The sequence below is a fragment of the Flavobacterium sp. GQ95 genome (assembly GCF_059758655.1).
The window spans coordinates 115,344-173,014 of sequence record NZ_JCAXEB010000005.1 but is presented as its reverse complement, the minus strand read 5'-3'; the positions used below and the strand labels follow the sequence as shown (position 1 = coordinate 173,014).

Below are 57,671 nucleotides of genomic sequence, written 5' to 3'. Positions count from 1 at the left end.
AATTTTGATAAAAAAGCCCTCTTTCCTTTTGTGTGCGAACCAGCCATCCTGCTCCTGTATTATTTGGCAATCCCGAATCTTCTGCTTTGGTGTACCATTCTGTAATTAAAAATGGTTTCCCAGACCATTCTCCCCACTTGTTCATCAAATCCTGACTCGGCTCCCATTTTCTGTAATGGTTAATCGAAACAATGTCCATGTATTTTCCGGCCACTTTAAAAATTTCCGGATTCGTTAGTTCCTGTTCTTTATCCTGATTGAAACGACAGCCTAAATACAGATGATTCGGATCTGCTTTACGAAGTGCTGTAGTGACTTTCTTCATGTACGTTTCAAAATAAAACGAGGTAAAAGCCATACGATCTTCCTGAGTTACATCTGCAATGGAAGCATTAAAACCTTTTCTTTTATCCAGCCATTCTTTTGCTGCAATATATCCCTGTTCATCTTTGGCTAACAAAGTTAAATGTTTATCTAAAGCATCATTATACCAGGGCAGTTCATTATCAGTAAAATAACCCATCAAATACTTATCATTTTTATATTGGGAAATGGGTTCTATCGCTTTTTCTACATAAGCATCAAATTCTTTGTCGAAAACCATTACCAAATCAAAACGGTAATTTTGCCAGCTGGCTTCTTTATATTTTCCGCCATATTTTTTAATATGAGCAGCATGATAATTTCCCATTGGAGAAACAATTACGGTATACACCAACGGGTTTTCGGCTTTTCTCACTAAATCAATATTCGACCACGCTCCTACTCCGTTAAATCCGTTATTACGTAGTAATTGCGATTCCTGTTTGACCCAATTTTCGGGAGTTCCGTATTTTTTATCAAACGCTTTTTGCTGGTTTACAGAACGGCCAGCATTAAAAACAGCAATTCCTTTATAAATAAACGGATAACCTTCGGGATCAATAATCCACCATCGATTGTCTATTTTTTGTGTTCTGAAAAAACCAATTGCTTCTTTTTGCCACACTTTCCAACCGCCGTACATAGAAATCGCCTCTTGTTTTTTAATTTTAAAGGCAGGAAGTTTATCTACGGTTTTTGCTTCGTAGGCGACCCATTTTGGATCTAATGCGTTTTGTCTGGCTTCGACTTTTTGATACTGAATATTATTCTGCGCAGCTATAGGAATTTGGCTTATAAGAAAACAGAACAATACATAAATGGAATGTTTCATTAAATGGGTACTTAATATTTTAGTATTACAATTCTTGAAAAATATTGGGACAGAAAAAACTGTCCCAATAAATAATTTTGGGGCAAAATATTATTTAGATAAATAAACGTGGTCAATACCAAAAGTATAATTATTTAAAGCTCTTACATCTTCCGGATCAACACTTCGTAACACCAGTATATCTTTAATTTTGGTTAAATCTAAAGATGGATTTTGCTTTTTATATTCTGCGATCGGAATCTTAACCATATTCCAGTTACCGTCTCTTTTTAATCCGTACAAATTGCTTGTCGCGTCAAATTCGACGTAACCTGTATTGCTGGCATCTTTCATTCTGAATCTGATTTTTCCGGTACTTGTTGTTCTTACCGCCAGATTTAAATAAGTGTAAGATGAAATATCAGTAACGGCAACAAATTGCAAAATTGCCATCGCCCATTTTGCTTCTGTAGCAGGTGCCGTTGCCGGAAGTGTGAAGCTTTTAAAAGCACCTTCGTAACCGCCGTCAAGATTGTCTGCAATAACAAATTGATTGCTTGAAACCCAGTTTAAAGTGGCAGCTGTTTTTGTGAAATCAGGATTGTCAGAATAAATTTTCAGTCCGTCAACCGGCACAACAACCGGGGGAATTGCAGGCGCCTCAACGGCAACATTAAATGTTTTTTTTGCTATTTGATTATCCACGTAAGTGATTTCAAGAGTGGTAACATAACTCCCGCCTTTAGCATATTTAACGACAACATTTGGTTCTATCGAAGAACCCGGCGATCCTCCTTGAAACGTCCATTTTATGGCACGTACTTTTGTTGATGAATCGGTATACGTTACGGTTTCACCCGCTTTAATAGCCGTATTAGTAGAAGTTGCTTCTAGTTTTCCAGGATTGTATAAATAAACCTCGCGTACATCGCTGTCGCAGGAAAGGAAACTCAAAGCAAGTGCTAAAACAAAATAATTTAATTTAGCTATAGGATTTAGTTTTGTTGTCATAATTTCATGTTTTTTTAGTTTTGGAGAATATAGAGTATAGAAAATAGACTTTAGATTTTAGAAACAAGAGGCAAGAGAAAAGATTTTACTTTATATATCCATCTTGATTCTTGTTTCTTTCATCTTGCTTCCATCTTAATTCTCTTATCTATGCTCTATACTCTATATTCTATATTCTATATTCTATGTTCTATGTTCTATATTTTCTATTTCAACCCCGATAAAAACCCCTGATAAGCCGGTTTCTTATTGTACTCGCTGTCTAGTAATAAAGGATATTCCTTTGGATTCCAAAAAGCGGTAAGCCAGGTGTACTTATCCGTTACGCCCCAGGTTGTAATTGCGAATTTTTGATTTTGAGGCAATTCTTCATACATCGCCGTTATATACTGATACGTTTCGGACTGTTTTTGTGCTTCAGCATCTGAAAAAACATAGGAATCTGATTTAGCAGTATTTACTTTGATATCTAATTCTGAAATATGAATTAATAATCCCGTGCTTGCAAGATCTGTAAAACCTGTTTTCATAGTTTGTTTATTGGTGTCGTTTCCATAATGAAACTGATCTCCCAAACCATCAATCGGATAACCTTTGGCCTTAAATCTGGTTACCATTTTTTTAATCGCAGCTCTTTTTCCGGCATCTATAACCACGCTATAATCGTTATAAAACAATTTGGCATCAGGATCTGCAGTTCTGGCATATTGAAAACATCTGCCATAAAAACCTATTGGATCTTTAAAAACCGTTTTTATAACGCTTTCTTCTCTTAAAGCACCGCCATCTGCAAATACTTCATTGACTACATCCCAGCTTTTTACTTTTCCTTTATAACGTCCCACCACATCCGTAATATATACTTTTACTTTAGCCTCGAATGCAATCGAATCGTACTTTGCTGTTTTAAACCATTCCGGAAAAGAGTCATACCAAATCAAGGTATGTCCGTGGACTTCTAAATTGTTTTCTTTGGCAAAATTTACCAGATAGTCTGCTGCTGTCCAGTTGTACACCGTTGAAGAAGTCCAAATATTTGCCATTTTCATTTCGTACTCTGCTGTAATTTGACTGTAATGTTTTACTACAGCATTTTTAAAATTGACTTCGCTTTGAAGATCTTTCATTTTAACGGCCGCACCAATTTTGAATTTTGCTTTTTCTTTTAAAGTCTGAGTTGGAACCGGATTAACCGGATTATCATCAACATTAATGAAAACTACTTTCTCGTCGTTGCTGCAGGATGCCAATATCAAAGTGAACAATACACCCCAAATAATTTGTTTATTTATCATCGTATTATTTTTTTAAGGATCCCAAACTGAGTTCAGGATCCGTTGTTATTTTGAAAACATTCTTTGCTTAATAGCCTACATTAAATCCTGCAGGTTTTCCCATCAAATCAATCTGACTTTGCGGAATTGGCATATTCACCATCGCCGGAGTCATCTTTAGTGGAACTTCTCCTGTAATAGTACCTGAAGGACTGGAACGGAAATATAAATTCTGTCTTTCTACCAATAGCCCCAATCTTTTCAATAAAAACCATCTGTTGTTTTCAAAAGCCAATTCTCTCGCTGATTCATCCAAATAGGTATTCAGCGTCCAGGTGGTAATATCGTAAGTCGTAACCGTGCTCGCAGGATCTCCGGTATACCCTCTTCTTCTAACTTTATTCAGGTATTGAAGTGCCTTTGTATCATTACCTAAATTATGATGTGCCTCAGAACCCAATAAATAAGTTTCGGCCAATCTGTAATACATATAATCTTTATAACTGTCTGAAGTCATAGGGAGTTTTTCTGTATCATGGTATTTTTTCAAACTCCAGTGCCATGCTCTGTAATTACCATTTGGAGCTGCAATCGCCGGATTAGTTATAGGTTGTCCGAATTTTGGATTTCCTGCAACATTGATTTTATAATCTAAATAATTATCAGAGTAATAGTAGGTTTTGAATCGTAAATCATTGGCCTGATCGTAAAGAGATTTCAGGTAATTGTTAGGATAAAACCATCCTAAAGCCTGTCCGCCATAAGCAACGTCCTGAATTAGTTCGCCTGGATTTAATTCGTAAGTTCTTTGTGTAAAAACACTACTTAACCAGGAACCGCCACCACCAGCTAAATTATCGTTTGGACCTAATAAAAAGTCTTTTTGATAAGCAAAAAGCGATTCTCTGTTATTACCATTTTGCCCCCAAACCTCAGCTAATGGGACTAATGCATGAGTTCCGTCATTAATAATCGCATCAAATTGTGCTGCAGCTCCCGCCCAGTCTTTTTGCCATAAGGCACTTTTTCCGCGAATGTGTCTTGCCACGCCCTGACCATAACGGCCTGCATCTACTTTATAAGGAAGATTGGCGATTGCATAATCAAGATCCCCGTCAATTAATTTATATACATCTTCATCACTGGCTACTTTGTATTCAACTACATCATTAATGTTTTCCGGAGTGGTTGGTATGGTGTCAATCAATATTCCGCCATACATTTGTTTTAAGTCCAGATACAATTCACCTCTGATTACCCTGGCTTGTGCTACTAGCCTTTTCTTAGCAGCATCATCCATTTTAACTGATCTTGCAGATGTAATAATAGCAGAACACCTGTCGATAATTTTATAACCCTGAATCCATTTTGAACCTGTAAACGCAGCAGGGTTATGACCTGTTCCGTAAGGTGTATTCCAGGTTCTGTGCAACCCTAAATCAGTAGCCACCATAAAAAACACATTGGCCCATAAATCACTATTATCACCTGATGGTAAATTGTAGTATCGCATTTGGTTATAAAGCGCGTTTACACCAACCTCTAACCCAGCTGGGGTACTGTAGATATAATCTACTGCAATCTGATCCTTTACTTCTTCTTCCAGAAATGATTCACATGAAGTAAATCCCAGAAAAAACAGGAATATCAAAACAAATAGAAAATTTATATTTTTCATAATCTTGTTATTTTTTAATTTATTATATGTTTTAAACTGCACCATTAAAAACCAACTTGTAAGCCTATAACACAAGTTACTGGTTCAGGATAATCGCCTACGTTTTTCTCAGGACTGTAGGATTGAAAATCTGTAATAGTAACCAGATTACTTCCTGTTATATAAAGTCTAAGATTAGTCAATCCTAATGATTGGAGTGTGTTTTCAGGCAAAGTGAAACCAGCAGATACATTTTGAAGTCTGATGTAAGATGCATCTTGCAAGCCTAATGTATACATATAGGGCGGGTCGTTACCGTCTCTGGGTCTTGGCCAGTCTCCACCCGGATTTTCAGGTGTCCAGTAATTTTGTTTGATACCATTTTTAACTCCTCTTAAAGATCCTCCCTGAACATAGCCGTATAAATAAGCATTGTCTTTCGTAATTCCCTGAACGGTATAAAAATCAGCAGAGAAATCGAAACGTTTGTATTTCATGCTTAAGGATACAGTTCCGAACCAATCCGGCATTTTTGAAGTGATCACTCTGTCTTCATCCGGATTTGGATTTGCACCATTTGAAGGATTTGCATCGTATAATTTGATATCTCCCGGAAGCAATGTCGTACCTGTAACAACTGGAATATTTTCTCCTACCTGATAAATTCCAACTGCTTTATATTGGTAATAAACATCGATTGGTTTACCTATAAACCATAAATTCCCTACAGCATCATCTTCTTTTCCATCTCCGTTTGCATCCTTACCGTAAATACTTTTGATACTGTTTTTGTTTTTGGTGAAAGTTGCACCAAGATTCAGACTAAAATCTTTCTTTTTGATCAATTCTCCATTCAAGGTCACCTCAAGTCCTTTGTTGTTCACCTTACCAAGATTAGACAATTTGGTTGTATAACCTGTGTTGGCATTTAATGCTTCATAAATTAATAAATCAGAAGTGTCCGTATTATAAACCTCTACAGTACCGCTTAATCTGTTTTTGAATAAGCCAAAATCTACAGCAAGATTTAATTGGGTTGAAGTTTCCCAACGTAAATCGGGATTTGATAATTGATTACCAGGAACATAACCCGACACTTTCACACCATTGATGATATAATCCCTTTGATTCGCCGTAGCCATACTTTGATACGGATTTTGAGGCTGATTCCCCACTTTACCATAACTGGCTCTAAATTTTAAGTTACTAATTACTGGTGCATATTCTGTTATAAAATCTTCTTTGTAAACATTCCATGCAGCATTGACTGCAGGGAAATATCCCCATTTATTATTTTTTCCGAATACAGATGAACCGTCAGCTCTTCCCGAAACTGTGAAATAATATTTGTTGTCAAAATCATATTCTAATTTTCCAGCGAAAGAAAGTAGAGATCTTTCGTTTCCTCCAATTTCAGGAGTATTTAAGAAAGCACTTTCTAAACCATATATTCCCAAAATATCACTTGGTATTCTGCTCGCTGTATTTTTAAAATCATTATACTTAGATGATGTTACTTCGTAAACAGCTGTCGCAGCAAAATGATTTTTTTCTGCCACTTTAAAATTATAATTGAAGATATTACTCAACTGATATTCGACATTGTCTTTATATGCAATACTTCCACTACCCTGACCTGAATTGGCAATCCCAGAAAGTGATTTAGAAGTATTAAAAGCCAGACCTTTGTAATTCCATGATCTTCTGCTGGTGTTCAATTTATAAGTAAGTCCTTTTGTAATGTTGATATCCAGAAAAATATTAGCAATGTCATTTCGGTTTAACTCGTTTAATCTCGTTTCGTAAATATCAATTAACGGATTTGGTGTTTCTTGTATTCCTCCAGGCAGTTGACGGTACGAACCATCATCATTATAAATTCTTCCAAGTGGTGATGTTGTAATTGAATTGCTTATAATATTCCCAACCCTCGCATCATTTGAAATAGAATTGTTTAAAACATTCCCTGAATTTGGGCTATTTGATTCCGAAAACTGAAGCGAAGCGTTCATTCCTATTTTCAACCAGTCCGTAACTCTTTGATCCACGTTAATTCTCATGGCAACTTTTTCAAAGTCACTATTAGGAATTACCCCAATCGTATTGATGTAATTAAGACTGGTAAAAATACTTGACTTATCCGTTCCTGAAGAAACGCTGATACTATGGTTGTTGGTAACACCTGTTCTCATAATATCTTTCTCCCAGTCAATGTATTTTCCTGATTGAACAGATTCTAATTCAAGCGGAGAAAAAACCTGATTGTCTGGTCTGTAAACTCCGTTATTGCTGGTTCTGTATGCCTCTCTTTTTAATTGGGCAAATTCTTCGCCACTATAAATGTCAAAATTTCTATTTACAGTCTGAACACCAGAAAAACCATTATAAGCAATTCTCGCTTTTCCTGTCTTTCCTCTTTTGGTTGTAATTAAAATCACACCGTTTGATGCTCTCGCTCCATATATAGATTGTGCAGCGGCATCTTTCAGGATTTCCAGAGAAGCAATATCATTGGCATTGATGTCATTGATACTTCCTATAACTATACCATCGGCAATTACAATAGGCTCGTTACTTCCGTTAATTGATTTTTTTCCTCTGATTTGGATTGAAGAAGAACTTCCCGGTCCACCATCAGCTAATGTAACCTGAACCCCGGCAGCTTTTCCTCTCAACATCTCTCCAACATCTGAGGTTGCCACTTTTAGCATGTCGTTTGGTTTAACCGATGCCACAGAACTGATTACATCACTTTTCTTTTTGGTACCGTAACCTACAACTACAATTTCGTCTAAAGCTTGTGAAGCAGGTTTTAAAACCACTTTTAAATTTCTTTTATTTTCTGTTTCAACAGCAACTTCATCCATTCCGATGAAAGAGAAAACTAATGTACTCTTAGAAGCAACATTAAGAGTAAAATTCCCATCAAAATCAGTTTGTGTTCCTTTAGTAGTTCCTTTAACATGGACATTTACGCCTGGTAAGGGCAATCCGGCATTATCAACTACTTTTCCTGTGATTGAATTTTCTTGTGCACTCATGTGGTTAGAGAGTACACACATGAATAGGATTAGAATTAATTTTAAATAATTCCCTCCAAGAAAAAGCATCTTTACATGTTTGTTGTTTTTCATTGTTAAAATATTAAATTGGTTAGTTAGATAAATCAGTAAGTGATTTACAATGCAAATGTGATTAATTAATGAGGGTATGAGGGGAGGAATTTATTCGTTTTTAGGGGCGTGAACGTGTTTATTTGAGGATTAAACATCTTTTTAAGTCTTTAAAAACGGTATTCGTAATAAAAACCTTAAATTTTGTATGAGACGTAATTATTGGATTGAGACTTAACCGCAACGGGCGTAAAAGAGGTTACGCAAAGGGCGCAATGAAATAAACAAAAAGGTTCGCAAAGCTTTGTAAATAAACTTTGCGAACCTTGCGTAAACCCTTAGCGAACTTTGCGGTTAAGTATTACTCGTATGGGAACTTTTATAAATAGTAGGCGACAGATTATAGAACTTTTTAAACTCTTTGCTAAAGTGTTTTCTATCACTAAAACCTACCATATAGGTTATTTCAGCAACTGAATAAGTCGTATTCATTAATAAACCCGCTGCTTTTTTTAATCGCATATTTTTGATAAATCCCGCCACAGAATGATTCGTAAGTGTTTGTACTTTTTTATAAAGAACCGTTCTGCTCATACCAATCTCTTTGACCAAATCATTTACATCAAAATTTGGATTATCGATGTTCTGTTCAATTATGCTGGTTAGTTTTTTTACGAATAAACCTTCTGGCGTATCCGGGTTTTCCTGTTCCGAATCTGAAATAAATCTTTCGCCGTATTTCTGACGCATTATTTCTTTGGCAGATAATAAATTCTGAATCGTAAGTTTCAATTCTTCAATACTAAAAGGTTTTGAAATATAAGAATCCGCTCCGGTAGAAAGTCCTTCAATTCTGTTTAAAGTAGAAGATTTAGCCGTTAATAAAATAACCGGAATATGATTGGTATTGATACTTGTTTTCAAAATTTTGCATAATTCGAAGCCATCCATTTCCGGCATCATGACATCGCTAACAATAAGATCCGGAATCTCCTTGTCCATATAATCCAAAGCGTCCTGACCATTGGTGAATTTTAATACTCTGTAGTCCGTATATAAGATGTCAAAAATAAAAGACAATACCTCTTCATTATCTTCCACAACCAAAATTGTCTTTTTGGTATGGTTCTCTGATTCTTCTAAATATTCTGCTTCATAGGTATCTACTTCTGTTTTAACATCAGAAATTGGACTTGCAGCTTCTGGAATTACAACTGCATTTTCAACTATTTGAGATTTCTTAAAATGATCTTTTCCTTTTTTCAAGGTAATGGTGAAAATGGTAGTGAAATTTGCATCTGCTTCGGTTTGTACTTTTATTTCTCCATGATGAAGTTCAACTATACTTTTGCTTAATGCCAAACCAATTCCGCTTCCCAAATTGGCACTACCGCGATCGTCCAGCTGAAAAAAGTTTTTGAAAATTTTCTTTTTCCTGTTTTCCGGAATACCAATTCCATTGTCTTTGACTTTTATTTCTATGGAATCTGAATCGTCTTTTTGTTCTACAGCCAAAGTGATACGGCCATTTTTACTCGTAAATTTAAAAGCATTTGACAGTAAATTATAAATCACCTTTTCCATTTGGTTTTTATCAAAATAGATAGGCAATGAATTGATGTTAAGCACAAATTTGTAGTCGATCTTTTTCTCTACTGCAAAGCCACGGAAAGACTCATAAATATCAAAACAGAAGGAAACAATGTCCTGTTGCTCACAATAGATTTTCATGCTGCCTTTTTCCGCCTTTCTAAAATCCATTAATTCATTGACCAATTTTAGTAATCGGTCTGAATTGTTTTTTATAATTTTTAATTTATGTTCCAGATTCGAATCCTTCTCGGCTCCACTTAAAAGCTCTTCAACGGGGCCGCTTATCAGTGTTAATGGAGTTCTAATTTCGTGGGATACATTCGTGAAAAAATCCAGTTTCATTTTATACAATTCTTCTTGTCTCTCCTTCTCTACCTGTTCTAAATAAAAAGCCTGTTTTAATAGTTCACGATTTCTAAAAAAGCGAAATAATAAAACCGAACCTGCCCCCAATAATCCTAAATAGAAAATATAAGCCCACCATGTTCTCCACCACGGTGGCAGCATTATAATTTTTAATGTTTTGATGGAAGGATTCCATTTTCCTCCGGCATCTGAAGTTCTTATTTTTAAAAGATAAGTTCCCGAATTTAAATTGGTTAAATTGATATAATGCTGAGAGCCTATCGTATGCCAATCGTCTTTATTAAAAGAACTTTCCAGTTTATAAGCATATTCATTTTTCTCCGGATTTACAAAGTTCATCGCACTGAATTCAAGCCCTATATAGCCCTGATCGTAACCCAAAGTAATTTCTGAAGTTTCACTAATGTAATTGTCTAACGGAATATCCTTATTTCCTGGTCTTATTTCTTCATTGTTTACGATAAGCTTCGTTAATACTACTTCTGCTTTTTGCTCCGCTTTAATTAATTTTGAAGGATTAAAAAGAATTAATCCGTTTGAAGATCCAAATACGAGTTGTCTATTGTTCAGTTTCAAACTGCTGTTATTGGAGAATTGTTTTACTTTCAAACCATCTTTTGAGGAATAATAGGTTATTTCAAAATCAGAAATATTCGGTGTCGGTTTCAGATTTTTCGTTTTGATCTTATACAATACATTATTGTCGCTGACCCAAATATTCCCTTCTGAATCTTCTGAAATGCTTTTTATGGTTTCATCCGTAAAACCCATTGCTTTATTAATTTCAAAAAACCGCTCTGATTTTTCGTCAAATAAATTAATACCGCCACTTTCAGCTCCAACCCAAAATCTTTTCTTCGAATCAGTAAACAAAACCGTTAGACTATTATTAGGTAATTTACTCTTTCCCCCTGTTTTGAAAACTTTGGTAACTCTTTTTAATTTTTTATCAAAAAAGTTCAAACCATATTGTGTTGCAATCCATAAACCGTTGCTTCTGTTGGCTATATCTGTAATAAAATTATCACTGATAGAATTTCCGCTGCCATCTGCCATATAACTTTCAACGGTTCCATCCTGCATTACTTTTTTAAGCCCATTTCCGTTTGTACCCACCCATAGATCTCCGTTATCCATTAAAAGCGAAGTTATTGGTCTTTCGCTTTCTTTTGAATCTTTCTGTGAAAGTGGAATTCTACTAAAGTTTTTACTGATTTTATTAAACTTAAATAAGCCTTTAAAAGTACCGCAATATAAATTTTGGTCATTCTGATGGACTAAAGAGGTTATCATATTAACCGACTTTTCAAAATCGTAATTATCGATTAAATAAACAGCATTTCTATTGTTTTTGAAATCGAGATGGTTCAGGCCTCCGCCATTGGTACCAACCCACAAAGTACCGTCAGCACTTTTGGCAACTGCATTAACCAATGCATTATTCAGACCAAAATTCGGTTTAATAACCTCACTTATTTTTGTAAAATTGGTATTTGTCTTTTGAAAAAAGTTGACTCCACCTCCATTTGTTCCAATCCAGATATCATCATGACGGTCTTTGAGAAAGCATTTCACATCATCGTCAGAAAGGCTGTAATTGGTTAACGGATTGTGTTTGTAAGTTGTAAATTCATTTTTATCCTTCTTAAAAACGCAAACGCCATTTTTAGTAGCAAACCAAATTGTGTTACTATCTACAACTGTAATATCATTAATCCAATTTGAAGATAAACTTTTTCGGCTACTGAAATCAACCAGATAATTGGTAACCGAATTTTTCGCCACAGCATAATGAAATACTCCATTTGCCTCAGTTGCAAACCATAAATCACCATTTTTTTCCTTGACGATTTTCCATATTTTCGATTTAAGTAAAGAAGCATTATCGCTTAAGGCTTTTGGTAAATTTTTCCGGGATCCGTTTTTAGGATCAAAACATTCTAATCCTTTAGATGTACCAACTAACACGCCATATTTACGATCAAAAAACAAAGAAAGTACCCTGCTTTTTCTAAATGGAGAATTGAGATCCGCAGAGATTTCTTCTAATAAAAGTTTCTTTTTGTTGAGACGTTTGATACCTCCAAAAGTTCCCACCCAAATGGTATTATTGTCATCCTGAATGATAGACGAAATATAGTTTCTACCTCCTTTAACTTTAAGAACATCAATTCTTAAAAAATTATTCTCTTTTTTATTGAACAGGTTTAAGCCATTATTGGTTCCGACCCAAAGTTGCTTTTGATTGTCTTCTAATATCACATTGATGTGACTATTACTTATTGTGGTCAGTACATCTTTATTGTAGGTATATCTTAAAAAATTGTAACCATCATAACTAATTAAACCATTTCCAGTTCCGATCCAGATAAAACCTTTCTTGGTTTGATGAATGCTGGAAATGGCGCTTTGAGAAAAACTTACATCATAATTTATATGATCAAAATACAAATCCGGCGCCTGAGCTACAGCGCTAAAAGAAATTGAACAAAATAAAATAAATTTTAAAATGCAGGTAGTAATCTTTTTCATAAAATGAATTTAAAAAGAGTTTAGATGCAATTAGGATTATAAAATTGAACCAAACGTACTGCAAGATAAATCTAAAACAAAAAAAAGAGGTCTGTATTTTTTCTTTTTAAGGGGTGTAGATGTACTTATACACGTACTTTTATAGCTTAAACGGCTTGTTTATGGTTTTAGAAAGGCATTTTCAGGATTCTACTATAAAATATTATAGCACTGTTAAACAAAAAAGGCGCCGAATTCTCGACGCCTTTTTTAGCTATTTATTTTCTTACTTTAAGCAAGATCAAATCGATCCAAATTCATGACTTTATTCCATGTCGCAACAAAGTCTTTCACAAATTTTTCCTGTGCATCGCTACTTGCATAAACCTCTGCAACGGCTCTTAATTCTGAATTAGATCCAAAAACCAAATCGGCACGTGTTCCTATCCATTTTGGCTGACCTGTTTTACGATCGTTTCCTGCATAAAGTTCTTTATCGTTAGAAACAGATTGCCATTGTGTATTCATATCAAGCAAATTTACAAAGAAATCATTCGTAAGCTGACCCGGACGGTGTGTAAAAACTCCGTTTTTAGAACCATCAGTATTAATATCCAATACACGCAGTCCTCCTAAAAGTACGGTTAGTTCTGGGGCAGTAAGTGTTAACAAATGTGCTTTATCAATTAGCAATTCTTCAGTCGCCACTGATGATTTTGTTCTTCTGTAATTACGGAAACCATCTGCTTTTGGTTCTAAGTATCCAACAGACTCCACATCAGTTTGTTCTGCAGTTGCATCCATTCGCCCTTGGTAAAAAGGTACACTAACTGTACTTCCGGCAGCTGCAGCTGCTTTCTCAACTCCTGCACAACCAGCCAAAACAATTAGATCTGCTAATGAAACTCTTTTTCCACCTCCTTGTGCTGCATTAAAGTCTGCCTGAATACTTTCCAGTTTATCTAAAACCACCTTAAGTTGCGCCGGATTATTTACGGACCAGTCTTTTTGCGGAGCCAGTCTTATACGTGCACCATTCGCACCGCCACGTTTATCTGATCCTCTAAAAGTAGAAGCCGAAGCCCAGGCTGTTCCCACTAATTGAGAAATGCTTAGTCCTGAATTCAGAATTTTCCCTTTTAATTGCTCTATATCGTTCTGATCTATTAATTCATGATTTAGTACTGGAATAGGGTCTTGCCATAATAATTCTTCCTGTGGAACATCAGGTCCTAAATAACGCGAGATAGGTCCCATATCACGATGTGTCAGTTTATACCAGGCACGTGCAAATGCATCTGCAAACTGATCAGGGTTTTCAAGAAAACGTCTTGATATTTTTTCATACTCAGGATCTAATCGCAATGATAAATCTGTTGTAAGCATTGTTGGTAAATGTTTTTTAGAACTGTCAAAGGCATCCGGAATAATAGGTTGTGCATTTTTAGCTACCCATTGGTGCGCACCTGCAGGACTTTTAGATAATTCCCATTCAAAACCAAATAAATTTTCGAAGAAATTATTACTCCATTGTGTTGGTGTTGTTGTCCAGGTCACTTCAAGTCCACTTGTGATGGCATCAGCACCTTTACCTGAACCAAAACCATTTTTCCAGCCAAAACCTTGTAGTTCTAAACCGGCTGCTTCAGGCTCTTCAGCTACATTATCAGAAGAAGCAGCACCATGCGTTTTACCAAAGGTATGTCCACCGGCAATAAGTGCAACCGTTTCTTCATCATTCATGGCCATACGACCAAAAGTGTCTCTAATATCTTTCGCAGCTAAAATAGGATCCGGATTTCCATCTGGCCCTTCAGGATTTACGTATATAAGTCCCATTTGTACTGCAGCAAGCGGTTTCTCCAGATTTCTGGTATGTACATGTCCATCGGCATCGTCATCTGACGATACAACTCCATGCTCTTTCGGCACTCCTTCAGAACCATCTTTGTAACGTTCATCGCCTCCTAACCATGTAGTTTCTGATCCCCAGTAAACTGCTTCGTCCGGTTCCCAAACGTCTGCTCTTCCTCCGGCAAAACCAAAAGTTTTAAAGCCCATTGATTCTAATGCAATATTTCCTGTTAGAATCAGCAAATCGGCCCAGGAAATTTTTCTTCCATATTTCTGTTTTATAGGCCATAGCAACCTGCGTGCTTTGTCAAGACTTACGTTATCAGGCCAGCTGTTCAGAGGGGCAAAACGCTGTTGTCCTGCACCTGCTCCTCCTCGTCCATCTTCTACACGGTACGTTCCGGCACTATGCCATGCCATTCGGATAAAAAGACCTCCATAATGACCAAAATCTGCCGGCCACCATTCTTGTGAATCAGTCATTAGGTCATGTAAATCTTTTTTTAATGCTTCAAGATCAAGGCTTTTAAAAGCTTCTGCATAATTAAAGTTTCCTCCCATTGGGTCTGATAATGGAGAATGTTGTCGCAGAATATTTACTTTTAATTGGTTGGGCCACCAGTCACGATTTTTTGTGCCTGTAGCTGCTACATTGTCCATACTGCCATTATGAAAAGGGCATTTGCTGATGTCATTTGAGTGGTCTTCCATGATTACAATTTATTTTTTGTTTTTATTACTTGTCTAATTATTTATGATCAGACTAATTTACAAACAAAATAAAAGAGTTAATCGAAAGATGTATATTAAATTAATCTACTTTAATAGATAAAATCTATTATTATAAAGGAATACGATTTAATATCTTGAGGATAAAATGAGATAAATCAAAAGTTTACATCTTTCTTGTAGCAATTATTCGTCGAAATTGGACAGAAGGAAGATGTGATAATTATATAAGTGCAAATTTTAATTTTATAAACTTCCGGCATGTAAGGTTTATATATTTGAAAATATAATTATCGGAAATTATTAATTTTTGTACTTCCTTGTTTGAATGTGTTTTTTTCATGCTGATATTTACAGGGGATAACCTGGAAGTACATTTTTTTTAAGCCTTACTATTTATAATTTTAGCATCGGCTTAATTGATAGTCTTCAAGATCGCAGCCTGAAAAATTTATAGTTTTTAAAAAACTTTTTACCTTATTTTTTGCTTTTGTATTCGTTCCGGTATAGAATATTTCATTTCCGGCCTGATTTTGAGATTGTGGCAAGATTATTCCGGGTTGCAGAATATTGAATATTTTAACCACATGAGCGGCTGGTAACAGAGAAGCTATAATTTCACTGGAAGATTTGGTATCTTTATCAGATTCCAGATATTCCAGACTAAAAAGAGGATTGTTTGTATGAAGCAATATCTTTTCTGTCATATCAGGCAAATCATCAAAAAAAGCTTTAAGGTCCTGACGGGGAATAAACAATATGATCATATTGGCTTTTACAGCTTTCTCTTTAGTAACTAATTTTACCTTATTTCCCATTTTTTCAATAATAGGTTTTAAACTTTGGTTACAACGATTATGGCTAATCAGCACTTCATGTCCTGATTTGGCAGCTCTGTCAGCAAAATCTAAAGTTATATTACAAACTCCTATAATACCTATTTTCATAATCTCTAATTTTTATTCATCTTTCTTTTTAATCAAAAGTTTTTAAGACTACGGTTTTAAACAAATATAACCGTATCGAACATTGTGAAATTACGACAACTTGTACCAATAAACCTACAAGTTTGTAGATTTAAAACTACAAATCAAAAATTATGAATTATGTTTGTTAAGTTTGTGTGCTTAAAATCAGTCCGATGTCAAAAATGACGTTGTTTTCATCATTTCGTTATTGCTTCCTTGTAGTATTACTAACTTCAATTAAAGTAAATTGTCAGGAAAACTATACAGCAAGATGGTATACGGCAGACAATAATGAATTACCTCAAAGTAGTGTAAAAGCAATCGCACAGGATAAATATAATTTTATCTGGATGACAACCGAAAATGGACTGGTTCGCTACGACGGCAATAGTTTCCTTACATTTAATTCTTCTAATACAGACTTAAAACAATGTCGTTTTACTGAGATTTTAGGCAACGTACAAAAAGATAGTTTGTTTTGTTATAATACTGATAAAAAAGAACTTGTTCTTATTCATCAGAGAAAGATCCGGCTCATCAAAAAAGGCAGTCCCGCCTATAAAATTATCAGAAATGGGCAGCGTTTTTACTATCATGACGGGCTTCCTTCCAACAACACCATAAATCCGCGTGAGCCATATTATATCAGAACATCCACTGGGAATCTTTTTTTTATAGATACTGAAAAAATAGAACTCTGTGATGCTAAACTGCAGCGTATTTATAAAACAAACTACAAAAGCGATAATGTCTTTAAGTTTTTTACCATTAACAACACCCTATTTTATCTCAAAGAGAACGGTGACATTGATTGCTTTTCAGAACAGGGAAAATCGGCAACGCTTCATTCTCCGCTTTTAAAAAACAAATATAAACTCTACTGGAATATTAGTGCCAACCAGGTATTTATTTATTCACAGAACAATATATACCTTCTAACAACACGTGCAGGTCATTTATCATTTATACCAATTGTGAACTTCAAGGAGTTTGAAAAAGGTAATATTATTTCTCTTCTTTATGACAACAAAAATCACAAACTGTATTTAGGAAGTTATACGAATGGACTATGCATCATCACTTTTCCTGATTTTAATACTGTAAAAAAGGATTTACATAAATCGGCGGAAATTTATTATGGATCAATAGCTGCCAGTGATAATACGCTTGTTACAGCTGAAGGACTGATATTTACTAATAAAAAAGTTATTGATAGCCTGTCCTTTGTTAAATCTACCTATTTAAACGAACACATAACAATTGCAAAAGATGATGATGATAATTTATGGATCGGCAGAGCCTTTGATGTTTTTTGTTATTTAAAGAAATCTAATTATAAAAAATATACTACTTATAATTTTAAGCAATCTGCAAAAGCTATATTTAAGGACCAAAACAATACAATATGGATTAGTCTGGCAAAAGACGAATTTCAAAAGGCTAAATTATACAGTATTAAAAAGGGTGCTTTATCGCTTGTAGCGGTATTTGAAGATAACATCAATCATATTGCGCAGTATGATGATAATACCTTGTATCTGGGAACTGAAATAGGTCTTTATAAATATAAAAAAGAGGAAAAGAAGTTGTTTTTTATAAAGAACTCCAAAAAGATACATGTTAGGGGTGTTTTTATTGATAGCGAAAAAAAAATATGGCTTACTACTTATGAAAATGGTTTTTTCCTGTACTCAGACAAGGTTTTTCATACCTTCCCTAAAGATGAACACAATTATCTTAACTCCTCTCATTGTATAATCGAGGACAAAAATGGTTTTTTCTGGATTCCTACTAATAAGGGTCTCTTCCAGATGTCCAGAAAAGCATTACTAGATTACAGCAAAAATAAAAAACAATCTATATATTACCATCAATACAATAAGACAGATGGTTTTTTAACCAATGAATTTAATGGCGGGTGCCAGCCTTGCGGAAATTTTCTTAAAAATGAACAAATCGCTTTACCGTCGATGAATGGTATTGTATTTTTTGATCCTTATAAAATTACTCCGTTACTTCCAAGTCAGGAACTTTTTATTGACAAAGTCCTCGTTGATCAGAAAGTTTTTTATCCAAAAGATACTATTGTACTGAAAAACAATTTTCAAAGAATAAGCTTTTCAATAGTTTACCCGTATTATGGCAACCCGGAAAATATAAACATTGAAGCAAGACTGGATAAAATAGCCAATAGTCGCTGGGAAAAAATAAGAGAAGATAATTTAATATCCTTTACTACATTACCTCCGGGAGAATACACGCTGACAATAAGAAACTTATCAGGATTTGATGGAAAATATACCTATAAAAAAATTACAATCATTATACCTGCCAAATTTCATCAGACTATTTGGTTTCAGATACTCTGTTATGTATTAGTCGTATTATTTCTAATTTTTATCTGGTACGTACGATTGTATTATATCGAATTGAAAAATATAAGGCTTCAGGAGATTATCGCAATAAAAACCAAAAAGCTGGCAAGAACTGTCAGCAAATTAAAAAGCACCGAAAAAGATTTAAAACAAGAGATCAAACAGCAGGAAACTCTGGTAAAAAGTATAAGTCATGATATAAAAAGCCCATTAAAATTTCTAACATCCTCTATAAATCACTTGTCTGATAACGAAAATATTCAGCAGGATGAAAAACTTAAACGACAAATAGAAACGATACAATTATCGTCTGATGAGCTATATGAGTATGTTGAAAACCTTATAAAATATTCGACAATATTTAGTGAAGGAAAAAAACTTGAAGATAAAAGTTATTCATTATACGATCTGATTGAGGAAAAAATTCAGATTTTCAGAAAAATTGCTGCCGCAGAAAATACGATAATCGTTAACAATGTAGATCAAAATCTATTCATCAGAACAAATAATAAAGCGTTATCTATTATAATTCATAATTTACTCGATAATGCCATAAAGAATACAAAAAATGGAAAGATAGAATTGTTATCGGTTACACAAGACAATATGCTAACCTTAACGATATCTGATAATGGGAAAGGTATGAGTAAAGAACTGATTGAGTATTATCTTGATTTTTACAAAAATCCGATCGTGAAAAATTATCATTTGGGGTTGCATATGATTATTGAACTTCTTCTGATAATTAAAGGAAATATCAATATTAAGAGTACTATTAATGAAGGAACCACTATAGAAATAATGGTGGAATTTAATTAATGCTCAAAACTTTTGTAGAGATTAATTAATTCTACCAAATTACTAATTTTAAGTTTTTCAAAAACTCTTGCCTTATAAGTACTCACCGTAGACATGTGGATATCCAGCATATTGGAAATTTCAAGATTTCCATTGCCATTTATTAAGAGTTGTGCAATTTGAAGTTCTCTTTTAGATAAAACTTCCAGCGGATTTATTGCCTTTTTGCTTCCCTTTGCTTCGACCAGTTTACTTACGAGTTCAGCAGAAATATAAGTCGAAGATTCAAAAATAGAGTTAATAGCAAACATTATTTTTTCTTCACTGCAGAGTTTATTCAGATATCCGTTAGCACCGGCAGAAATGTATTTTATGGCGTATTGCTCTTCTTCATGAGCTGAAAAAACAAGAATTTTTACTGAAGGCTGAATAGCTCTCAAATCGGTAATCATCCCGGTACTTTTACCACCCGGAATATTGATATCCAAAATAATCAGATCAAAAGAATCTTCTTTTAGAAGTGCAATAGCTTCAAAGAAATTTTCGGCATTTGAGATCACTACATCTTCAATTTGCTTTTCTAAAACCATAGCAACCCCATTTCGAACCACTAAATGATCGTCAACTATTAGAATTTTTTTAGCCATAATGAATTACATTTCTACAAATGTAAATTATTTAGTGAATCAACAAAATTTCTAAAATTTAAATTCCAATAAAAAAATTCCAAATTCCAAACTCGAAATTTCATGTTTAAGGTATCATTCTATCCATTTCTAACGCCTACCTTTTCACTTTCAAGTTCCATTTTAAACTCATAACTTATAACTTATAATTCCTAACTTCTCACCAAAGAAACATCATCAACTAAACAAAAAGCATTTGCATTTCCATCTGCCTTAAAACCTACTTCGACCTTGCCTCCTTTAATGACAATATTTTTAATCACAATTGTTTTCCATTCTGTATTCTCGTTTTTAATAGTAGAATTAAATGTTTTTCCGTTGCTTAAAGCATACATTTCCAAATTCGTAAACCCGTTACTGTTTTTAATTTTTGCCGTTAAAGTATAGGACCCATCCTCTAATTTTACAAAGGGTGAAGAGGACATAACCTGAAAAATTTTTCTTTTAAAATTAACTTTATCGCTAATATTTAAACTCTTTTCTCCAATGACAATTTTTCTTTCACTTTCTGTATTAAAATGATTTAAAACCGGTGAATTAATACTGTCTAACCCTATTTTATTTCCTTCCATAGCTTCACTTGCCCAGCCTGTCAATTGAATTTGCACCGGTTTAACAGGGCTCGGAATATGTCTGCGATCCGCTTCAAAACTGCCATTTTTTACATAATTATTGTCTGAAGCAACTTTCCAGTTTCCGGTTTTAGCATTGAGATTCCATGAACTTAAAGAATTAAAATAAGGCACTTTTCCTTCAAAAGAAATCGGACACCATTGATTGTACCCCAAGCCATTTCCTGCAAAATCTGCCCAGCGGTCTCCACAATACACAATTGTTTCTTGTTTACTTCCTTTGACAGAAAAGAAAAATCCGGTTTGCGAAATATGTGCAAAATCCTCTTCACAACCTTTCATTATCAACATGTCATTTACTGGAAGATAAGGACCTCTGATATCATCGGCTACTAAATAATAAGCAAAAGAACCGTCCCAGCCATAAATGTTAGAAGCAAACATATAATACTTATTTTGATATTTGAACATGCAGTTTCCTTCACGACTTTCTCCTTTAAAAATTTCTGTGCAATCTAACAGATTCACTTTTCCGTCTTTCAGGCCAATTTCAGAAACATAGATTTTGTTGCGGCCTCTTCCGTAAGAATAGACTAAATACGATTTTCCGGTATCTTCATCTGTAAAAATGGTTTGATCGCCCGTATTACTCGTTCCGATCATTTTCTCCATATTTATTTTCTTATCCCAAACAAATTCTCCTGTAGGCGAATCTGAAAGCGTAATCAATACCTCTTTGTCATGCTGAACAAACATGGCATATTTTTTCAGCTCTTTGATATAACAGACACCTAAACGTCCCACCCAACTTTTACCATTCGGATTAGCTTTTTCTTTCGTCAAAACGTTGCCTTCAAATGTCCAATTCACCAAGTCAACTGAGCTATAACATGTTACAGCTTCAAAAGTTGATCTGGTTAGTGTGATTGCCGGATTCTCCCGATAATGATTGGCTTCGACATATTGAACGCCGTACCAATAATATTTTTGTACACCAGTTACAGGATCAGAAAATTTAAAAATACCACCACCCTGACTGTTTAAAGGAAGACCATCTTTGGTGTTCCAGAATACATCATTTTTGATATTTAATTTCTGAGCAATACTGTTATTTGATATTGTAATGATGAAGGAGAAAATCATTAAAGCAATAAAATTAAAGGAATAGCTTATTTTAGTAATCATAACTGATTTGGTTAGGTTAGTCTTTAATAAAAGTATCTAATACTAACTAACTTAGCGTCATGCACTATCCTGTTTACTAAATTTTACAGAAAAAATGTTTTGTACAAATAAGAAATTCAAGTCTAAGCAAAACAGCATATAATATTTTTTTATATTACTGATTTTCATTAACTTGCAGTATATTCCTCTAAATTTTCCTATTATGAAAAAACTTTTTTTGTCATTATTAGTGGTTGTAATATGCTTATCGGGTCAATCTGTTTTTTCTCAAACAAAAGACGAAGATGTACCTCCATTAGGTTTGCCCGGAGACAATCTGGATTTGTATGCGGTACTTGATCTTTTTCAAAAGTCAAAGACCATTGAAGATTTTGAAAAAACATTAAATCAAAAGGAGACAAAAATCAATAACCTGGATTTGAATCTTGATAAAAAAGTTGACTTTATTAAAGTAGTCACTAAAAAAGATGGTAATGCTTTTACGTTTGTACTTCAGGTAAACGTAAATGAAAAGGAAACTCAGGATGTTGCTGTCATTTTAGTGAATAAGGACAAAAATGGAAAAGTTTCTCTGCAAATTGTTGGAGATGAAGATCTTTATGGTAAAAATTATGTTATCGAACCTAAAACTACAAGTGCTTCAGTAACAGCAAATCCTGCCTATGTTGGTTCTAACCCTGTTACAGTTAATGTTCCTGCTACCACTACTATTGTTGTAGAATCGGCGCCAATTGTGCAGTATGTATATTCTCCGGCTTATGTTCCGTATTATCCTCCCTATTACTATGGTTTTTATCCTCCTTATTTTGCAGCATTTACAGTGTTGGCAGTAGGTATTTATCGTCATAACAATTGGTACCATGGTGGTTATTATGGCGGACATTATGGTGGTGGAAATACAGTAATTATTAATAACAGAAATCAAATTAATCATTATAATAACGATAGAAACCGATCCAATACCGTTTCAGATAACAGGGCAAAAGGAAATTATGGTAATGGTAACAGAGCTGGTACGCAGCCGGCCAGAGGAAATAACAATCGGGCATCGGCAGGTACTTCAGATAGATCTTCAAAAGTGAACCGTCCTTCAGCTGGTACCTCAGATCGTTCCTCGAACATAAATCGCCCTTCAGCCGGGACTTCAGATCGATCCTCAAATCTAAATCGTTCGTCGACTTCAAATCGTTCGGCATCGCCAAGTTTTGATTCCGGTCGTACCAGAGGCGGCGGCGCAGGTAATGGTTTTAGCGGTGGCGGCGGTTTTAGTGGTGGTCGAGGTGGTGGCGGCTTTGGAGGCGGAGGCGGAAGAAGACGTTAAAAATAAATTCTTTCTTATAAAAAAATGGACTAAAACTTATTAGGTTTTAGTCCATTTTTTTATGCATTTAGTTTTTTTATCTTGCCTCCACATCTGAGGCACTCATATCTCTGACACAAACATATTTACCATCCCTTTTTTCAAATAAACTAAGATAATTTCCGCTATTAATAACAGTTTTACTAACTGAATCTGTTACGGTAAAAGAACCACTTTCTACAACCTGATTTCCATCATTTGAAACAAAAACTTCATTGGTCTTAAAAGAAATTTTATTAGAATTGGTTCCTAAATCGGCCATAAGGAACTCTCCAATTGCCTTCTTACCCACCAAAGGTTTTCTGTGTTGATAATAACTTACAGCATCATCAGCATAGTATCCAATTTCTTTAGCTTCACCAGAATTGTAAGTTGCCGCAAATTCATCTTCTTTTGCCTGGATTTCCTTTTTTATTTGCTCTTTATCAACTACTACTACAGGTTTTTCTTCCTCCTTCTTAGTATTACAGGCCAACATTGAAATCAGCACACTTCCTAATAATAATCCATTTAAAATATTGTTTTTCATATGATAAAAAATTAAAATATTACAACTTAAAAGTACTATAAAAATCTCAACATCAGACACTTTAGCCCTAAAATATTTAAAATCAGATTTTAAACTTTAAATTTAATAAGTTAATTTTTTACACAAGGCAATTGTAGAACATTTGCTCCCAATGGTTGTTCCATTTTTCTTTCTAACTTTTCATGATTCATGGTAATATAAATTTCCATCGAACCTGTTCCTACTTTAAGCGCTAAAATATGTCCGCCATATGCATTAAACTTATCATCGGTGGCTACACCATGAATATGTAAGGATGGTTTTCCTTCACTCCAGGCAACAGAACCGGTAAGGCTTCCCATCTCTACTTTATTAAATGTCTTCGGATTAAATTTTTTCCGACTAAAGTCGAAAAAGCCGAAAGTGACCTCTCCTGCAAAGCCAATTCCGGTAAAATTTCCGGATGGAATTTGTTGTTCTTTAACCAAATTTTCAATTGAAGAAATAACGTTATCTCCTTCACGCAATACCATCAGGAATCCTTCAGCGGTTTTGCTGTAACGACATTGAGAATTGCTTACATTTTGCTGTGCATCTACGAAACTGAATGTTAAACATAGCACCATCGTAACAATGCTGTTTTTTAGGGATAAATACATGGTGAATTTCATTTTAAGATTAAACTTCAAACAAAAAAATAAAACTTTCATTTTCAGAAGCTTAAAATTAATTCACAATAGGTTTGAAATTTTATATAAATCCAAAATAGTATTACAGAATTCAATTAACAGGGAATATAAATATTAAAAGTTGCCCCTTGCATGGGTTCGCCAACTGCGTTTATATGACCATTATGGTTTTCTACAATTTTCTTAACTATGGCTAGTCCTATACCGGTTCCTTCATACAAATCCCTTCCGTGTAATTTCTGAAAAACACCAAAAATTTTCTCGCTGTGTTGTGGTTCAAAACCAATTCCGTTATCTCCAAAACTAATGTGACAATAATTGACATCTGTAGACAAGTTTTCGATTTTTAAATCCATACCATAAACCAAACGGCTTTTAATATTGATTTCTAATGGCGTTTCTGTTTTGGCAAATTTGATGGCATTATGAATCAGGTTTTCCATTAACTGAACAAACTGAAAAGGGATTACTTTGGCCGTATCATGAAAATCAGTAATAATGGTAGCTCCTTTTTCGTTTAAATTTTCGTTTAACGCCTCTTTTACATCGTTAATTATAGCATTAAGATCAACCGTTTCATACCTTCTGTCTACAAGTGTTGCACGTGAGAAGGTAAGTAGACTGTTAATCAGTTCACGCATTCTGTTGCAGGCATAAAGAATCCTGTCGAACTTTGTCTTTCCATCTTCTGATAAATTGCCATATTCATTAGACATAATGAGATTTGCAAAGGTCTGAATTTTTCGCAGTGGTTCCTGAAGATCATGGCTTGAGATGTATGTAAAAGCATCCAACTCCATGTTTTTCTTTTTCAGTTCTTCGGCATGTTTTTCTATCGCTGCATATTGAGATGCAAGTTCCTTATTGGTCTTTAGAATAATTTCGTTAAGCGCATGCGTTTCTTCTTCTTTCTTTCTTAATTCCTGGTTTTTTCGGAACAATTCGGTAAAAACCATCACTTTTGCCTGCAAGATTTCTGGCGACAAAGGTTTAATCATATAATCAACCGCGCCGGACTGATACCCTTTGAAAATGTATTCATTGGTATTCATATTGGCGGTTAAGAAGATAATGGGAACGTGTTTTAGTTTTTCACTTTGGCGAATTAATTCGGCTGTTTCAAAACCATCCATCAATGGCATTTGAACATCCATAAGGATAATTGCAAAATCCTGGTTTTTTAGCAGGATCCGCAAAGCATCTTTCCCCGATGTCGCTTCAACAAACTGATAACCACGGTCAGCCAGGATGACTTGTAAAGAAAGTAGGTTTTCTTTTTTATCATCGACTATTAAGATTTTAATTGCGTCTCCCATTCTTATTTTGCATTGAATATAAAATTATTATTTAAGCCACACGCGCATAAGCGACGACAACTGCTCAACATTTACGGGTTTCGTCATATAATCTGAGGCACCCGATTCTATACAACGCTGTCTATCGCCCTTCATTGCTTTTGCTGTTACGGCAATAATGGTAAGATCCTTATGTTTAGCATCTTTTCGAATGCGTTTCATCGTTTCATAACCATCCATTTCGGGCATCATAATATCCATCAGGACAATATCAATGTCTTTCTTTTGATTCAGAATATCGATTGCTTCCTGACCACTTTCGGCACTAATTACATCCAATCCATATCGCTCGAGAGCTGTTGTCAATGCGAAAAGATTACGTACATCATCATCTACTAATAAAACTTTTTTACCCGGCAATACATCTTCTTTCAAATAAAATGATTCGATGATTTCTTTCATTTCATTAGGAAGTTCTTTATGAACACGATGCATAAACAAAGCAGTCTGATCAATCAATTCTTCCATCGAACCAGCGCTTTTCGTAATAATACTATGAGCAAATCTGTTCAGTTTTAGCCTTTGTTTTTTTGTAACATCACCAGCTGAATGTATAATAATAGCTGTTTCCTGTCCGGCAATATTATTCTCCAAATCCGTAATGATCTCAAGACCATCTGCATCTGGTAAAACCAAATCTAAGATAATACAATCAAATGATTTTTCCTGTATTAATGCAACTGCTTCTTTCGCCGTTTTAGCACTGGATATTGTAATATCATCTCCGTCAATAGCATTTATTATTCGGCTCAATTCAAGTTCATTATCATCTACTACTAGCAGATTTTTTATTTTTTTATTTTTAAAGTCATGAATATCATTAAAAAGATAAGACAGTGAATCGTTCTTAACCGGTTTTAAGAAAAAGTTCCTCGCACCACGTTTAAGTCCTTTATTTCTCTCGTCTTCACCAGAAATAATGTAAACCGGAATATGGCGTAAATTAAAATCCGTTTTCAATCTGTCCAGAATTTTCCATCCACTGCTGTCCGGCATATTTAAATCCATTGTAATGGCATGCGGATGAAACTGATTAATAAAATCAATCACATCATTTCCTTTTGTGGTTACAATTGCTTTAATTCCGTTGAGATGTGCCTGCTCCAGCATAATTCTCGCAAATGTCAGATTATCTTCTGCGATCAATAATACTTTGTCTCCAGGCTTAATATCGGTTCTGTCATCGCCTATTTCATCCACAAAAAACAAATCAATATCAGATCGGTTGAATTTTTCAGAAGGCAATGATTTGATACGGCCTTTTACATCTGTTTCTTCTTCTACATCAATATTTTCTATTTCAGAAATATCTACATACTGCAAAGGAAGGAAAAGTGTAAATTTACTTCCGATATTCGTGTCGCTTTCCAGTTCAATACTTCCTCCCAATAAATCTGAAAGCCCACGGCTGATTGATAATCCCAAACCAGTTCCACCATATTTACGGCTGGTTGAACCTTCGGCTTGTTGGAAAGCTTCAAATATGATGTTTTGTTTTTCTTTGGAAATTCCAATTCCGGTATCCGAAATCTCAAAGGCAACAACTGCTTCTGCTTTATCGAGACTAAGATTGGCCGTTTTCCAATTGTTATTGGCTTTGTATATTTTTAATTGCACTTCACCCTTTTCTGTAAATTTGAAAGAGTTCGACAGCAAGTTTTTCAAAATTTGATTTAATCGTTGTGAATCGGTTTCAATCAACTCCGGTAGTTCTTCATCCATGCTGATTTTAAAGCGTAAATGTTTGGCTGCCGCAATTGGATTAAAGGTTGATTCCACAAATCGGCTGATTTCATCAAAACTAATCGGATTGTAATCCACAGAAATATACCCTGATTCGATTTTCGAAAGATCCAGAATGTCATTAATCAACTGAATTAAGTCATCACCGCAGGAATTTATCGTTTTGGCAAACTGAATTTGTTTTTCAGAAAGATTTCCGTCTCTGTTAGCGATTAATTCGTTGGCTAAAATCTGTAAACTGTTAAGCGGTGTTCTCAACTCATGCGACATATTCGCTAAGAATTCCGATTTATATTTGGATGTTAAAGTCAACTGATCTGCTTTTTCTTCCAAAGCTTTTCTCGCTACCTCTACCTCTTGGTTTTTAAGCTCTACTTCTTCTTTTTGATTCGCTAGTAAGAATGCTTTTTCCTCCAGTTCTTCATTGGTGTTTTTTAGTACTTCCTGCTGACTTTTTAGCTCGCTTGCTAACGATTGAGATTGTACCAAAAGCTCCTCTGTTCTTGAGTTCGATTCAATTGTATTCAATACAATTCCGATACTTTCTGTCAATCCTTCAAGGAAATCTAAGTGTGTCTGACTGAATGTATCCAAAGATGCCAATTCTATAACGGCTTTTAATTGTCCTTCAAAAAGTACCGGCAAAATAATAACGTCCTGTGGTTTGGCATCACCCAAACCTGAATTGATTCGAATATAATCTTTAGGTACATTGCTCAGAATAATTCGTTCTTTTTCGATTGCCACCTGACCAATAAGTCCTTCTCCCATTGCATATTGCGTAGGCGAATTTTTTCTTTTGATGTAAGCATAAGAGGCAATCAGATTCAGTTTTGAGTCCTCAAAATTTTCATCTTCCTGCAAAATATAAAAGAGTCCGTGTTGTGCTGTTACAACCGTTGCCAGCTCAGAAAGGATTTTTCTGGTAACCGAATTAAGTTCTTTTTGTCCCTGAAGCATTTGGGTAAATTTAGCCAAATTCGATTTCAGCCAGTCTTGTTCCTGATTTCTTAAAGTTGTTGCTTTCAGGTTCGAGATCATCTGGTTGATGGTATCTTTAAGAGCCTCTACCTCCCCTTTTGCTTCAACACCAATAGTTCGTGTTAAATCCCCTTGTGTTACCGCAGAAGCCACTTCAGAAATCGCACGTACCTGAGTCGTTAAATTCGCCGCAAGTTGGTTTACGTTTTCTGTTAAGTTTTTCCATGTTCCGGAAGCTCCAGGTACATTTGCCTGACCTCCCAGTTTTCCTTCTGCTCCTACCTCACGCGCCACGGTTGTTACCTGATCTGAGAAGGTTGCCAGCGTATCAATCATTTCGTTGATCGTATCTGTTAATTGTGCAACCTCACCTTTGGCATCAATTGATAATTTTTGTTTCAGGTTTCCTTTTGCTACGGAAGTTACAACTTTCGCGATTCCACGAACCTGAGAAGTTAAGTTAGAAGCCATCAAGTTAACCGAATCCGTTAAATCTTTCCACGTTCCCGCAACCCCTTTTACTTCAGATTGCCCTCCCAGTTTTCCTTCAGTACCCACCTCACGTGCTACACGGGTTACCTCAGATGAAAACGAATTCAGCTGTTCCACCATCGTGTTGAAGGTATTTTTCAAATCCAGAATTTCTCCTTTTACGTCAACCGTAATTTGTTTCGAAAGGTCACCATTGGCTACTGCTTTAGTTACATCGGCAATATTACGCACCTGACCTGTTAAGTTAGAGGCCATCTGATTCACCGAATCTGTTAAATCTTTCCAGGTTCCGGCAACTCCGGGTACGAACGCCTGCCCTCCCAGTTTTCCTTCTGTTCCTACCTCTCTTGATACACGGGTTACTTCTGAAGCAAAACTTCGAAGCTGATCCACCATCGTATTTACTGTTTCTTTTAATTGAAGGATTTCTCCACGAACGTCAGCCGTAATTTTTTTCGACATATCTCCATTCGCAACGGCAATCGTTACCTCGGCGATATTACGTACCTGAGTCGTTAAGTTACCCGCCATCTGATTCACCGAATCGGTCAAATCTTTCCACGTTCCGGCAACTCCCGGTACATTCGCCTGACCTCCCAGTTTTCCTTCGGTACCTACCTCACGTGCCACACGAGTTACCTCGGAGGCAAATTCACGAAGCTGATCCACCATCGTGTTCAGGGTTTCTTTTAATTGCAAAATTTCCCCACGAACGTCAACGGTAATTTTTCGGGACATATCTCCATTTGCTACGGCAATCGCCACATCGGCAATATTACGTACCTGAGCAGTTAAGTTACCCGCCATCTGGTTAACCGAATCTGTTAAATCTTTCCAGGTTCCGGCAACTCCCGGTACATTCGCCTGACCTCCAAGCTTTCCTTCTGTTCCTACCTCTCTTGATACACGTGTTACCTCCGAAGCAAAGCCTCGAAGCTGATCCACCATGGTATTAATTGTATTTTTAAGTTCCAGGATTTCTCCTTTTACGTCTACTGTAATTTGTAATGATAAATCCCCTTTTGCAACCGCAGTGGTTACCTCGGCGATATTACGTACCTGGCCGGTTAAATTCGATGCCATTTGGTTCACCGAATCCGTTAAATCTTTCCAGGTTCCACCAACACCTTCCACCTGAGCCTGACCTCCCAGTTTTCCTTCGGTACCTACCTCACGCGCCACACGGGTTACCTCGGATGCAAATGAATTCAGCTGTCCCACCATCGTATTAATGGTGTTTTTAAGCTCCAGGATTTCTCCTTTTGTATCTACGGTAATCTGGCGTGATAAATCGCCTTTTGCTACTGCTGTGGTTACCTCTGCGATATTACGAACCTGACCTGTTAAGTTCGATGCCATTTGATTCACCGAGTCCGTTAAATCTTTCCAGGTTCCTCCAACACCTTTTACTTTTGCCTGACCTCCCAGTTTTCCTTCCGTTCCAACCTCAAGTGCCACACGCGTCACCTCAGATGAGAAAGAGTTCAGCTGATCCACCATCGTATTAATGGTTTTCTTCAACTCCAGGATTTCCCCTTCGGCTACAGCCGTAATCTTTTTCGATAAATCTCCATTGGCTACTGCGGTTGTTACCTCGGCAATATTACGAACCTGACCTGTTAAGTTCGATGCCATCTGATTCACGGAATCGGTTAAATCTTTCCAGGTTCCACCAACCCCTTTTACTTTTGCCTGACCTCCCAGTTTTCCTTCTGAACCTACCTCACGTGCCACACGGGTTACCTCGGCACCAAAGGAGTTCAGCTGATCCACCATTGTGTTGATCGTATTTTTAAGTTCAAGGATTTCTCCTGCAACGTTTACTGTAATTTTTTTAGATAAATCCCCTTTTGCTACCGCTGTTGTTACCTCGGCAATATTACGTACCTGACCCGTTAGATTCGATGCCATCTGGTTCACTGAATCGGTCAAATCTTTCCAAACCCCTCCAACACCTCTTACTTTTGCCTGACCTCCCAGTTTTCCTTCAGATCCAACTTCTACCGCCACACGCGTAACCTCAGAAGAAAACGAGTTCAGCTGATCCACCATCGTATTGATGGTATTTTTTAATTCTAATATCTCTCCTTTTACATCTACGGTAATTTTTTTAGATAAATCTCCTTTTGCTACCGCAGTTGTTACATCGGCGATATTACGTACCTGGCCGGTTAAGTTGGATGCCATCTGATTTACCGAATCTGTTAAATCTTTCCAGGTTCCTCCTACACCTTTTACCTGTGCCTGACCTCCTAATTTTCCTTCGGTTCCTACCTCTCTTGCCACACGGGTTACCTCAGAAGAAAACGAATTCAGCTGATCCACCATCGTATTGATCGTATTTTTAAGTTCCAGGATTTCTCCTTTTACGTCAACCGTAATTTTTTTAGATAAATCTCCTTTTGCTACCGCTGTTGTTACATCTGCAATATTACGTACCTGACCCGTTAAGTTACTCGCCATTTTATTTACAGAGTCGGTCAAATCTTTCCAAACCCCACCAACACCTCGCACTTTTGCCTGACCTCCCAGTTTACCTTCTGTACCTACCTCACGTGCCACACGTGTAACCTCCATCGAAAACAGATTCAGCTGTTTTACCATTCCGTTTACCTCTTTTGCAATTCTGAGGAATTCTCCCTGAAGCGGGTTTCCTTCGATAGAAAGCGGCATTTCCTGAGATAAATTTCCTTTTGCCACCGAGGTAATTACGTGGGCAATTTCGATAGTTGGGTGCACCAGATCTGAAATCAGCGTATTTACAGAATCGACACAGGAACTCCACGAACCACGAGCGCCATCAAGTGCAACCCTATTGGTTAGTTTTCCTTGTTTACCAATACTTTTTCCTACTTTTTGAAACTCAAAAACCATTCGCTCATTGAGGTCAATGATTTCATTTAAGGTATCGCAAATTGATCTTTTAATTCCATTCTGATCTGTTGGGAAACGTTGTGTGAAATTACCATTTTTAACTTTTATCAAAATCTTTAAAAACTCTGCGTCAGTCAAAATAGATTCCTCAGAATCTACCTTTTTGTCCCTTGCCGTTGAAGGTTTTTCTGTCAAAACAATCGGAAACTCAAGGACATCCTGAGATTCTTTCGTTTCAATTTCTTTTTTATTTTTCATATTCCCAACTTTTATCGAATAATTTAAAAAATCTGCCCCTTAATCTTTTACTAATCTACTATTTTTTACTATAAAAAACTTTGTTTTATATACCATCATCAAATAATATTTTCCTTAAATGAAATTGCACAAAAGCATCCATAGAATCGGAACGTTTTGTATTATCATTGTAATTCAAAGGTTTAATAATATAACCTGATATCCCTAATTTTTCTGCCGCAGTCCGATCATTTCCTTCTGAGGATGTTGTCATGATAAACACTTTTAAATCCTTTAGTTTTTTATCTTCTCTTAGTACTTTCAGGAATTCTATTCCGTTCATTCTTGGCATATTAATATCCAGCAAAATTACATCCGGAACTAATACTGCTTCAGTATCTCTAAGTATTTTTAACGCTTCGATTCCGTTATAAGCGGTGTGTAGTACATACTCGCTTTCTAATTTTTTCAAACATCGCTCGACACTTATCACATCCAGTTCGTCATCTTCAACTAATAAAATTGTGGGCTTTTTCATAACTTAATTGTTTCTCCATGTAAAAATGAATTCGGCACCTTCGCCCAATTTCGATTTAACTATTATAATTTCCTGTTGATCATCAATTATTTTTTTTACAATTGCGAGACCAACCCCGGTACTTTCCTGTTCATTTTGTTCCCGAAGTGTCTGAAATATTTCAAATATTTTCTGGTGATAATCTACCGCAATACCAATTCCGTTATCCTTTACTGAAAATTCATGCACTCCACCAAATGTAACGCAACTGATCTGAATCAAGCCATCCTGTTGCGGCGTATATTTTACGGCATTACTAATCAAATTGGCAAAAACCTGTTCCAATTTAATTCTCTCTGTAAAAAGATCCGGAAGTTTACCAATTTCAAGTTTGAAATTTCTCGGAACAATCGAATCTGCAATTTCGTGCACCAGGGCATTGGTGTCGATATATTCTGAAGGTGTTTTTAAGTTTAGGCGGGCATAATCCAGCAAACCATTAATGAGGGCTTCCATACGTCTGGTTTTTTGCGGAATAATCCTGAGATATCTTTTTAGTTCTGGCGATAACTCGTTTTCCATGTCTTCCTCTATCCAGCTTACCACATTGTGAATACCACGAATAGGTGCTTTAAGATCATGAGAAACTGCATAGGCAAATTTATTGAGCTCAGCATTTCTGTTTTTCAGCTCATGAATGTTTTTATCGAGTTTTCCTGACATTCTGTTTAGCGATGTTGACAGGGCAGTCAGCTCATCATTTCTAGTATCTTTTACTATAGTGAAATTTCCTTTAGAGATATTTTCGGCAAGACGAACCATCGAATTAATTCTTTTATTGGTTACATACATAATAAAGATAGTACTTAACAATCCGACGATGACGGTTAGCGTTAGGAATATAAATGAAAAAGTGTGTGCATATCTTAAAGAAGTGAGTAACATTTCTGTATGATGTTTTCTCTTTTTATATTCGATTTTATCAAATCGGGAAAATTTTTCGGCAATCGCGTCGTTTATTTTTTTTCCAACATGCCTTTTTAAAGAAGTATTGAATAAGGTTTTATACGAATCCGGCATTTCTTTTCTGGATTTTATCAATTCTTCAGAATATCGAACCCAATTAGCGTGAAGTGTACTGATAGAATCTAATGTGGCACGCTGGTCATTCTTATTTCCAACGCGAAGTTGCTGTTCTTTGATCAATGAAGGCACTTTTTTTAGTCCGATAAAATAAGAATCCAGAAAAGTATAATCATCAGTAAGCAAAAAACCTCGAAAAGCGCTTTGCATTTCGATTATAGCTTTATGCGTTTTATTAGAATTACGAATGATCTCTTCAGATCTGGCGAGAAACTGCGAGTTAAGCTGTACCTTTTTCGATAGCATATAATTCGTGTATGAGTCCGCAATGGACAACAAAATCACAAGAGTAAACGCAACTAGAATTTGAGTAGATAATTTCATCTAATTACAATTAAAGGACCATATACACGATTTGGCACTCGATTATCCCATAAAAATAATAAAAATAATAAAATCTTCCCTGAATATTTTCTTAGCATCATTTACACTGCTGAACCCTTTACGGCTACAATAATATTATAATTAATAACGGCTAAACTGAAAAAGTATATTGACTTAAAATTCGTTTTAAATCATTAAAATTGTTTGGTTTGGATATATAATCATGGGCTCCATATGATTTGGCTTCACGAATAATATCATCTAACTGCGAAGTCGAAAAGATAATGATGGGAATTTCTTTTAGTTCTTCTTCTTTTTTAATTTCAGTCATAAATTCAAGTCCTGACATGATGGGCATGTTAAGATCGAGAAAGATAACATCCGGGTTAATTTCTTTCTGCATCAATTTTCGCAATGCTTCTACCGGATCATAAATAGCAGTGTAGTTAGCGGCAGATACCGCTTCCAGTGCTTCCATGAATAATTCACAATCGTCTGAATCATCATCAATTTGTAGTATATTACTATACGTTATGCGTTTATTTGGCATTTCTGATGTGTAAAGTTCTTTCAATAATTCTAATTTTTTAAAATTAAAAATAGTTTATTTACTATTTTGACAGGCTTATAAATAGGAATGTCTAATTTTTCAATGAAAAACAAAAAATATAATTTAATCAATTAAAAAAAAGCATATTGATTGCTATAGCACTGGTTAAAATTGCAATTCGATTTTCATTTTCTGAATAATTTGTACTCATACTTACATTATAACTGCGATTCGATTTTACGAAATTCTTCATTCGTCCGGTCCATTTTTTATCGATAGAACCTATTTGTCTTTCTGTTGTATCATAAACAACAAAATTAGGTCCATGCCAGGCATCACGGATTTCGGCTATAACTTCATTTGAAGCATTTAAAACTTTGAACTCGGGTGTAAAAAAATTTCTTCTGTAAATTGTTCCAATCTTTTTGCCAAGTGCATCGTACAAAGTAATATCAGACACAAATGAGAAACTACGTTTTGCAATCGAAGATTCAAGTCCGCCGTTTGCATTCCTTATTTCTATCAAAAAAGGAAACAAAGTTTTACAGGGAATTAATTTTAATATTTTTTGCCTAAATGTTAGGTTCTGTTTTATACTTCCAATACGCTCACGTTTATCATTATAGATGTGATATTTTTTGCGTAAACTACTTATGTTATCAACAAAATAGTTATTTATTTCAAAGAAATCTGAATTCATACAATTAAGTTTTAATAGTTAAAAAAAAATAGGTTTCAAAATTTTGAAGATTTGTTTTTTAAATATTCAAGTATATGAATGTAATATGTAATTATTTTCAGGTTTTCAATTTGTGTTTTTGGCTTTATATCTATTCTTTTTAATTACAATTTCCATTTTGACTCAGTTTATCCAGGGTATTTAAGACAACAAAAGTGAACATATATATTTACTATCTCTTACATAATTTTATTTAAATGTTACAAGGTTTCAATCTTATCCTTCACTCAACTTTTAATTAGACTTAAATTTACTAAAAATAATACGCATTTCATCGAACATGGGAATTATGTAACTAAAAACAAAAATTATATAAAATCGTCTTTTGTCATCAATTTATTTTTATAAAAAATCAATAACTAAAACTTAACTTTTTTCCTATGACGAATTTAAACTTTAAGATTATTACCGGCGTAATCCTTTTAATAATTGCATCCATGAGTTGTAGTAAACATTGTTATGATGAGGACTATACAAGAGATTCAAATCTAAAGAAGCTATAACTCAGATTCTTTAAAAATATCTTCACCCCATCACAATGAAACTTAATATTAAATCAGGAAATTGTTATTAAACAAGTTTTTTATCTCTTTTCAAATGTATAAAAAATAAATATAATCCTACAATATGTAAAAAAACAAGGAAATAAACTATTTTATTTCCTTGAAAATATTTAAATTTACAAGAAGATCATTGATAAAAATCAAACCAAATAAGCTGCATATGAAGTATAAAAATATTTTGCAAATTGATGATGATTTTGATGATTGCGAATTTTTTCAGCAGGCGCTGGAAGGAGTGTCAACTGCTGCATATATGGCTCTTCATAATCCGATAGAAGCTTTACAAAAATTGGTTGACAAAGAAATAAAACCAGACTTGATTTTCCTTGATATTAATATGCCCCTGATGAGTGGTATTGAACTTTTGGCAGAAATTAAAAAAAGAGAGGCTATTAAAAATATTCCTGTCATTATATTTTCAACGGCTCCTATATCAGCAAATCTGGTAAAAACACTCGATGCAAAAGATTATGTAACTAAACCGAGTAATTTTAATGACCTCAAAAATATATTAAGAAGCATTTTATAATTAATTTTTGGTTGACAAAATTTATTAATTACAGGTAACAAATTAATAAAAAAGCCCGTATTATACAGGCTTTTTTTATTTTCTACGATTGATTCCATTATATTTTTTATGGTTTTATGGTATCAGTTGCAGTTTTGGGTCTTGTACTACTTTTCTTTTTAGTAGCAGGATGCTTTGTTTTAACTGAATCTGTCTTGTGCGTAGAAGATTTTGTAGTACTACTTTTTAAAATGGTGTCTGTACTTGTTTTAGCTTTTTTAGTTGTTTTAGGAGTTTCCTGTGCAGAGACCGTTCCAACAAAAAGAAGCATGGCTAATGTCATTAATAAATTTTTCATAATCTTGATTTTTAAATATTTATATTTTTTTAATACTTGTAATAAGACAAATTTTCAAAAGATTTTTGCGATTTATTTACATAGTTATAATTTAAAGGTTACATCATTTCCATAATTTTCTTAAAATGAAACACTTACCATATCTTTGATATAAGTAACAGCATATAATCCCATGAAAATTACTGATACAAAACACCCAAAAAAAGCAGAACAGAATTTCCCCGTTGTTGGCATAGGTGCTTCTGCAGGCGGATTAGACGCTATTAAAAAATTACTAACAGCAATACATCCAGATTCTGGAATGGCCTATATAATTCTGCAACATTTATCTCCTAATCATTCTGGAAGTTTATCTGATATTTTGGAGCAATACGCAAAAATACCTGTTCACGAGATTATAAATGTTATTAATCTTGTTCCGAATCATATTTATATTATTCCTGAAAATAATAATCTAATCGCACAAGACGGAGTATTAAAACTACATCAAAGAATACGTGGTGAAAGAAAAAATGCAAGTATTGATATTTTCTTTGAATCCCTGGCAGAAGTATATCAAAGTTTTACTATTGGTGTAATTCTTTCCGGAACTGCTTTTGAAGGAACTTTTGGATTTAAAAAAATAAAAGAAGTTGGCGGAACAACAATTGTTCAGAATCCTGAAACGGCAGAATTTAAAGGAATGCCACAAAGTGCCTTAGATGCAGATATTGTTGATTATGTTTTAGCGCCTGAACTTATTCCTCCGCAACTATTGGAAATACAAAAAAGTTATACAACAAATCATGCGTACACTAACGAAGAACATCTTCCAAAGAATGAAGAAGAAATATTAATGCAAATTATAAATCTAATTTTTCTAAGAACAGGAAATGATTTTCGTCATTATAAACAACCTACCATAAGAAGACGTATCGCCAGAAGAATGGTAATGAATGGGAAAGAGAGTCTACAGGATTATTATTTCCATCTTCGAAATGATAAAGTAGAACAAAATTTGCTTTTTAATGACTTTCTTATTCCTATTACGTATTTTTTTAGAGATCAAAACTTTTTTAATGCTCTGCCAAAACTGGCATTCCCACAATTAATTAAAAATTCAGTCAATAACAATTTACGTATCTGGGTTGCCGGATGTGCCACTGGCGAAGAAGCTTATTCATTGGCAATAGAGCTTCATGAATACTTATCAGAGAGAAACAACGATTTAAAAGTTCAGATTTTTGCTTCTGATATTTCAGAAAAATGTATTTCAAAAGCGAGAGCTGCCATTTATTCTGCTCAGGATGTACAACAAATTTCACAAACCAGATTGCATCATTATTTCACCAAAATTGATGGTCATTATCATATTAATAAAGTTATCCGGGACATGTGCATTTTTGCCGTACACAACTTTATAAAAGACCCTCCTTTTGCCAGAGTAGATTTAGTTTCTTGTAGAAATGTGCTTACATACCTCGATTCATTTTTACAAAATAAAGTTTTAAACTCGTTTCATTATTCCCTTAAAAACGAAGGAATTTTGTTTCTTGGAAAATCTGAAAACATTCGTAATGGAAAATATATATTTACAACTCTCTCAAAACCTGAAAAAATATTTGTTCGCAAACCTTCTGATGAAAATTATTTGCCAGATCCTTTGGAATATGCCAATGTAGATAAGAGTGAAGAGATCTCAGATAAAAAGAAATCTCAGGAATTGCGAATTAAGGAACTGGAAAATGAGTTAGCTGAAGCTCATAAAACGCTAAAAAGAATAAGCCTAGAACTTGAAACGGCTACGGAACAATTACAGTCAAATGATGCCGAATTATTGTGTGTAAATGATGAATTAATGAATCGTCAGGAACAACTCATTTCAATGCGGAATTATTCTGAATATATTGTCAATGTTATTCGTGAACCTTTGTTAATTATTGATCAGGATTTTTTTATAAAAAGCGCAAATCCGGCATTTTATAAATATTTTGAAACCACACAAAAAGAAACAGAAGGCCATTCTTTTTTTGAAATTGGTGACTGTCAGTGGGATATTCCTGAATTTAAAGAATTGCTTTTAAAAACGCTTGTTGAAAAAGATATTGTAGAAGATTTTAAAATCGACACCATTTGTACTGGTCTCGGTAAAAAAATTATGATTGTCAATGCTCGTCGCATTATGAATACACAATCATCGGGAATGATACTTCTCGCCATTGAGGATGTTACAGATCTTATCACAACCCACAACCTATTAACTAAAAAGAATCTGGAACTGGAAAAATATAATGACCAATTAGAAACTATTAGTTCTGCAGCAAGTAATGATTTGCAGGAACCACTTCGTAAGATTCAGATGTTTTGCAACAGAATCATTGATCATGAAAAAAATTTGACAGAATCTGGCATTCATAATCTCGATCGAATTCAAGTTATTTCAGGCAATATGAGCCAATTAATTGAAGACCTAATTACTTATTCGAGAATTAATTTTATTGAAAAAGCGTATAAAAAGATCGATCTGAATGTACTTTTAAAGAAAGTAATTACCGATTTAAAAGATCGCATTCTGGAAAAAGAAGCACTCATTACTATTTCATCTCTACCTCAGGTAAATGTTATTCCGTCACAAATGCAACAGTTATTCATCAACTTGATTGTTAATGCCATCAAGTATACAAAAGACGATGCGATTCCTCAAATTAAAATTGAAGCGGAACAGCCATCGAAAGCAGAAATAGTTAAAATTGGTGGGGGTCCGGAAATTAATTATACGAAAATTAATGTTATCGATAATGGTATTGGTTTTAATAGTGATTTTGAAGACAAAATTTTTGATCCGTTTTACAGATTGCACAGTAACGATCAATATAGCGGAAGTGGTCTTGGTTTAACTATAGCTAGAAAAATTATATCCAATCACCATGGTTTTATTATAGCAACAAGTAAGATTAATCATGGCAGTACATTTTCTGTTTACATCCCATTGTAAACAAATTTTTATCTCCTTAATAATAAAGATGCTAATTCAGATCAGCATCTTTTTTTTGGACTTAAGTGAAACATCCTGAGTTGAGACAAACTATCAAACCACTGATAATTACACAATTACAAACTAAAATTTTGTAAAAAAAACTATTAGTACAGTTTTAAATTTGGATTACAATATTAGATTATTAAAAATGAATTTAAAATTCAGACAATTTAGAATTGATTTGTACTTCCGGTATTCATAATAACTTTTTTCATCACAAATAAGAATTAGTAAAACTGTACCGGAAATTTCGGATACTGATACCAGGAAGTACATTTTCAAATTCAAAACATAAACATCTGAAATTATAAAATTGCAAACTTATTATTAATTAAAACTAATTATTATGAACACTTCAAATCAAAAAAGCGGTAGCACTACAAGTGCAAAAACTTCGGACAGAAAATCTGATTCTAAAGGAAGTACTTCAAAAAGCACTACAAAATCAAGTAGCGATGATAAAAAATCGGTTTCAAAAAAAAATTAACTTTTTTAAACAAAAAACTCAAATATGAGAACAGAAAATCCGGAAAATTACGGTCAGTCTGACCGTGATTTTCATTTTAGCGAATCAGTAGTTACAGATCCTCCTCAGTCAGATGAAAATTCTAGTTATGTTGATGAATACGAAAGCAATAAAACTGACACTGATTATGATCCTAATGAGGAAATCGTTAATGAAGAAGATTCTATTACAAATGATCAGGATAATTTAGATCAGGAATTTTTAGATGCTTTAGAAGAAGATGAGGATAAGGAAATATACGATGATCAAAATAATCTTGACAAAGGCGATCCTAATGCTTATGATGATGGAACCCCTGATGTAGATGATCTCTATGAAAACGAAGATGCAGATGATGATCTGGAAGACAATAATCTAAATGACCTGGAAGGTGATCATCTTAATAATCCGGATCTGGACAGGGAAGAACAGAATATCCGAAATAAAGATTCATCAAAAGTTGACTAGTCTCTCGCTAACAAATAAATCTAAAATCATGGAAAATATTTTTAACCCAGAAAACATAGAAAATTTTGGAGAAACCTTAGAAAAGAAATTTTCAAGTCTTTCTTCAAATACATTTCTTTGCGCTGGAGCCGGCTCTTTGTTTCTGGCAGCGACTTTAAAACTGGCAGGAAAAGGTCAGGCCAGTTCATTCTTTGGAAAATGGGCTTTTCCGTTATTAGCTATTGGATGTTATAAAAAGTATTCAAATTCTTCTGTTTCTAAAACCAATGAAAAGAAGGAAGAAGAAAAAGAAAAGCAAATAGATAATGATCCAATTGCGAGTACTTAATAATAATTGATGTGTTTCATCTATTTTCAATAATTCAATGACAATAGATGAAACACATTCATTTAGTACTCAAAAAATAACTTGTTATGGATCTTTAAAATTATTCTTCAGATAATAATAGTCTCAATTGCCTCAATATCGGCTATGGACTTTATTTTAGTTATGCAAGTTTATCCTATTTCTTTAACTATGCTTTGTTACCAATGCTTATTTAGCTCCAAAGTGACTTACAATACAAATTCAAAGAATTCTACAATTGATAAAACAAAAAATGGTGCCTATCAAGGCACCATTTTTTGTTTTTATTGATTTAAATATTATTTCTTGTCAATTTTATAAAGTCGGCCCTGATCTGTAACTGCATATAAAGCGCCGTCATTTCCTTGTGTAATATCTCTAAAGCGTTGTCCTTCGCCTGCCAACAGCCTTTCTTCACCAACAACTTTATTATTATCTATGGCTAAACGAACAATATGCATACCGCTTAAAGCTCCAATAAATAGATTATTTTGCCATTCAGGAACACGATTACCGGTGTAGAAAGTCATTCCGCTTGGCGATACTACCGGATCCCAATAATAAACAGGTTGCTCCATACCATCTTGTTTCTGAATTCCTGCTCCAATTGCTGGCCCATCATATTCAATTCCGTATGTAATAGTAGGCCATCCATAATTTGCACCTGCTTTCAGGCGATTAATTTCATCACCTCCTCTTGGTCCATGCTCTGACAACCAGATTTCGTTGGTAGATGGATTAAGTGCCAATCCTTGAGGATTTCTGTGGCCAATACTATATAATTCCGGTAACGCTCCGGCCTGCGTAAAAGTTGGATTACCTGTTGCTGCCTGACCGTTTTTGTTTATTCTGATTACTTTTCCTAGTGCCGCTGTAACAGATTGTGCTAATGGTCTTGTTTGTAGTACAGATCGCTCTCCGGTACTCACAATTAAATTTCCGGTTTGGTCAAAAAGTATACGGCCGCCGTAATGCAAATTACTCGGATTAGCCGGATTAGCGCGATAAATTACGACCGCTCCTTCTATTGTTTTTTCATCTGCTGATAATTTTCCTTTGGCAACTGAAGTTTGATTTCCTCCTGTTGATGCTTCAGAAAAAACCCAGTAAATCATTCGGTTTGACGAAAATTCAGGATCAAGACACAACCCTAACAATCCGCCTTGTCCTGCCGGATTCACTGTTGGAATACCTGTAATTGGAGCACTTACTTCTCCGGCAACAGTAACAATACGCATCGTTCCGGCTTTTTGAGTAATCAGTAATCTTCCATCCGGAAGACTTTTTACACCCCAGGGAGCAGTTAGTGCCGAAGTAATAACTTTTCCTTCATAACTAGTATTCGTTTGTAAACCCCCAATTCGCGTTTGACCAGAAAAAGCAGGAGTATAAGTTGTATTAGCTGGATTGTTTTCTACCGGATTTGTCGGTGTTCCCGGATCTGGATTTGTAGCGGGATTATCGTTAGAGCAGCTACAAGCAATTAGCAGGGCGCTCGAAAAAATGGCAATATAGTTAAAGTGTCGCATTGTATTTAGTAGGTTAAAGGTTAATATTAAAATTATTTGGTAATAAAATTCCACACGAAGTTCTAAAATAAAATGTAGAAAATCTTACATAATTAATCGTAAAACTTATACAATTTATTGTAAGTCAGTATAAATAATTTATTAGAGTGTTCTAACGGATGAAACCGTTGGCTATGTTTTTAAACAAATCTACGAAAACATCATTTATAGCCTAAGATTCAACCTTGATAGTCAAAATTCGGAAACAGAAAATAAATAATATTGGTCTTACCAGTTGAAACCGTTGGTTAACTTTAAATGTATTATTTACAATAAAATCTGATAATTATGAAATCGTGAGACAGAATCTTATAAAAAAATTCCTCTTTTTCAATTCTATATTTGTTGTATTGACCATTATAAGCAATTACTTAAATTTTTTAAGCTATTATTTTTTATAGTTTGAGCCAGTTCACTCATTTATCTAACTCATCAATTCTAACCTATGTCACTTTCCAAATACAATAAAAAAAGAGATTTTAAGCAAACACAGGAACCCAAAGGTAAAGTTGAAAAATCAGTAAATAAATTGATTTTTGTGGTGCAAAAGCATGCAGCCTCACATTTACATTATGATTTTAGGCTGGAAATGGATGGTGTTCTTAAAAGTTGGGCAGTCCCAAAAGGACCTTCAATGGATCCTGATATTAAGCGTCTTGCTATGATGGTTGAAGATCACCCGTACAGTTATAAGGATTTTGAAGGTACTATTCCAGCTGGAAATTACGGTGCCGGAAATGTCATTGTCTGGGATAACGGAACTTATACTCCATCAGAAAAAACAGCATCACCTGAAAAAACGTTATTGGCGAATTTAAAAAAAGGCCGTTTGAGTTTTGTCCTTAATGGCGAAAAACTTAAAGGTGAATTTTCATTGGTAAAACTAAATGGAAAACAGGAAAATGCCTGGTTATTAATCAAAAAAAATGATAAATATGTTAACGATAATGACATATTACAAAAAGATAAATCGGTTATTTCTAAAAGAACTTTAGATGAATTGGGAGAAAAAGCTAGTGAAATAGTTACGACCTCCGATGAAGAAAAGCAAACCGAAAAAACAGCTAAAAAGGCTGGTAAACCTGCTGAATTCATTAAGCCCATGTTAGCCACAATTACTGATAAGGCATTTGATGATGACGATTGGATATTTGAAAATAAATATGATGGTTACAGAACTATTGCAGTTATCAACCCAAATGATGATGTTGAATTATACAGTAGAAATGAAATTTCTTTCAATACTAGTTTTAAACCCATTGCAGAAGAATTAAAAAAAATTGATCATGCGGTTGTGTTAGATGGAGAAGTTGTAGTTGAAGATGAAAAAGGCAAAGCAAGTTTTCAATTGCTTCAAAATTACCTTAAAACGGGTTTTGGAAACCTAAAATATTATGTATTTGACTTACTGAGTCTAGACGGAAATCTTGTCACTAAATTGTCTACTCTTGACCGAAAAGAACTATTGAAAATTTTATTTAATAAATATAATTTTTCAAATATTTTTTATGCCGGCCATACTATTGGCGATGGTATAAAACAATTTGAACTCGCTACCAAAAATACTGACGAAGGTATTGTTGCTAAAAAAGCTGACAGCATTTATCTATCGGACAAACGCAGTCATGACTGGCTTAAAATTAAAACAGCCAATCAGGAAGAAGCGATTATCATAGGAATTACAGAGCCCAAAAATTCAAGAAAGCATTTTGGTGCCATCTTGATGGCACAATATTATGGAAAAAGACTTCAATATATCGGAAAATGCGGAACAGGTTTTACGGAACAAATACTTGAGGAATTGTACACAAAACTACAGCCCTATTTTATTGCCGAATCTCCTTTAAGTGAAAAAACAGGACTACGAGATACCATTCAATGGGTAAAACCAAAATTAGTTTGTCAGATAAAATTTTCTGAATGGACAGATGATAAACGCCTCAGACATCCTGTATATCTTGGTCTGAGAATAGATAAAAAACCGAATGAAGTCTTTTTACCAACGAATATTAAAAATCCAACTGAACTAAAAGAAGAAGAAAAAATGGAAGATACTAAAAAAAATAAATCAGAGGATGATTATGATTTAAAAGTGGGCAAAACAGTACTTCATCTAACTAATCAGAATAAAATTTATTTTCCTGATGATAAAATTACCAAGGGAGATGTTGTTCAGTATTATAATGAAGTAGCTGATATGATGCTTCCCTATTTAAAAAACAGACCACAATCGATGAACCGTTTTCCTAACGGAATTGATGGCACTAGTTTTTATCAAAAAGAAGTAGATGTAGAAAAAAGTCCGTCTTGGCTCAAAACAAAGAAAATCTTCTCTGAATCAAATGATGCTGATATAAACTATCTTATTTGTAACAATAAGGAAACCTTGCTTTATATGGCCAATTTAGGCTGTATTGAAATCAATCCCTGGAATTCTACCATTCAGCATATTGATAATCCGGATTGGCTCGTTATTGACATTGATCCTGATAATCAAGATTTTACTGAAGTTGTAAAAACAGCTTTAACCGTAAAAGAAGTCATGGATGAATTAGAAACCGAATGTTTGTGCAAAACTTCAGGATCTTCCGGACTCCATGTTTATATTCCGTTAGGAGCACAATACGATTACGATTCAACAAAAATTTTAGCCGAATTAATAGCGAAAGAAGTTCAATCGCGTTTACCGGATACAACAACATTAGAACGTAGCATCAAAAAAAGAGACCGTAAAATTTATATTGATTATTTACAAAACAGACGTGCTCAGACTTTGGCGGCGCCGTATTCTGTTCGTCCTAAACCAGGTGCAACTGTGTCAACTCCTTTGGAATGGAGTGAAGTAAATGACACCTTACATCCATCGCAATTTACTATAAAAAATGTATTAAACCGTTTTGAGAAAAAAGGTGATCTATGGACGCCCGTTTTACAAAAAGGAGCTAACGTTAAAAAAATCATTAAAAAAATTGAAGATCGCAGCAAAGGCTAAGAAGACTTTTTCTTCTTAGTTTCTAAACTTGCTTTTAGCATTTCCATAAGATCGTCTGATTGTTTATGAACCACTTTAAGTTCTGCCGGTTTTTTGGTTATTTTTCCTTTGGCTTTCTTTTTAATGATATCCAAAAGTTTAGCGGTATATTCATCTTTGAAACTACTGATGTCAAATTTTTCGGTAAGCTGATCAATTAATTTTTCAGCCATATTAATTTCTTTCGCGCTGGTTTTGGCAACTGGAGGAAGTTTTAATTCGGATGGATCTCTAATTTCCTGTTCAAATCGGATTCGGTTTAAAACAATAACATTTTTATACGGTTTTAAAATCGCCAGACTTTCTTTATTTCGGAGAACAAAACTGGTTACCCCTACTTTTCCAGATTCTGCAAGTGCGTCACGAAGCAAAGCATACGCTTTCATTGCGCCTTTGTCGGGTTCCAAAAAATAAGGCTGCTCATAATAAATACTGTCAATGTCTTTTTCAGCAACAAAACTTTGAATATCTATCGTTTTTGTTTTGACTGCATCGGCAGCCTGAAAATCTTCAGCTTCCAGAATTACATATTTGTCTTCAATTTTATAGCCTTTAATAATATTTCCATATGCTACTTCCTTACCTGTACTTTCATTAAATCTTTTAAAAGTAATGTTCGAATGATCTTTTGCATCCAGCATATCCAAATCGAGATTACTTTCCTGTACGGCTGAAAATAATTTTACGGGAATATTTATTAAACCAAAACTGATTGAACCTGTCCATATTGATCTCATGATTTCACAATTTAAAAACTAACTTAAAATTAAACTCAGAGTGCACATTATCTCTTATAGGATCTCGGGAATCTTTTATAAAATAACGAGTCGTAAAAACGCTTAAAATTCTATAAGATTTCTTATTTTTTCTATAATTCGTACTTTTTGAATAAACCGTAAATTTATTTTTCATGAAAATTATCAATATGGAAAAGTTTATTCAGGACATTTTTAAGCACGTAGAAAATTATTATTACAGCCTTGTTGATTTAACTCCAAAACTTTTATTGGCTATACTTACCATCCTCATATCATGGTTTATTGCAACCAGAATCGGGCTTTTTGCAGACCTCAGACTAAAGCGGAAAATGGACGATCCTTTGCTTGCTACTTTTATTGCCCGATTGATTAAATATATTCTTTTGATTATTGGATTATTATTCATGTTCCGAATTATTGGCCTTACCGGAGTTGCCCAGAGTATTTTGGCCGGAGCCGGAATTTCTGCTTTCATCATCGGTTTTGCCCTTAAGGATATTGGAGAAAATTTTCTCGCCGGAATACTACTTGCGTTTAAAAGACCTTTTTCAATAGGAGATATTATTGAAAGCAATGGTGTAAAAGGTGAAGTCCTTACCTTAAACTTGCGTGATACCGAAATCAAAAGTGATAATAAAATTATCTATATTCCGAATGCATTGCTGATTAAAAGTACCTTAATCAACTATAGCAGTGGCGGTTTTTTGCTGCAATCTTTTACAGTTGGCCTTGAATATGGATCAGATTATAACCGTGCCATTTCATTGGTGAAAGATGTTCTCAAACGCAATGACAAAGTAAGTGACAAAGATCATGATGATGCCGCCGTTATTACAGATGTTACTGCTGCAATTGTACAATTAAACATTCGCTATTGGGAAGAAACAAGTACCAAGAAAAATGATTCAGAAAACCGTTCTAAAATTATAGCTGAGGTTTTGAATACCTTGAAAGAGAATGGATTTGTGCTGAAATAAAAAAGGCTATCTGAATAAATATCTTTTCTTAAAATTATTTGCATTTAAAATTTTATATTCTCATTAATTCTTCGCAGACATATATAAATATCCAGTTTTACTTACTGGTTCATTCAGATATGTGGTGTAAGTTATGACATAGAAATAAGTTCCGTCCGGCAATCCTTTTTGCTTATTGATGGTGACCCTTCCTTCAGAAATACCTCTAAACGCTACTGCATTATTATCATAGTTATAAGCATCATAAACCAGAACTCCCCAACGGTCATAAATTTGTACATATGCGTTAGCATAACATTCTATGCCATCTATTTTAAAGACCTCGTTTTTACCATCACCATCTGGAGAAAAGGCATTGTGAATCGTGACTTTACAAGCGTTTAAAGAAAGAATTGTAGGGTTATCTTCTGAAATAGAGTGGTCATCAGAAAGATCTTTTACTGTTAATCCATTTGTGCTCAAGGCAGTAACCTCAGCCTGATTTTCTACGAGACCTGCGTCAATATCAGCTGCGGTTAGCACATAGTTGCCAATAAAAGCAGTAGTATTGCTTTCTTCCTGTTTCAGGCTGATCGGATCTTGGGAAATGGTAATTCCGGGTTTAGAATCTTTTACAACAATGTTTACTAAGTCAACATTTCCCGTATTGGTAAGTGCAAAGTGGTAGGTCAACGTCTCTCCTATTTCTGCATAACCATTTTTGTTTTCATCATTAAATAGTGCTGTTTTAACCAGCGCTATTGAAGGTCGTAACGTCAAATCAATAACGGTCGGATCATCATCGCCGAGTAATATAGGATCAGTACTATCTGAAACAGCTGTAATAGGTTTTCCTTGTGGATCATCACCAATCGCAAGAGCGGTATTTATTACTTCTCCATTCGCAACATCGCTTGCTTTTACAATATAAGAAGCCGTCGCAGTTCCTGTTGCACCAGGAGCCAATGTGCTTGGTGTTACCTGTATTGAACTTGTAGTCAACATCGGATCGGTTATTATAACATTCGTAAGATATACGTTTCCTGTATTTCTAACTGTGAAGCTATAATTTATTAGAGAACCAGCATCTCCGTTTCCAGTTAACTGTCCTCCTTTAATTAAAGTTAAATCTTTAAACTGAATAACTGGCGTTACCGTTGGATCATCATTCCCAATAAGTGTCGGATCATTGCTGTCTGATAAATCCTGAATAGCAGTTCCAACGGCAGGCTGAGCCCTAACCAAAGCCTGATTGACAACAAATCCTGCATTGATATCAGCTTGTGTTACTATATAAGTTCCTGTATAATTGGTTGTATTAAACTGTCCTACTGCCAATGTTGCTATTGGGGTTCCAACAATAGTTGCTTTTGGATCTGTAACCGTAACATTAGTCAAATCTATGGTTCCTGTATTTGTAATGCGGAATGAATAGCGAATCAATTCTCCCGGTTGCGCATAACCATCGCCATTAGTATCAGAGAAAACACCTTGTTTAACCAATGTAATTCCAGGTTGCGAAACCGAAATTTTAATGATTGCCTGATCACAATTGACAGCATTCAGATTTTCGCAGATCGAATAAACAATTGTATATATTCCGGCTGGTGTACCGGCCGGAACACTTACCAAACCTGTTGTTGTATTCAGTATCGGAACTACTGCTCCGGAAATAGGATTTGCAGGAGACAAAATCGTTATTTTAACCTGAGATAAAATTGGAGCCACATTCTCTAATAAATCATTCGTTAAAACATTTACCACATTGGCAGCTCCGTCTAAACCATTGATTCCGGTTGCGGTATCGTCATTGGCTATAATTGGCCCTGAAATAACCGTTACAATTATATCTGACTGACTGCAATTTATTGGATTTAAATTCTCGCAAATAGAATAATGAATGGTATACGTTCCACTTGAAGTGCCTGCCGGAACATTTACCTGTCCTGAAATAATATCTAATATTGGTATCGGGCCAGCATTAATTGACGTCGCTGGTGTCACAACTCCAATAGTAATTTGAGATAATTGAGCTGCGACTCCATTTAAATTATCATTCGTAATTGCATTTACAACATTGGCCTGACCATTAAAACCATTTATGTTTAGAACAGTATCACTATTGGCCTCAATTACCGTTGCAGTAACCGTAATAAAAATCGTTGCATCATCAAAATTTGACGGATTCAAATTCTCTGCAATCCTGTATTGAATAGTATATAATCCAGCTGGAGTTTGCGGAGGAACATTTATGATTCCGGTTACGGGATCTAAAACAGGAATATTTGGATTTCCGTTAATAGGATCTGCCGGATCTAAAATTGTAGTGGTGATTTGGCTGCTATTTATAGCAACTACTTTTGCTTTTTTAGCTTCAATTGAAGAATCATTAAAAGAGTCATTGTCTAAAACATTTAATGCATTTGGATTTCCAATATAACCGTTGACAATGATATCAATATCATTATTAGCAATGATTTTAGCCGCATTTACAATAACAATACTATTTGCTTCGCTACAATTTGTTGGATTCAGTTTTTCGCAAATGCTATAGTGAATTGTATACGTTCCTGCTGAAGTTCCTGCAGGTACATCTACACTTCCTGTTTCGGTATTCAGAACCGGAACCGGATTTCCTGCAACATAGTCTATTGGAGTTGCGGTATTTAATGAATTGATATTTATTTCAGTCAATTGAACTGTCGCTCCGTTTAGCAAGTCATTTGTAATTGCATTTATAACATTGCTTGCACCTATATACCCATTAACATTGGTTGTTGTATCATCAAGAGCAAGAATTGGTGTTCCAATAATTTTAATATAGACAGTTGCATCATTACAATTGGTTGAATTTAGATTTTCGCAGATGTGATATTTAATCTCATAATTTCCTGCTGGGGTGCCTGCCAGAATATGTACTTTTCCAGTTAAAGGATCAAATATTGGAACTGGTCCGTTATTAATTGGCATTGCAACACCATCAACCATTATAGTAATATTACTTAAACTGGTTGGCGCCCCGTTCAGTGTGTCATTTGCTAAAACATCGATCGCATTATTTGTTGCAATATACCCGTTACTATTTGCTAAAATATCATCGTTGGCTTCTATAACAAGTGGATCAACTATAATTGTAACGGTAGCTGTATCATTATTGCTCATGGTTGATACTTCCCGAAGCGTGTATGTAATTGTATATTCACCCGGAGTTGTTCCTGCCGGTACATTAACAATACCTGTTGCAGCGTCTAATGCTGGTAATGCTCCTCCCTTTATTGCTGTTGCCGGAATAACATTGGTAATAAGTACAGCTGCCGGATTAACTAAAACTCCGTTTAAAGTATCATTATCTAAAACATTAATAGCATTTGTTGTCCCAACAAATCCATTGATTCCAGAAGTCTTATCATTAACTGCATCTATTGGTGCAGGAATCACTCTAATTTTAATCACAGCTTCATCACAATTAAATGGATTTAATTTGCCGCAAATTTTATAAACAATAAAGTATTCTCCCACATGTGTACCTACCGGAACATCTACATTTCCTGTCACAATATCAAATAAAGGAACCGGAGCACCGTTGATAGTAGCTGGTCCGGAAACTAATGTACCTCCGGAATTCAAAATTGTGACAGGATTGCCATCTAAAGTATCATTATCATAAGCGTTTAATACATTATTTGCCCCTGTATTTCCGTTAATATTATCTACAAAATCATCATTTGCAACAATTGGTGGCGCTATTACAAGAACAGTGATAGTTGCTTCATCGCAATTTAAAGGATTTAACCTGTCACAGATTGCATATTTAATTTGATAAGTTCCCGCGGGCGTTCGTTGCGGAATAGTAACCAGTCCGGTTGCAGGCAAGAAGAAAGGAACTACACCACCATCAATTGGTGTTGCAGGAGATACAACAGTACTTATTACTAAATTAATATCACTTAAAAATGCTCCGTTATATTTGTCATTGCTGGTTAAAGCATTCACTACTTCTGGTGCACCGGGAAAACCCTCTACATTAGAAATTAAATCATCTTCGGCTTCAATTTGAGGCGCATCTACAATAACTACAATTATTGCGTGGCTACAATTGGCTGGATTTAATTTTTCGCAAATTTCATATTGAATTGTATAAGTTCCTGCCGATGTTCCAGCGGGTACGTCAACATTTCCGGTAGGCAAATCCAATACCGGCACTATTCCATTCGTTGAAGTTGCAGGTACTATTGTATTTGTTGAATGAATATCAATTTGAAGTGTTTGAACAGGCACACCATTAAGATGATCATTTGTTAGAGCATTAACAACATTGGAAGCTCCTGTATATCCATTAATATTACCCGTAAAATCATTATTGGCATCAATTATTGTTGCTGATACATTCAGTATAATAGATGCTTCACTGCAATTGGAAGGATTTAATTTTTCGCAAATTCTATAATGAATGGTATAAGTTCCTCCTGATGTTTCAACCGGTACATCTACATTTCCTGTTAGTACATTCAGTACCGGTATCGGATTTCCTGAAACATAATCTGCAGGCGTTGTTGTACTGACTGATGTAATATCAATTTTAATCAATGGAATATCCATGCTGTTTAATCTGTCATTTGTAATAGCATTTATTACATCATTTGCTCCATTCCATCCATTAATATTAGTTACAGAATCAGTATTAGCAATAATATTTGGAGCTGTAACAGCAATTGTTATGGTTGCAGTATCAAAATTTGAAGGATTCATATTCTCGTTTAGACGATAGGTAATAAAATAAGTGCCTGCTGTTGTACCTTCAGGAATACTAACATATCCAGTTGTTACATCAAGTACCGGAATTGCGCCACCATTAATAGCACTCGCCGGAATGACATTACTTATGTTTACCTGGGAGGGAATTATAGCAATTCCGTTAAGAGTATCATTAGTCAAAGCATTTACCACATTTATTGCACCTGCAAATCCATTAACCGGAATTGAAGAAATATCATCAACTGCGTCAATTGGTGCGCCAACTACATTAATCGATACAATTGCATCATTACAATTGGCTGGGTTTATTTTTTCGCAAATGTGATATTTGATTTCATAATTTCCCTCGGGAGTTCCTGCCGGAACTCTTACAATACCAGTTAATGGTTGCAGCACGGGAACCAGCCCTCCATTAATTGATTTTGCAGGAACATCAACTTTAATAACTACCTGATTTAAATTTGTACCTAACCCATTTAGCGTATCATTAGTTAAAACATTTATTGCATTCCCCGTTGCGATATAACCATTAATATTAGCAACAGTATCATCATTTGCTTCAATAGCAGCAGCTATAACATCTATTATTATAACTGCTGTATCGTTATTAGTACGATTTAATTTATCCGTTAAACGATAAGTTATAAAATAGCTGCCTGCCGCAGTACCCGCCGGAACATTAACATTTCCGGTTAAGGGATTTAAAATAGGAACAGGATTACCATTTATAGAAGTTGCCGGTATTAGAACATTTATTTCAACTTCTGAAGGATTTACTACAACACCATCTAGAGTGTCATTATCTAAAGCATTTATAGTATTTGAATTTCCGGTAAATCCACTTACAGCTTCAAAAGGAATATCATCTTCTGCAACAATTGGAGCCGCAACAACAACAATAGTTATGATTGCATCATCACAATTGTTTGGGTTTAGCTTCTCACAAATCTTGTAAATAAATTTATATTCTCCTGCAGGAGTTAGCGGAGGAACGCTTACACCTCCCGTAGCTGTATCAAATGATGGAATTGGTCCTCCATTTATTGCGCTTGGACCAGATATAATAGTAGGAGTTACAGTATTTAGATCAATTGCTCCTCCATTTAATAAATCATTATCATAAGCGACCAGAAGATTTGTTTTACCGCTATAGCCATTTACAGCTGTTATTAAATCATCTGTTGCGGTAATTATTGGTGCAATTACATTTATTGTAATTATGGCATCATTACAATTGCCGTAATTAAGATTTTCACACAACTGATATTTGATCTGATATTTTCCTGCCGGAGTTCCCGCCGGAATATTCACCCTTCCGGTAGCGACAATCAATTCAGGGACAGGGCCACCATTTATAGAAGAAGCCTGACTTAGAATTTTTGGTGTAATAAAACCTGCTAAACTTATATTAACAATACCTCCGTTAAAAAAATCATTATTCGCGTAAACATTAATTGCATTACCAGCTCCCTCAAAACCATTAATATTATTCACAATGTCATCATTAGCAATGAGTGGACTGGCATCTACAACAATTGCGATACTGGCATCTGAACAGCTGGCTGGATTCAATTTCTCACAAATATGGTAGGTAATAAAATAAGTCTTTGCCGGAGTTCCCTCAGGAACACTTACATTTCCTGTTGTTGTACTAAATAGTGGTACGTTTGCTCCTGAATATAAAGGAAGCGCAGCAGACTCTTGCGTTATCGTTATTTTATTAAAAGTTGCGGCACTAACTGGCACATTGTTTAATTCGTCATTTTCGATCGCATTAATTGCATTCAACCGACCAAGAAACCCGTTAATATTTTCAATTCTATCATCATTAGCATCAATATGGGCCACTCCTACTGACATTACAATTCTTGCTGTATCGCAGTTTCCAGGAGCAGCCAAGTCGCATATTTTATATTCTATTTCATACATTCCGGTCACAGTTCCTGCAGGTACATCTACATTTCCTGTTGAGGTATTTAAAACAGGAACCAAAAGAACATCAGGATCAACAGGCAAAGCAGGATGAACAACCGAAATTTGAACATTTGAAGTTGTTGCCGGTATACCAACCAGTTTATCATTTGTTAAAACATTTACAACAGCTAAATTTTCTATAGATCCATTTAATATAGTAGGAACCATATCAGTTATAGCATCTATTCCATCCGTAGTTACTTGTATTATTTCTGTAGCGGCAGAGCAATTGGAAGGATTGGCATTTTCACAAATTGTATAGTTAAGTGTATAATAATCTGCAGGTGTTCCAGGTAAGACAGTAATAGTGTTTGTAAGAGGATTAAATGTTAAATAACTTGAGATAGAATTTACAGTTACAGTCACATCTGCCGGATTTAAAATTACTCCGCTCAATAAATCAGCATCTAAAATACTATGTGTTCCTGTGTTTCCTCCCGAATCTCCTGAAATGGATGCAAAGATTTCAGGTACAGCACATAATCTATTAAAAATTGTGAATTCGGTATCAGGAGATATACAAGTATTTAAACCAAACTCTCTAACAGAGATTTGTTTAACACCGGATGTAAGATTTGTAAAAATATTACTTATCTGGAAGTTAACTCCATCGATACTATATTCGTATCCTGTTCCCAAATCGGGATTTGAAATTGATATCGTTCCATAAGCATACTCACATGATGGCTGTTGCGTAACATTGCCCATTGGGGCTACTGCTCTATCAGAGACATTCAAAGTAACCAGATTTGAAATAGTACGGCAACCTGCCTGCGATTGAGAGATTAAAACCCTAAAATATCTATTTCCTGCTGTTGCATAAGTTGGTGTTGTGTACGTGGCCGTTGTACCTCCTGTTCCGTCAGTTACATTGAAATAAGGTCCAGATGAAACTGTTGCCGTTTGCCATTGATATACTATACTTCCCGGTAAAATATTTCCGGAAGCTACTACTGTAAATGTATTGGTTTGATTAATACAAACTTTTCCATCTATAGGTTGTGTATTTATTATAGGAGATTCGAAAATATCAACTTTAGCTGGATTTGAATTTGCAACACCACAACCAATGCCTGAATCAATTACCTTTAATCTATAAAAAGTATCCATGCTAACAGGGCCAGTTGTATAACTTGTTGTATTGGCACCCGTACCATTAGTTACATTTGCCCATCCTGTTAATCCGTCTAATGATTTTTGCCATTGATAAGTAAAATTTCCCGAACCATTTGCAGCAGCGGATGACATTGTAAAGGTTCCTCCTTCACATATATTTCCGCCAATTGGCTGTATTGTAATTGTTGGGTCCAAAATAATAGTTGCCATAACTGTATCCGTTATAAGTGTACATTTTGGATTTGAAGACGTGATTACAGCCCGATAATAAGTTGTACCTGTTAAGCCACCAGAAGTATAATTTGCTGTTGAGCTACCTGTCCCGTCCGAAATATTGGTCCATGCTGTTGTGCCATCTACAGAACTCTGCCATTGATACTTAAATGTTGCTGACCCCCCATTTGCGGAAGCTGTAGCAGACAGTGAAATTGTTCCTCCAACACAAACAATAGCAGGAGTTACCGGCTGTTTGATAATACCCGGAATCATAACTACCGAAACATTTGAAGTAACGGGATCACATCCTTGAGTAGTATCTGAAATCTCAACTACATAAAAAGTATTTTGAGTTAAAACAGGAGTTGTATAAGATGCTGAATTAGCTCCCGAAATAGTAGTATAGGGGCCAGCTAATACCGTAGAATTTTTCCATTGATAAGTATAATTACCAGAACCTCCGTCTGCTGTCACATTTAAAGTTGCTGTTGAGCTACTACAAATATTTATTCTTAATACAGGTTGTTTAGTAATTAAAATATTGGACAGAACAACCACAGGAGCAACAACTGAGGTTGTTGTCAATTCATTTCCACTAGTTGAAACAGTTACTTTGTAATAAGTCGTCAGTGTCAAAGCTGGTGTTATATATGTTGCCGATGTTGCTCCGGAAACAGCCGTAAAAGTAATATTATCTGTACTGCTAAGCCATTGATATAGTAAGCCTGGCGTATCGTTAGTTGCTGTTACAGATAGTGTATGATTTCTTCCGGAACAAATTCTTGTTCCAGCTGGCTGAACTGTAATTGTTGGTTCAGGAACAACAGCTTTTAATGTACAATTTAGACTAGATTTCCCCTTACAAGCTGTTCCTGATAAATAAAAATAATTTGCCAGAAAGGATGGTTCTCCCTCTGGACATATAATTCCGTGTGTATTTGCATTTATGTCATTCGAAATTGTATAAATTGGTAAGATAAAAAACAGATAAACTAAAACTTTTTTAATCGTTTTAAAATCAATCAAAGAGTGAATTAATATCATAAATTCTTTGTATTAAAACTGTTTTGGCGCTTATTGCAAAAAAAATAGGCAACTGTATGTGAAAAAAGACAGGCATTTAAATAATTATATATCAACGACTATCAACTATTCTAAAAAAACTTTGGGGGTTCATTTTTTTAAAATAAAACTTAAATTTAGTAACGCCTAAATATCAATTCTAAGGAGCGTTAATACTATCTTGTAAATAGAAAATTGGCTTTTATTTGAAGAATATAAAAAGAGTAAATAATAACTCTATGTGTTAAATATAAGAAATAAGAACTTAATAATAAAATTTCCTGCCTCCTTTTTCAACGAAAAACCTTTCAATTTTAAATTATTCTTGGTTTTTACAGTCTAAATCATAGATGTTCCAATACTTTTGTTTCTTATAAGAACTTTTTAAAGTAATAATAGCAATGTAATCAATGACTTAAATAAAAAAATATTTGGTAAAAATTTTATTTATCTAACATTTTTCTTTTAAAAAGGAGAATTTAAATGAGGGGTTTGTAGTATTTTTAAAACCTAAAACAAACCTAAATATCAAACTTACAAGTCTTTAAGTATATTTTCTTGTTTTGATTACAAACTATATGGTATATAAAAGATTATATTTCTGGATCATCTTTCTTTTCTCCATCACTGCGTTTGCGCAAATTGAAAATGAAAAAAAACCTTTAGTGCATAAAAAAAATCTTGTTTCAAAAGAAGAGAAAACAATTTCTGATCTTTATTGCTTATATAATAAAGGCGACGAGAAAAAAGCATTTGAAAAAGCTAAAGTGATTTTACAATCTGCAAAAAGTAACAGGACCATTGCATGTTCTAATTTATTACTTGCTTATTATTTTAATAAAAGAGCTATAATAGATTCATCACTCTATTATACAAAACAGGCTTTAAAATTTAATACTTCTTTAAATGATTCCCTCAAGAACAGGCTTTTTGCACTAAGCTATAATTTATTAGCGATCAATTACAAAAAACGTGGTCTGCCTGAAGAAAGTAAAAAATGGCATATTAAAGGTATTGAAACAGCTCAAAAATATCATGAAACAAATATTTTCTATACGCACACTCATGGTTTAGCCAGAGTATACAGCGATTT

General features: G+C 34.7%; 32 protein-coding genes (2 of these 32 cut by a window edge). 10 read left to right on the top strand and 22 right to left on the bottom strand.

From position 1 onward, the window contains the following. The 8 genes from AC6CH4_RS11750 to AC6CH4_RS11715 all read right to left on the bottom strand — a co-directional run. Window positions 1–1,195: the 5' portion of a hypothetical protein gene (locus AC6CH4_RS11750; RefSeq protein ID WP_498103182.1), read on the bottom strand. Its footprint begins 218 nt before the window's first position; the window shows 1,195 of its 1,413 coding nt (coding positions 1–1,195); its start codon is at window positions 1,193–1,195; its stop codon lies off the left edge, out of view. A 90-nt stretch (window positions 1,196–1,285) separates the two neighbouring features. Further along, complete coding sequence (locus AC6CH4_RS11745; RefSeq protein WP_498103180.1) at window positions 1,286–2,185, bottom strand: PKD domain-containing protein; 900 nt, start codon at window positions 2,183–2,185, stop codon at window positions 1,286–1,288. A gap of 206 nt (window positions 2,186–2,391) precedes the next feature. Beyond that, window positions 2,392–3,480 carry an endo-1,4-beta-xylanase gene (locus tag AC6CH4_RS11740; protein ID WP_498103178.1) on the bottom strand — a complete coding sequence of 363 codons (1,089 nt, stop codon included), beginning with the start codon at window positions 3,478–3,480 and terminating at the stop codon, window positions 2,392–2,394. A gap of 67 nt (window positions 3,481–3,547) precedes the next feature. Beyond that, window positions 3,548–5,137 carry a RagB/SusD family nutrient uptake outer membrane protein gene (locus AC6CH4_RS11735; protein ID WP_498103176.1) on the bottom strand — a complete coding sequence of 530 codons (1,590 nt, stop codon included), beginning with the start codon at window positions 5,135–5,137 and terminating at the stop codon, window positions 3,548–3,550. 44 nt (window positions 5,138–5,181) lie between these two features. Then, window positions 5,182–8,157 carry a SusC/RagA family TonB-linked outer membrane protein gene (locus AC6CH4_RS11730; RefSeq protein WP_498103174.1) on the bottom strand — a complete coding sequence of 992 codons (2,976 nt, stop codon included), beginning with the start codon at window positions 8,155–8,157 and terminating at the stop codon, window positions 5,182–5,184. Between the two features lie 426 nt (window positions 8,158–8,583). Continuing rightward, window positions 8,584–12,720 carry a hybrid sensor histidine kinase/response regulator transcription factor gene (locus AC6CH4_RS11725; protein ID WP_498103172.1) on the bottom strand — a complete coding sequence of 1,379 codons (4,137 nt, stop codon included), beginning with the start codon at window positions 12,718–12,720 and terminating at the stop codon, window positions 8,584–8,586. A gap of 270 nt (window positions 12,721–12,990) precedes the next feature. Then, window positions 12,991–15,264 (bottom strand): catalase/peroxidase HPI, encoded by a 2,274-nt coding sequence (gene katG, locus AC6CH4_RS11720; RefSeq protein WP_498103170.1) that lies wholly within the window; start codon window positions 15,262–15,264, stop codon window positions 12,991–12,993. Window positions 15,265–15,686: 422 nt separating this feature from the next. After that, window positions 15,687–16,229 carry an NAD(P)-binding domain-containing protein gene (locus AC6CH4_RS11715; RefSeq protein ID WP_498103168.1) on the bottom strand — a complete coding sequence of 181 codons (543 nt, stop codon included), beginning with the start codon at window positions 16,227–16,229 and terminating at the stop codon, window positions 15,687–15,689. A 194-nt stretch (window positions 16,230–16,423) separates the two neighbouring features. On the opposite strand from AC6CH4_RS11715, the gene AC6CH4_RS11710 reads away from it, so the two are divergent. Further along, a complete protein-coding gene (locus AC6CH4_RS11710) occupies window positions 16,424–19,444 on the top strand; it encodes a sensor histidine kinase (protein WP_498103166.1) in 3,021 nt (1,006 codons plus the stop codon). On the opposite strand, the gene AC6CH4_RS11705 is transcribed toward AC6CH4_RS11710, so the two are convergent. Both AC6CH4_RS11705 and AC6CH4_RS11700 read right to left on the bottom strand, forming a co-directional pair. Continuing rightward, on the bottom strand, window positions 19,441–20,070 hold the full coding sequence (locus AC6CH4_RS11705) for a response regulator (RefSeq protein ID WP_498103164.1): 630 nt from the start codon (window positions 20,068–20,070) through the stop codon (window positions 19,441–19,443). The genes AC6CH4_RS11710 and AC6CH4_RS11705 overlap by 4 nt on opposite strands. A gap of 191 nt (window positions 20,071–20,261) precedes the next feature. Beyond that, window positions 20,262–21,866 (bottom strand): family 43 glycosylhydrolase, encoded by a 1,605-nt coding sequence (locus AC6CH4_RS11700; RefSeq protein WP_498103162.1) that lies wholly within the window; start codon window positions 21,864–21,866, stop codon window positions 20,262–20,264. Between the two features lie 202 nt (window positions 21,867–22,068). Between AC6CH4_RS11700 and AC6CH4_RS11695 the strand changes: the two genes are divergently transcribed. Next, the gene (locus AC6CH4_RS11695; protein ID WP_498103160.1) at window positions 22,069–23,187 is read left to right on the top strand and encodes a hypothetical protein; all 1,119 of its coding nucleotides are present in this window, start codon (window positions 22,069–22,071) and stop codon (window positions 23,185–23,187) included. A 76-nt stretch (window positions 23,188–23,263) separates the two neighbouring features. Here the strand turns inward: AC6CH4_RS11695 and AC6CH4_RS11690 are convergent, their stop codons facing one another. The 8 genes from AC6CH4_RS11690 to AC6CH4_RS11655 all read right to left on the bottom strand — a co-directional run bounded on the left by AC6CH4_RS11690 (window position 23,264) and on the right by AC6CH4_RS11655 (window position 35,339). Continuing rightward, window positions 23,264–23,755: a YybH family protein gene (locus tag AC6CH4_RS11690; RefSeq protein WP_498103158.1), complete on the bottom strand. Its 492-nt coding sequence runs from the start codon at window positions 23,753–23,755 to the stop codon at window positions 23,264–23,266. Between the two features lie 110 nt (window positions 23,756–23,865). Then, window positions 23,866–24,393 carry a PPC domain-containing DNA-binding protein gene (locus AC6CH4_RS11685; RefSeq protein ID WP_498103156.1) on the bottom strand — a complete coding sequence of 176 codons (528 nt, stop codon included), beginning with the start codon at window positions 24,391–24,393 and terminating at the stop codon, window positions 23,866–23,868. 125 nt (window positions 24,394–24,518) lie between these two features. Continuing rightward, window positions 24,519–25,739 (bottom strand): sensor histidine kinase, encoded by a 1,221-nt coding sequence (locus AC6CH4_RS11680; RefSeq protein WP_498103153.1) that lies wholly within the window; start codon window positions 25,737–25,739, stop codon window positions 24,519–24,521. Window positions 25,740–25,766: 27 nt separating this feature from the next. Further along, window positions 25,767–32,126, bottom strand: coding sequence for a HAMP domain-containing protein (locus tag AC6CH4_RS11675; RefSeq protein ID WP_498103151.1), 6,360 nt, complete (start codon window positions 32,124–32,126; stop codon window positions 25,767–25,769). A gap of 85 nt (window positions 32,127–32,211) precedes the next feature. Next, window positions 32,212–32,643 (bottom strand): response regulator, encoded by a 432-nt coding sequence (locus AC6CH4_RS11670; protein ID WP_498103149.1) that lies wholly within the window; start codon window positions 32,641–32,643, stop codon window positions 32,212–32,214. Between the two features lie 3 nt (window positions 32,644–32,646). After that, window positions 32,647–34,011, bottom strand: a complete 1,365-nt coding sequence (locus tag AC6CH4_RS11665) for a CHASE3 domain-containing sensor histidine kinase (protein ID WP_498103147.1) — start codon at window positions 34,009–34,011, stop codon at window positions 32,647–32,649. 229 nt (window positions 34,012–34,240) lie between these two features. Continuing rightward, window positions 34,241–34,663 carry a response regulator gene (locus AC6CH4_RS11660; protein WP_498103145.1) on the bottom strand — a complete coding sequence of 141 codons (423 nt, stop codon included), beginning with the start codon at window positions 34,661–34,663 and terminating at the stop codon, window positions 34,241–34,243. A gap of 103 nt (window positions 34,664–34,766) precedes the next feature. Then, window positions 34,767–35,339 (bottom strand): phospholipid scramblase-related protein, encoded by a 573-nt coding sequence (locus AC6CH4_RS11655; RefSeq protein WP_498103143.1) that lies wholly within the window; start codon window positions 35,337–35,339, stop codon window positions 34,767–34,769. Window positions 35,340–36,101: 762 nt separating this feature from the next. Between AC6CH4_RS11655 and AC6CH4_RS11650 the strand changes: the two genes are divergently transcribed. Beyond that, window positions 36,102–36,470: a response regulator gene (locus tag AC6CH4_RS11650; protein ID WP_498103141.1), complete on the top strand. Its 369-nt coding sequence runs from the start codon at window positions 36,102–36,104 to the stop codon at window positions 36,468–36,470. 106 nt (window positions 36,471–36,576) lie between these two features. Here AC6CH4_RS11650 and AC6CH4_RS11645 read toward each other — a convergent pair whose 3' ends face one another. Continuing rightward, window positions 36,577–36,807 (bottom strand): hypothetical protein, encoded by a 231-nt coding sequence (locus tag AC6CH4_RS11645; protein WP_498103139.1) that lies wholly within the window; start codon window positions 36,805–36,807, stop codon window positions 36,577–36,579. 172 nt (window positions 36,808–36,979) lie between these two features. On the opposite strand from AC6CH4_RS11645, the gene AC6CH4_RS11640 reads away from it, so the two are divergent. From AC6CH4_RS11640 to AC6CH4_RS11625, 4 genes are all read left to right on the top strand, one after another. Continuing rightward, window positions 36,980–39,781 carry a CheR family methyltransferase gene (locus AC6CH4_RS11640; protein ID WP_498103137.1) on the top strand — a complete coding sequence of 934 codons (2,802 nt, stop codon included), beginning with the start codon at window positions 36,980–36,982 and terminating at the stop codon, window positions 39,779–39,781. A gap of 388 nt (window positions 39,782–40,169) precedes the next feature. Further along, window positions 40,170–40,310 carry a hypothetical protein gene (locus tag AC6CH4_RS11635; protein WP_498103135.1) on the top strand — a complete coding sequence of 47 codons (141 nt, stop codon included), beginning with the start codon at window positions 40,170–40,172 and terminating at the stop codon, window positions 40,308–40,310. A 24-nt stretch (window positions 40,311–40,334) separates the two neighbouring features. Further along, window positions 40,335–40,796: a hypothetical protein gene (locus AC6CH4_RS11630; protein WP_498103133.1), complete on the top strand. Its 462-nt coding sequence runs from the start codon at window positions 40,335–40,337 to the stop codon at window positions 40,794–40,796. A 28-nt stretch (window positions 40,797–40,824) separates the two neighbouring features. After that, window positions 40,825–41,124, top strand: a complete 300-nt coding sequence (locus AC6CH4_RS11625) for a hypothetical protein (protein WP_498103131.1) — start codon at window positions 40,825–40,827, stop codon at window positions 41,122–41,124. Between the two features lie 317 nt (window positions 41,125–41,441). On the opposite strand, the gene AC6CH4_RS11620 is transcribed toward AC6CH4_RS11625, so the two are convergent. Beyond that, the gene (locus tag AC6CH4_RS11620) at window positions 41,442–42,671 is read right to left on the bottom strand and encodes a PQQ-dependent sugar dehydrogenase (RefSeq protein WP_498103129.1); all 1,230 of its coding nucleotides are present in this window, start codon (window positions 42,669–42,671) and stop codon (window positions 41,442–41,444) included. Window positions 42,672–43,155: 484 nt separating this feature from the next. Here AC6CH4_RS11620 and ligD point away from each other — a divergent pair, with 484 nt between their 5' ends. Next, window positions 43,156–45,702, top strand: a complete 2,547-nt coding sequence (ligD, locus tag AC6CH4_RS11615; protein ID WP_498103127.1) for a DNA ligase D — start codon at window positions 43,156–43,158, stop codon at window positions 45,700–45,702. Here the strand turns inward: ligD and ku are convergent. Further along, the gene (gene ku, locus AC6CH4_RS11610) at window positions 45,699–46,478 is read right to left on the bottom strand and encodes a non-homologous end joining protein Ku (RefSeq protein ID WP_498103125.1); all 780 of its coding nucleotides are present in this window, start codon (window positions 46,476–46,478) and stop codon (window positions 45,699–45,701) included. The two genes, ligD and ku, sit on opposite strands and share 4 nt — an antisense overlap. A gap of 173 nt (window positions 46,479–46,651) precedes the next feature. Here ku and AC6CH4_RS11605 point away from each other — a divergent pair, with 173 nt between their 5' ends. Beyond that, window positions 46,652–47,476: a mechanosensitive ion channel family protein gene (locus tag AC6CH4_RS11605; RefSeq protein WP_498103123.1), complete on the top strand. Its 825-nt coding sequence runs from the start codon at window positions 46,652–46,654 to the stop codon at window positions 47,474–47,476. Window positions 47,477–47,539: 63 nt separating this feature from the next. Here the strand turns inward: AC6CH4_RS11605 and AC6CH4_RS11600 are convergent, their stop codons facing one another. Then, window positions 47,540–56,560, bottom strand: a complete 9,021-nt coding sequence (locus AC6CH4_RS11600) for a CLIPPER-2 domain-containing protein (protein ID WP_498103121.1) — start codon at window positions 56,558–56,560, stop codon at window positions 47,540–47,542. A gap of 596 nt (window positions 56,561–57,156) precedes the next feature. On the opposite strand from AC6CH4_RS11600, the gene AC6CH4_RS11595 reads away from it, so the two are divergent. Next, window positions 57,157–57,671 carry the 5' portion of a tetratricopeptide repeat-containing sensor histidine kinase gene (locus tag AC6CH4_RS11595; RefSeq protein ID WP_498103119.1) on the top strand. It continues 1,675 nt past the right edge of the window, so only the first 515 of its 2,190 coding nucleotides appear in the window; the start codon lies at window positions 57,157–57,159; its stop codon lies beyond the right edge, outside the window.

What these genes read in the sequence shown, in the direction of transcription:
- AC6CH4_RS11635 (WP_498103135.1), top strand. Translation starts at nt 40,170, where the DNA reads ATGAACACTTCAAATCAAAAAAGCGGTAGCACTACAAGTGCAAAAACT.
- AC6CH4_RS11715 (WP_498103168.1), bottom strand. Translation starts at nt 16,229, where the DNA reads ATGAAAATAGGTATTATAGGAGTTTGTAATATAACTTTAGATTTTGCT.
- AC6CH4_RS11700 (WP_498103162.1), bottom strand. Translation starts at nt 21,866, where the DNA reads ATGATTACTAAAATAAGCTATTCCTTTAATTTTATTGCTTTAATGATT.
- ku (WP_498103125.1), bottom strand. Translation starts at nt 46,478, where the DNA reads ATGAGATCAATATGGACAGGTTCAATCAGTTTTGGTTTAATAAATATT.
- AC6CH4_RS11730 (WP_498103174.1), bottom strand. Translation starts at nt 8,157, where the DNA reads ATGAGTGCACAAGAAAATTCAATCACAGGAAAAGTAGTTGATAATGCC.
- AC6CH4_RS11645 (WP_498103139.1), bottom strand. Translation starts at nt 36,807, where the DNA reads ATGAAAAATTTATTAATGACATTAGCCATGCTTCTTTTTGTTGGAACG.
- katG (WP_498103170.1), bottom strand. Translation starts at nt 15,264, where the DNA reads ATGGAAGACCACTCAAATGACATCAGCAAATGCCCTTTTCATAATGGC.
- AC6CH4_RS11675 (WP_498103151.1), bottom strand. Translation starts at nt 32,126, where the DNA reads ATGAAAAATAAAAAAGAAATTGAAACGAAAGAATCTCAGGATGTCCTT.
- AC6CH4_RS11680 (WP_498103153.1), bottom strand. Translation starts at nt 25,739, where the DNA reads ATGGGAGACGCAATTAAAATCTTAATAGTCGATGATAAAAAAGAAAAC.
- AC6CH4_RS11655 (WP_498103143.1), bottom strand. Translation starts at nt 35,339, where the DNA reads ATGAATTCAGATTTCTTTGAAATAAATAACTATTTTGTTGATAACATA.
- AC6CH4_RS11745 (WP_498103180.1), bottom strand. Translation starts at nt 2,185, where the DNA reads ATGACAACAAAACTAAATCCTATAGCTAAATTAAATTATTTTGTTTTA.
- AC6CH4_RS11695 (WP_498103160.1), top strand. Translation starts at nt 22,069, where the DNA reads ATGAAAAAACTTTTTTTGTCATTATTAGTGGTTGTAATATGCTTATCG.
- AC6CH4_RS11640 (WP_498103137.1), top strand. Translation starts at nt 36,980, where the DNA reads ATGAAAATTACTGATACAAAACACCCAAAAAAAGCAGAACAGAATTTC.
- AC6CH4_RS11650 (WP_498103141.1), top strand. Translation starts at nt 36,102, where the DNA reads ATGAAGTATAAAAATATTTTGCAAATTGATGATGATTTTGATGATTGC.
- AC6CH4_RS11735 (WP_498103176.1), bottom strand. Translation starts at nt 5,137, where the DNA reads ATGAAAAATATAAATTTTCTATTTGTTTTGATATTCCTGTTTTTTCTG.
- AC6CH4_RS11740 (WP_498103178.1), bottom strand. Translation starts at nt 3,480, where the DNA reads ATGATAAATAAACAAATTATTTGGGGTGTATTGTTCACTTTGATATTG.
- AC6CH4_RS11710 (WP_498103166.1), top strand. Translation starts at nt 16,424, where the DNA reads ATGTCAAAAATGACGTTGTTTTCATCATTTCGTTATTGCTTCCTTGTA.
- AC6CH4_RS11690 (WP_498103158.1), bottom strand. Translation starts at nt 23,755, where the DNA reads ATGAAAAACAATATTTTAAATGGATTATTATTAGGAAGTGTGCTGATT.
- AC6CH4_RS11625 (WP_498103131.1), top strand. Translation starts at nt 40,825, where the DNA reads ATGGAAAATATTTTTAACCCAGAAAACATAGAAAATTTTGGAGAAACC.
- AC6CH4_RS11630 (WP_498103133.1), top strand. Translation starts at nt 40,335, where the DNA reads ATGAGAACAGAAAATCCGGAAAATTACGGTCAGTCTGACCGTGATTTT.
- AC6CH4_RS11725 (WP_498103172.1), bottom strand. Translation starts at nt 12,720, where the DNA reads ATGAAAAAGATTACTACCTGCATTTTAAAATTTATTTTATTTTGTTCA.
- ligD (WP_498103127.1), top strand. Translation starts at nt 43,156, where the DNA reads ATGTCACTTTCCAAATACAATAAAAAAAGAGATTTTAAGCAAACACAG.
- AC6CH4_RS11685 (WP_498103156.1), bottom strand. Translation starts at nt 24,393, where the DNA reads ATGTATTTATCCCTAAAAAACAGCATTGTTACGATGGTGCTATGTTTA.
- AC6CH4_RS11705 (WP_498103164.1), bottom strand. Translation starts at nt 20,070, where the DNA reads ATGGCTAAAAAAATTCTAATAGTTGACGATCATTTAGTGGTTCGAAAT.
- AC6CH4_RS11605 (WP_498103123.1), top strand. Translation starts at nt 46,652, where the DNA reads ATGAAAATTATCAATATGGAAAAGTTTATTCAGGACATTTTTAAGCAC.
- AC6CH4_RS11665 (WP_498103147.1), bottom strand. Translation starts at nt 34,011, where the DNA reads ATGCTATCGAAAAAGGTACAGCTTAACTCGCAGTTTCTCGCCAGATCT.
- AC6CH4_RS11600 (WP_498103121.1), bottom strand. Translation starts at nt 56,560, where the DNA reads ATGATATTAATTCACTCTTTGATTGATTTTAAAACGATTAAAAAAGTT.
- AC6CH4_RS11670 (WP_498103149.1), bottom strand. Translation starts at nt 32,643, where the DNA reads ATGAAAAAGCCCACAATTTTATTAGTTGAAGATGACGAACTGGATGTG.
- AC6CH4_RS11620 (WP_498103129.1), bottom strand. Translation starts at nt 42,671, where the DNA reads ATGCGACACTTTAACTATATTGCCATTTTTTCGAGCGCCCTGCTAATT.